At 56.4% G+C, this 52,179-nt stretch carries 37 protein-coding genes (1 of these 37 cut by a window edge); 28 read left to right on the top strand and 9 right to left on the bottom strand.

The annotated features are described in order from the left end of the window. The first annotated feature begins 290 nt into the window (after nucleotides 1–290). From FE783_RS29130 to FE783_RS29120, 3 genes are all read left to right on the top strand, one after another. Complete coding sequence (locus tag FE783_RS29130) at nucleotides 291–1,103, top strand: SDR family oxidoreductase (protein WP_138882908.1); 813 nt, start codon at nucleotides 291–293, stop codon at nucleotides 1,101–1,103. A gap of 208 nt (nucleotides 1,104–1,311) precedes the next feature. After that, nucleotides 1,312–3,735: an EAL domain-containing protein gene (locus FE783_RS29125; RefSeq protein ID WP_138882907.1), complete on the top strand. Its 2,424-nt coding sequence runs from the start codon at nucleotides 1,312–1,314 to the stop codon at nucleotides 3,733–3,735. A gap of 49 nt (nucleotides 3,736–3,784) precedes the next feature. After that, a complete protein-coding gene (locus tag FE783_RS29120) occupies nucleotides 3,785–6,154 on the top strand; it encodes a response regulator (protein ID WP_138882906.1) in 2,370 nt (789 codons plus the stop codon). Here FE783_RS29120 and FE783_RS29115 read toward each other — a convergent pair. Next, on the bottom strand, nucleotides 6,151–7,518 hold the full coding sequence (locus FE783_RS29115; protein ID WP_158302092.1) for an extracellular solute-binding protein: 1,368 nt from the start codon (nucleotides 7,516–7,518) through the stop codon (nucleotides 6,151–6,153). The genes FE783_RS29120 and FE783_RS29115 overlap by 4 nt on opposite strands. 186 nt (nucleotides 7,519–7,704) lie before the next feature. Here FE783_RS29115 and FE783_RS29110 point away from each other — a divergent pair, with 186 nt between their 5' ends. Further along, nucleotides 7,705–10,977, top strand: a complete 3,273-nt coding sequence (locus FE783_RS29110; protein ID WP_138882904.1) for an OmpL47-type beta-barrel domain-containing protein — start codon at nucleotides 7,705–7,707, stop codon at nucleotides 10,975–10,977. Nucleotides 10,978–11,152: 175 nt separating this feature from the next. Here FE783_RS29110 and FE783_RS29105 read toward each other — a convergent pair whose 3' ends face one another. The 3 genes from FE783_RS29105 to FE783_RS29095 form a co-directional block, all read right to left on the bottom strand. Then, entirely contained in the window at nucleotides 11,153–14,116 is a 2,964-nt protein-coding gene (locus tag FE783_RS29105; protein WP_158302091.1) for a peptidase domain-containing ABC transporter, read from the bottom strand. A gap of 127 nt (nucleotides 14,117–14,243) precedes the next feature. Then, nucleotides 14,244–15,029 (bottom strand): peptidylprolyl isomerase, encoded by a 786-nt coding sequence (locus FE783_RS29100; RefSeq protein ID WP_158302090.1) that lies wholly within the window; start codon nucleotides 15,027–15,029, stop codon nucleotides 14,244–14,246. A 118-nt stretch (nucleotides 15,030–15,147) separates the two neighbouring features. Then, a complete protein-coding gene (locus FE783_RS29095; RefSeq protein ID WP_138882901.1) occupies nucleotides 15,148–15,486 on the bottom strand; it encodes a hypothetical protein in 339 nt (112 codons plus the stop codon). 393 nt (nucleotides 15,487–15,879) lie between these two features. Between FE783_RS29095 and FE783_RS29090 the strand changes: the two genes are divergently transcribed. The 4 genes from FE783_RS29090 (at nucleotide 15,880) to FE783_RS29075 (ending at nucleotide 21,555) form a co-directional block, all read left to right on the top strand. Then, entirely contained in the window at nucleotides 15,880–17,196 is a 1,317-nt protein-coding gene (locus tag FE783_RS29090) for an ABC transporter substrate-binding protein (RefSeq protein WP_158302089.1), read from the top strand. Between the two features lie 354 nt (nucleotides 17,197–17,550). Then, complete coding sequence (locus FE783_RS29085; RefSeq protein ID WP_138882899.1) at nucleotides 17,551–18,960, top strand: extracellular solute-binding protein; 1,410 nt, start codon at nucleotides 17,551–17,553, stop codon at nucleotides 18,958–18,960. 75 nt (nucleotides 18,961–19,035) lie between these two features. Continuing rightward, nucleotides 19,036–19,956: an AraC family transcriptional regulator gene (locus FE783_RS29080; protein WP_138882898.1), complete on the top strand. Its 921-nt coding sequence runs from the start codon at nucleotides 19,036–19,038 to the stop codon at nucleotides 19,954–19,956. Between the two features lie 153 nt (nucleotides 19,957–20,109). Continuing rightward, complete coding sequence (locus FE783_RS29075) at nucleotides 20,110–21,555, top strand: hypothetical protein (protein WP_138882897.1); 1,446 nt, start codon at nucleotides 20,110–20,112, stop codon at nucleotides 21,553–21,555. A gap of 96 nt (nucleotides 21,556–21,651) precedes the next feature. Here FE783_RS29075 and FE783_RS29070 read toward each other — a convergent pair whose 3' ends face one another. Then, the gene (locus FE783_RS29070) at nucleotides 21,652–22,944 is read right to left on the bottom strand and encodes an aspartate aminotransferase family protein (protein WP_138882896.1); all 1,293 of its coding nucleotides are present in this window, start codon (nucleotides 22,942–22,944) and stop codon (nucleotides 21,652–21,654) included. A gap of 220 nt (nucleotides 22,945–23,164) precedes the next feature. On the opposite strand from FE783_RS29070, the gene FE783_RS29065 reads away from it, so the two are divergent. From FE783_RS29065 to FE783_RS29045, 5 genes are all read left to right on the top strand, one after another. After that, nucleotides 23,165–23,929, top strand: a complete 765-nt coding sequence (locus FE783_RS29065; RefSeq protein ID WP_158302088.1) for an SDR family NAD(P)-dependent oxidoreductase — start codon at nucleotides 23,165–23,167, stop codon at nucleotides 23,927–23,929. Nucleotides 23,930–24,014: 85 nt separating this feature from the next. Next, on the top strand, nucleotides 24,015–24,830 hold the full coding sequence (locus FE783_RS29060; protein WP_138882894.1) for an IclR family transcriptional regulator: 816 nt from the start codon (nucleotides 24,015–24,017) through the stop codon (nucleotides 24,828–24,830). After that, complete coding sequence (locus FE783_RS29055) at nucleotides 24,811–26,589, top strand: IlvD/Edd family dehydratase (RefSeq protein ID WP_138882893.1); 1,779 nt, start codon at nucleotides 24,811–24,813, stop codon at nucleotides 26,587–26,589. The genes FE783_RS29060 and FE783_RS29055 overlap by 20 nt, the downstream gene beginning before the upstream one ends. Beyond that, entirely contained in the window at nucleotides 26,586–27,422 is an 837-nt protein-coding gene (locus tag FE783_RS29050) for an amidohydrolase family protein (RefSeq protein WP_138882892.1), read from the top strand. Before FE783_RS29055 ends, FE783_RS29050 begins: the two co-directional genes overlap by 4 nt. A gap of 25 nt (nucleotides 27,423–27,447) precedes the next feature. Further along, nucleotides 27,448–28,608 carry a Gfo/Idh/MocA family protein gene (locus tag FE783_RS29045; RefSeq protein ID WP_138882891.1) on the top strand — a complete coding sequence of 387 codons (1,161 nt, stop codon included), beginning with the start codon at nucleotides 27,448–27,450 and terminating at the stop codon, nucleotides 28,606–28,608. A gap of 372 nt (nucleotides 28,609–28,980) precedes the next feature. Here FE783_RS29045 and FE783_RS29040 read toward each other — a convergent pair whose 3' ends face one another. From FE783_RS29040 to FE783_RS29025, 4 genes are all read right to left on the bottom strand, one after another. Further along, the gene (locus FE783_RS29040; RefSeq protein ID WP_138882890.1) at nucleotides 28,981–29,208 is read right to left on the bottom strand and encodes a hypothetical protein; all 228 of its coding nucleotides are present in this window, start codon (nucleotides 29,206–29,208) and stop codon (nucleotides 28,981–28,983) included. 82 nt (nucleotides 29,209–29,290) lie between these two features. Then, nucleotides 29,291–31,231: a hypothetical protein gene (locus FE783_RS29035; RefSeq protein WP_138882889.1), complete on the bottom strand. Its 1,941-nt coding sequence runs from the start codon at nucleotides 31,229–31,231 to the stop codon at nucleotides 29,291–29,293. A gap of 386 nt (nucleotides 31,232–31,617) precedes the next feature. After that, nucleotides 31,618–32,490, bottom strand: coding sequence for a DMT family transporter (locus tag FE783_RS29030; protein WP_158302087.1), 873 nt, complete (start codon nucleotides 32,488–32,490; stop codon nucleotides 31,618–31,620). Between the two features lie 147 nt (nucleotides 32,491–32,637). Continuing rightward, complete coding sequence (locus FE783_RS29025) at nucleotides 32,638–33,444, bottom strand: hypothetical protein (RefSeq protein WP_138882887.1); 807 nt, start codon at nucleotides 33,442–33,444, stop codon at nucleotides 32,638–32,640. Nucleotides 33,445–33,808: 364 nt separating this feature from the next. Here FE783_RS29025 and FE783_RS29020 point away from each other — a divergent pair, with 364 nt between their 5' ends. The 15 genes from FE783_RS29020 to FE783_RS28950 all read left to right on the top strand — a co-directional run. Next, the gene (locus FE783_RS29020) at nucleotides 33,809–34,027 is read left to right on the top strand and encodes a GNAT family N-acetyltransferase (protein ID WP_158302086.1); all 219 of its coding nucleotides are present in this window, start codon (nucleotides 33,809–33,811) and stop codon (nucleotides 34,025–34,027) included. Nucleotides 34,028–34,134: 107 nt separating this feature from the next. After that, complete coding sequence (locus FE783_RS29015; RefSeq protein ID WP_138882885.1) at nucleotides 34,135–35,055, top strand: prenyltransferase; 921 nt, start codon at nucleotides 34,135–34,137, stop codon at nucleotides 35,053–35,055. Between the two features lie 53 nt (nucleotides 35,056–35,108). After that, nucleotides 35,109–35,837, top strand: a complete 729-nt coding sequence (locus FE783_RS29010; RefSeq protein WP_138882884.1) for a DUF6081 family protein — start codon at nucleotides 35,109–35,111, stop codon at nucleotides 35,835–35,837. 167 nt (nucleotides 35,838–36,004) lie between these two features. Then, entirely contained in the window at nucleotides 36,005–38,104 is a 2,100-nt protein-coding gene (locus tag FE783_RS29005) for a transglycosylase domain-containing protein (RefSeq protein WP_138882912.1), read from the top strand. 164 nt (nucleotides 38,105–38,268) lie between these two features. Next, entirely contained in the window at nucleotides 38,269–39,912 is a 1,644-nt protein-coding gene (locus FE783_RS29000) for an AraC family transcriptional regulator (RefSeq protein WP_238403297.1), read from the top strand. A 91-nt stretch (nucleotides 39,913–40,003) separates the two neighbouring features. After that, a complete protein-coding gene (locus tag FE783_RS28995; protein WP_138882883.1) occupies nucleotides 40,004–40,783 on the top strand; it encodes an alpha/beta hydrolase in 780 nt (259 codons plus the stop codon). Next, a complete protein-coding gene (locus tag FE783_RS28990; protein ID WP_138882882.1) occupies nucleotides 40,780–41,814 on the top strand; it encodes an ABC transporter substrate-binding protein in 1,035 nt (344 codons plus the stop codon). Before FE783_RS28995 ends, FE783_RS28990 begins: the two co-directional genes overlap by 4 nt. 11 nt (nucleotides 41,815–41,825) lie before the next feature. Beyond that, nucleotides 41,826–42,833 carry a FecCD family ABC transporter permease gene (locus FE783_RS28985; RefSeq protein WP_138882881.1) on the top strand — a complete coding sequence of 336 codons (1,008 nt, stop codon included), beginning with the start codon at nucleotides 41,826–41,828 and terminating at the stop codon, nucleotides 42,831–42,833. Next, nucleotides 42,826–43,890 carry a FecCD family ABC transporter permease gene (locus FE783_RS28980; RefSeq protein ID WP_138882880.1) on the top strand — a complete coding sequence of 355 codons (1,065 nt, stop codon included), beginning with the start codon at nucleotides 42,826–42,828 and terminating at the stop codon, nucleotides 43,888–43,890. The genes FE783_RS28985 and FE783_RS28980 overlap by 8 nt, the downstream gene beginning before the upstream one ends. A 527-nt stretch (nucleotides 43,891–44,417) precedes the next feature. Then, nucleotides 44,418–45,266, top strand: coding sequence for an alpha/beta hydrolase (locus FE783_RS28975; protein ID WP_138882910.1), 849 nt, complete (start codon nucleotides 44,418–44,420; stop codon nucleotides 45,264–45,266). 84 nt (nucleotides 45,267–45,350) lie between these two features. After that, nucleotides 45,351–46,133 (top strand): 2,3-dihydro-2,3-dihydroxybenzoate dehydrogenase, encoded by a 783-nt coding sequence (locus FE783_RS28970; RefSeq protein ID WP_138882909.1) that lies wholly within the window; start codon nucleotides 45,351–45,353, stop codon nucleotides 46,131–46,133. 34 nt (nucleotides 46,134–46,167) lie between these two features. Further along, nucleotides 46,168–47,394 carry an isochorismate synthase DhbC gene (dhbC, locus tag FE783_RS28965; protein ID WP_138882879.1) on the top strand — a complete coding sequence of 409 codons (1,227 nt, stop codon included), beginning with the start codon at nucleotides 46,168–46,170 and terminating at the stop codon, nucleotides 47,392–47,394. A gap of 29 nt (nucleotides 47,395–47,423) precedes the next feature. After that, on the top strand, nucleotides 47,424–49,049 hold the full coding sequence (locus FE783_RS28960) for a (2,3-dihydroxybenzoyl)adenylate synthase (RefSeq protein ID WP_138882878.1): 1,626 nt from the start codon (nucleotides 47,424–47,426) through the stop codon (nucleotides 49,047–49,049). A 52-nt stretch (nucleotides 49,050–49,101) separates the two neighbouring features. After that, nucleotides 49,102–50,070, top strand: coding sequence for an isochorismatase (locus tag FE783_RS28955; protein ID WP_138882877.1), 969 nt, complete (start codon nucleotides 49,102–49,104; stop codon nucleotides 50,068–50,070). Nucleotides 50,071–50,084: 14 nt separating this feature from the next. Next, nucleotides 50,085–52,179, top strand: the start of a protein-coding gene (locus FE783_RS28950) for an amino acid adenylation domain-containing protein (RefSeq protein ID WP_138882876.1). It continues 5,135 nt past the right edge of the window; only the first 2,095 of its 7,230 coding nucleotides appear in the window; the start codon lies at nucleotides 50,085–50,087; its stop codon lies off the right edge, out of view.

Genomic DNA, 52,179 nt, shown 5'->3' with positions numbered 1-52,179 from the left:
TTCTTGTGCTACTTTCAGTCGGAGTTCTTCGTAGATGCTGTTCTTTTTCATGTTGTTCGCCCCCCCTCATCTATAGTGTACATGAGTTCACTATGATGACTCCATTCCAATTATGGGGCTTAAATGTAATAGAAAAATTTGGTTCGCTCTTTCATTTTTCGAGCCAAATTTCAGCGAAATAAGCAACTTTGGTTCATAAACAGTGAAATAAGGTTCGCTCCGAGGATACAGTTGCCGTTTTGGGTAATATAAGGGGGAATGGCCAAAAACGGTACAAAGGAGTGTCTACTATGCCGCAAACTCAAGTAAAGCCCGAACAGCAGCTGCAGCGCGTCAAGGATCAGGTCGCCTTCGTCACCGGAGCGGGGTCTGGGATCGGAAAAGCGGCCGCGATCCGGCTGGCGCAGGAAGGCGCGAAAGTATGTCTTGCCGATCTGAAGGAAAATCGTGCCGACGAGGTGAAGAAGCAGATCGAAGCTTCCGGCGGGCAGGCGATCGTCGTCGACATCGACGTGTCGGATCCGAAGCGGATGAGCGACGGTATCCGCCAAACGTTCGAGCAGTGGAAACGGCTCGATATCGTGTTCGCCAATGCGGGCATCAACGGAACGTTGACGCCGATCGAGAACATGTCGGAGACGGATTGGGACAACACGCTGACGACCAACTTGAAGGGAACGTTTCTCGCGGTCAAATATGCGATTCCCCATATGAAGCAAAACGGCGGCAGCATTATGATTACGAGCTCGATCAACGGCAGCCGCAAGTTTTCCGGCTTCGGCGCGTCCGCCTACAGCGCTTCGAAGGCCGGGCAGGTCGCCTTCGCGAAGATGGCCGCCCTGGAGCTGGCGCGCTACAAAATCCGCGTTAACGTCATCTGCCCGGGTGCGATCGATACGAACATCGGCGAGAACACGAAGAAGACGCCGCAGCTTAAGGAAATCGAAATCCCGGTCCAATATCCGCAAGGCAGCCAGCCGCTCGAGCATAAGGCGGGCACGCCCGAGCAGGTAGCCGATCTCGTCTTGTTTCTCGCTTCGGGAGAATCGAGCCACATATCCGGAACCGAGATCTTTATCGACGGGGCGGAATCGCTGTTGTAATCGGATGCAACCATTTTCATACAAGATCCATAGAAGAAGTCGCGAAAATCGCGGCTTTTTTTTCTTTTATCCCTGCTATAATAGTAATGATTATTAAGAGATTTACCGATATATCGAAGGAACTGCCAGGATGGATGTTGCTGGAGGAATATGGAGTGCGGATAAGTCAATCTTGAATCGGACTTATCCGTGGAAATGAGGAGAAGGGATGGAGCATGTACATGGCTCATACGATAAATGGCTTGTCGTATTTTCGTATGTCGTCGCCGTCGCGGCATCATATACCGTTCTTGATTTGGCAGGAAGAATAAGCACGTCCAAAGGACGCGGCCGGTGGTTATGGCTTGTGTTCGGCGCGGTCGCGATGGGCATGGGCATCTGGTCGATGCACTTCGTCGGGATGCTCGCCTTCACGCTGCCCGTTCCGGTCGCCTATGATCTGGTCACGGTCGTGCTGTCGGTAGCGGTCGCCATGGCCGCATCCTTTATCGCGCTATACGTTGTCGGACAGAGCAAAGTAACCGTTCGTCAATTGCTAGGGGGCGGCGTGCTCCTTGCCGTCGGCATTTCGGCGATGCATTATATCGGAATGGCCGCGATGCTGATCGATATCGAATACGATCCGATCTATTTTACATTATCGATCGCCATCGCACTGACCGCATCGATCGCCGCGTTATGGCTGGCGTTTTATTTCCGCCAAGGCGGAGAACGGGGAGAAGGTTGGAAGAAGCTGGGGAGCGGGCTCGTTATGGGCGCTGCCGTCGTCGGGATGCACTATACGGGCATGATGGCGGCGGACTTTCATCTGGGCGGCAGGTCGGAGCTCGCCTCAGGCATGGTGCTGGATCAGAAGCGGCTCGCTTATTTCATTTCGGGAGGTACACTGTTTACGCTCGGCTTGTCGCTGCTCGGCATATTCATCTCCAGAAAGTTTTCCCATAAAGAATCGGAAATGAACGAGCACGAGAAATGGTATAAATCGTTGTACGAGAATAACCAGGACGGCATCATCACGGTCAATCTGCATAATCAAATTATCGGATTCAACCCCGCCGCCTCCAAGATCACGGGATTGCCCGGCTCCTTGCTGCTCCATCAATCGATCGACGCGATCCTTCCCGTTATCGCCGAGGAGGAGCGGGAACGTACGCGGGGCCTGTTCCTGAAGTCCTTCAGCGGCGAAATGCAAGTCTATGAAACGGCGATTATTCATCGGGGAGGGCACCGGGTCGAATTGAGCGTGGTGAATGTTCCGGTGAAGCTGGATGGACAAGTTGTAGGCAACTATATCATAGCCAGGGATGTGACCGAGGAGAAGCGGACGAAGGAAAAAATTCAATATTTGGCCTATCACGATGAATTGACCGGATTGCCGAATAGACGAATGTTCAACCGCGTGCTCTCGGAGACGATCGAGAGAGAGTCCGCGCGATTCGCCGTCATGGTGATGGACATCGACCGTTTCAAAATGATCAACGATTCCCTCGGTCATACATACGGAGACTTGCTGCTGCAGGAAATATGCCGGCGAATCGGCGCGTGTACGGCAGGGCTCGAAGTGACTTTGGCGCGAATCGGCGGGGACGAATTTACGCTTCTCTATGACCATTGCTTCGAGAATGACGACGCCGCGAATTTGGCGGAACGCATCATAGGAGCGATCGGGCTTCCTTACCGGCTCAAGGAAAATGATTTCTATGTTACGGCGAGCGTCGGAATAGCCGTGTACCCGGACGACGGACAAGATGCGGTCCAATTGCTGAAAAATGCGGACACGGCGATGTACGAAGTGAAGAAAAACGGAAAAAACGGGTTTCAGTTTTTTACAAGCGAGCTGAACGAGCAGCTGCTGCAAAAAATACAGCTGGAGGGCGATCTGAGGAAAGCGATCGAGCGGAACGAGCTTCTGCTGCATTACCAGCCGCAAATTCGAACGTGCGACAGCCAAATCGTCGGCGTCGAAGCTCTTGTGCGCTGGAATCACCCGACCAGAGGCCTATTGGCCCCGGGCGTGTTCATCCCCATCGCGGAAGAGTCGGGAATGATTTATGAACTGGGGACTTGGGTATTGCGTGAAGCGTGCCGGCAAATGAAAGAGTGGCACGACACGGGAGGGCCGCTCATTCCCGTATCGGTCAATTTGTCTTCCCAGCAATTCCATCAATCCAATCTCATTGACTACATAAGAAAAATTTTGGAAGAGGCGGGTCTCGCCCCCCGATATCTCGAGCTGGAGATTACGGAGAGCATGATGATGAACGCCGCCGTATCTGCCGGTATTTTGAACGAGTTAACCGAATACGGCGTCCGGATCAGCTTGGACGATTTCGGCACAGGCTACAGCTCTTTCAATTATTTGAAGCAGTTCCCGATTCACAAGCTGAAAATAGACCGGTCCTTTATCCGGGATATTGCCGTCAATAAGAGCGATAAAGCCATTGTTGCGACGATCATTTCGATGGCGCAGCATTTGGATATGGAAGTTGTCGCGGAAGGAATCGAGACGAAGGATCAGCTCGACATATTGACCGACAACGATTGCAAGGAAATACAAGGCTTTTACTTCAGCCGGCCCTTGTCGGCCCGCGACCTGGAGAACGCTTTTTTTGTTCCGATGAGAACGGTTTGAATGTTGTTCGGCAATTCCAGGAAACCATAGCAGAAGAGAGGGATTTGGCGTGGAGCATGTGCATGGCTCGTATGATACGGTGCTGGTTATATTTTCGTATGTCGTCGCGGTTGCGGCATCTTATACCGTTCTTGATTTGGCAGGGAGAATAAGCACGTCCAAAGGGCGCAGCCGGTGGCTCTGGCTGTTGTTCGGCGCGGTCGCCATGGGGATGGGCATCTGGTCGATGCATTTCGTCGGGATGCTCGCCTTCTCGCTGCCCGTTCCGGTTGCATACGATCTGATCATAGTCTTGCTGTCGGTTGCAGCAGCCATAGTCGCGTCCTTTATCGCGCTTTACATCGTCGGCCGGAGCCGGGTAACGGTACTGCAGCTGCTCGGGGGCGGAATGCTGCTTGCCGCCGGCATCTCGACGATGCATTATACCGGAATGGCGGCCATGCTGATCGATATTACTTACGATCCGTTACTATTTGCGTTATCGATCGTAATCGCGCTGATCGCATCCGTCGCCGCGTTATGGCTTGCGTTTTATTTCCGAAAGGGCGGGGAGCGCGGAGAAGGCTGGAAGAAGCTGGGGAGCGGGCTCATTATGGGCGCCGCGGTCGTCGGGATGCACTATACGGGCATGATAGCCGCCGATTTCCATTTGGGGGGTAAATCGGAGCTGGCGGCGGGCATCGTGCTGGATCAGAAATGGCTCGCGTATTTCATTTCGGGCGGCACGCTGTTTACGCTCGGTTTATCGTTGTTCGGCATTTTTATCTCGAAACGGTTTTCACTCAAAGATTCGGAAATCGAGGAAAAAGCAAATGAAATTTTGATGATGAACAGGGAGCTGCGCCAGTTGAACGACCATCTGGAGGAGTTGGTGCAGGAACGCACCGCGCAGCTCGAGAAGGCGCACGATGAAGCGATCAAGGCGAATATGATCAAGAGCCAGTTTCTGGCCAATATGAGCCATGAGCTGAGAACGCCGCTTAACGCCATCATCGGGTACAGCGAAATGCTCGTGGAAGATGCGGAAGATCTCGGCGAGCCTTCCTTCGTGGAAGATCTCGGGAAAATAAGCAAAGCGGGCAAGCATTTGCTTTCGTTAATAAACGATATTTTGGATATTTCGAAGATTGAAGCCGGTAAAATGGACATGTACTTCGAAACGTTCGATTTGACGAGTTTGATCGGGGATGTGACGACTACGGTCAAGCCGCTGGTCGAAGGCAACGGCAACCGGTTTGACACGCGCTCGATAGAAGGCGAAATGACGACCGATGTGACGAAGCTGAGACAAATATTGATCAACCTGCTCAGCAACGCAAGCAAATTTACGAAGGACGGCACAGTCGTTCTCGAAGTGTATCGCGAGACGAGAGAGAATAAAGACGGCTACTGCTTCCGTGTCCAAGATACGGGAATCGGCATGTCGGCCGAGCAGGTGGAGAAGCTGTTCCAGCCTTTCACGCAAGCCGATGCATCGACTACGCGCAAATACGGGGGTACCGGACTCGGGCTGGCGATCAGTCAGCGCTTCTGCAACTTGATGGGAGGCGATATAACGGTGCTAAGCGAGCCGGGGAGCGGCAGCACGTTCACTTGCTGGCTTCCGGCCTCCCCATCCGCGCAGGAAACGATCGCCGATGCGGCTGCAGCGTATGAGGAGCAGCCGGAAGCGTACAATCGGGTGAGCATTCTTCTGATTGACGACGAGCCGTTCAACCAGCAATTGATGCGGCGCTATCTCGCCAAGGAAGGATGGACATTGGCGGTTGCCGAGAACGGACAAGAAGGGCTTCAGCTCGCGAAGAAGCTGCGCCCCAAAGTGATCTGTCTCGATATTCTCATGCCGGGCATGGACGGGTGGAGCGTTCTGTCGGTCATCAAGAGCGATCCGGAGCTGCAGGACATCCCCGTCGTCATCTGGTCGATGACGAGCGACAAGCAGCTCGGCTATGCGCTCGGCGCTTCCGAGTTTCTGATGAAGCCGGTGGATCGGGAGCGTCTGATCGGTGTCATGGACAAGTTTATTTCGAACCGGACCGACCATTCCGTCCTGGTCATCGAAGACGACGATACGACAAGCGAATTAATGGCCAGGATGCTGCAGAAAGAAGGATATTCCGTCACCCGGGCCAGAAATGGCCGGCTCGCTTTGGACTGCATGGCGAGAAGCGTGCCCGAATTGATCTTGCTGGACTTGATGATGCCCGAGATGGACGGTTTTCAATTCATCGAGGAGCTGCGCAAGCAAGAAACATGGAATGCCATACCGATCGTAGTCGTGACGGCCAAGACGATTACGCAGGAGGACCGGATGAAATTGAACGGCTATGTGAAAGGCGTCATTCAAAAAGGATCGTTCGAACCCAAATCGTTACTGATGGAAATTCGCCGATTCGCGGACAAACGGCTTCAAGCTTAACCGCTCCGCAAAATATCCGCGATTTTGGATCGCATCCCGTCCTCGCTTTGCAGCTTGGCCCAATACAGTCTCGCTTCCTTGATGACCGCGTCCATCTGCTCGACCGACAAGCCGATGTCGGTGAACAAGCGCAGAAAAGGCACGAGCCCGCGGAACAGCAAAAAGCCGGGAGGGCGGTACATCGTTTCCTCGCCTTCCCATTCGGCTGCAGACGGCAAGGCGGGGATGCTCAGCGTCTTCGTCCTCAGCACCATCTGAGCTTCGTCCGACACCAGGAAGTCGGCGAACGTGCGGGCGGCCGCAACGGATTCCGAGCGCGTGTTGACGGCGGCCCCGATCGTCATCAAGATCGTCGCGTCCGTCCGCAGTGCGGGCAATGGCGCGATGTCGAACGGGACGTCGGTTCCGCGAAGATAGTTCATCGCCATGTATGAGGTGATGATGACCGATACTTTTCCTTGCGCGAACAACTCCTCCGCGGCGGCATCGCTTCCCGACAGGAAAGTCGGGAACGTGTTCGGCGCGTTTATAATTTCCCGGCACAGGTTCAGTCCTTCCATTAGCCGGGAGGCGACCGCTTCGGCATGCGCCGACGTATCCCTACCCTGCAGGGCGAAAACCGGCCAGCGGTTTTTGGAATGAAGGAAGAAATAAAATCCGAATCTTTCGTTCTCGATCGTGAGCCGGGAAGCGTCTTGAAGCAGTCTGGTCCAGCTGTCCGGGCGATACGGGTCGGGCAAGCCGGCTTCGCGCAAATGATCGCGGTTGTAGCACAGCACGAGCGGAGAGAAGACGAACGGCCGAACATACTGCTTGCCGCCGCTTGTGAAGGCATCCGCCAGGAACGGGTACACGGAATCATCACGCTCGAATTCATACAGTAAATCCAACCGGCCGCGTCTTGCGAAATCGTGGAAATTGTTGTAATTCATTCCGACGACATCGAGCATGCCGGATTCCATATATTCTTTGACCGTATCATAATATTTCTCGATGCCGATCGGGATCGGCTGAACGTGGACGGACGGATATTTCAGATGGAACCTGCGAATAAGCTCGGCCATTTCGGCTTCGCGGTCGAGCGCCGACGGGTATCCAAATTTTAGGCTGACCGTAAGCTCGGGCAACGATTCCGCCACCCGGTTGCCGATGCGGGCGATTTTCTCGATCAGCCGTTCTTCGACGAGCTTCTCGAGCCCTAGGCGGATCAGCTTGTTGCTAAGATTGAACTGCTTGGACATTTCCCGCTCGGTCGGCAAAAATTCGCCGGGTTTTCGTTTGCCGGTAATAATATCTCCCCGCAAAGTGCCGATCATATGGTCGAGGCGGAGGCGAAACGTTTTTCGGCTAGAGGTGTCGGTCATGGCTGCTCCTTTCCGGCCAGCTCGGGGCTTGTTCGTATTCATCCAAAGCATATCCGACTTGTCCGGGTGAATCAAGGACGGAGCTTGCAAAAAAAAGGTCCGTGTACGTATTGACACGGGCTTCTTTTTGTTTTTATTATAGTTGTGAGTCACGGGTGAGTCAATAATAAGGAGTTGATTGTTGTCATGAGAAAAAGTCGTTTTCGAATGGCCGTTAGCGGCATAGCTGCCGCTGCAGTTGCAGCCGGATTGCTGACCGGTACCGGAGCCGCGAACGCGTCGGCATCGGCGGCAACCGCCGAGACGCCGCCGCCTGTCGTGTTTAACGCCGGATTCGAAGAGCCTGCTGCCGGATCGGCGATTCCCGGCTGGACCCAAACGTTCGGCGCCGGAGAGAGCGGTGTGGCGTATGAGGTATCCTCGGACCAATCGTACGCGGGAACGAAAAGCTTGCTGCTCGACGATAAGAACGGCGCCAAAGCGCTGGGGCTGGAGAGCGCTCCTTTTCCCGTCGTTCCGGGCGCAGGTTATTCGGTATCTGCGATGATGAAAGTTGAAAACGGTTCCATGGCGATTTATATCCGCTATTTTGACGCTGCCGGCGTCAAGGTGGGAGAGTCCAGCAATTTCATCACCTCAACGAACGGCCAGTGGACGAAAAATGCGACATCGACGGTCGTACCGGCCAATGCGGCGACGGCGACCATCCTTTTGTATTCTTCCTCTGCGGGCATTACGCGCGGATATGCGGATCAGGTGGGGATCGAATTGAACAAGATCGGAGCGTTTCAACGGATCGGCGGCATCGTGAAAGGAACGATTAACGAAGATACGGCGGTCGGCATCGAAGATGGCAAGCCGGTTCTGTATACGGTTTTCAAGGGCAGAGGAGAGACGCCGACCGTATTCGCGGTCATCGATGCGGCGACACGAGGAGTGCTGCGCACGTTCCCGATGACGGGAGTCGAAGCGGCTTGGGGCGTCAAGACGTCTACGGACGGTCAAGTATACGTCGGCTCGCATTACGACGGCGGATTATACCGGTATAATCCGAACGGCAAGACGTTCGGTTTTGTCGGAAAGTTCGGCAGCGAGACGCACGTCTTCTCGCTCGTGGCCGGACCGGGCGGGAAAATGTACGCGGGCACGTATCCGAGCGGGAAATTGTTCGTTTACGATCCGGCGGTCGGCACGATCACCGATCTGGGCGATTTCGATCCGGAGCAGAAGTATGTGCGGTCACTTGCGTACGACGCCGGGCGCAATGTACTCTATGTAGGCGTCGGGGGATCGAAAAGCCGGATATTCCGGCTGAATCCGGACGGGTCGCAAAGCGAGCTTCTGGCCGGCCGGATCGCCGGAGGCGGGGATACGTACGCGTGGCCATACGGCATGGAGTTCGCCGAAGACCGGCTGTTCGTCAAATTTTCGAACGGCGATTTGCTGGTTATGCGCGGAGATACGAATGCCGTCGATTATTACGATCCGGCCGGTATCGACATTCATTCCGAGCGGGTAACGCCGATTCCCGGTCAGCCCGGCAAGGTACTGTACGCGAACAGCGGTCATCTGTATGCCTATGACGTAGAGACTCGTTCCGCGACGCAGCTCAAGACAATATCGGGCGGGATCAATTTCCACGAAGGCAAATTCGTCGACCTGGGCAATCCGGAATGGCCCGGGCTTACGTTCGTCGCCGGAGGCGCGTTCGGTAAAATATTGCACTACAACATGACGACGAACCGTGCCGAAGTGCGGCCGTCCGGCTATGAAGGGGCGCCTACTTTGATCCAGAGCATCCATCAAGGTCCCGGAGGGAAAATGTACGTTGCCGGATATATGGCCGGGTTTACCTCCTACGATCCGGTAACGGGGGACGTCTCCGATACGGAAGATTTCGGGCAGGTGGAATCGTCGGCCGTTCGTCAAGGGAATATGCTGATCGGCGCTTACGCGGGCTCCCGGATACTCGAATATAATCCGAATCTGCCTTGGTCGAGCAGCAACCCGCGTCAACTGTTCGACTTGCGCGCCTACCAGCAGGACCGTCCGTTCGCGATGACCTACGCGGAGGATATCGACAAGCTCTTCATCGGTACGGTGCCGAACTCGACTTCGCTTCAGGGAGCGCTTGCGATGTACGATTTCGCAACCAAGAAGTTGGATGTGTTCCGCAATATTATCCCGAACCAAAGCATCGTGTCCATGGTGTACCGGAACGGCCTTCTATATGTGGGGACGACCGTCTATGGCGGTCTCGGCACGAGCGGTCCTACGGAGCAAAACGCCAAGCTGTTCGTATTCGACCCGGTCACGAAGCAGAAAGTGTTCGAGACGATACCGGTATCCGGCCGCAAAGGAGTAACCGGTCTGCATGTCGGTCCGGACGGCATGATTTGGGGCATCGCCGAGGATACGATCTTCGTCTTCAATCCGGATACCCGGCTGTTTTCATACAAGGCGGCCAAGCTGAAAAGGTATAAAGCGGACGGCACGACTTGGACCTACGGGTTTCTGCAAACCGGAGCGGACGGCAACGTATACGGGACGTCGCGCGGACAATTTTTCATGGTGAAGCCGGATACGAAGGAATTCGTCATGCTTAACGGCTCTTACGGCAATTATTTGAATCGCGACGAAGCCGGCAATTTGTACTTCTCCGACAATAACTCGGACTTGTGGAAATATATCCCGCCCGTTGACGTGCCGGACGTGACGCCCCCTTTGACGGAAGCCGGCCTTTCGCCCCAGACGCCGAACGGGGAAAATGGCTGGTATACGGTACCGTTGTCGGTCCGGCTCGAGGCGTCCGACGACTTGTCCGGCGTTACCCAAACGGTATATAGCCTGGACGGCGGGGCAAAGTGGCTGAACTACGACGGGCCGATTTCGTTCGCGGCGGACGGCGCCTACAATATGCTGTACCGTTCTGCCGATGGAGCGGGCCATGTTGAAGCGGCCAAAACCGCATCGTTTCGGATCGACCGGACGGCTCCGGCGATTCAAGTGAACGTTGTCGCAGACTCGGTATACGCCGATTCGGGACAAATCGCCCTGCAAGTTGCCGTTACGGACGCAGGCTCGGGAGCGGATCATGCCTTCACGTCCGTGACGCTCGACGGACAGCCGATTGCCAAAGATGCGGTCGTGAAGCTGCATACGCTTCCGCTCGGATCGCATACGATAGCGGTATCGTCCAGAGACTTTGCCGGCAACAACGCAAATGCGACGATTCCGTTCCGGACGGAGGCGACCATGCAGTCGGTCGGAGCATTGATCGACATGTTCGCGTCCGACGGCTCGATCGATAACGGGGGCATCGCGGGCAGCTTACGCCAGCAACTGGCGAGCGGCTCGCTGCAAGCATTGCTAAACCATTTGCAGGCGCAGCGGGGCAAACATATTTCGGCGCAGGCGGCGGATATTTTGATCCGCGACGTCAGCGCATTGATGCAGTAACGGATTGACGGGTGGGCCGGCATGGCGTCGGTTCGCCCGTTTTTGTGTATAAGGCGGCTCGCATGCGAAATCGAAGGCGCGGCTATCTTTTGAGAACAACAAAGAAAGAACCGCCTAATTAGCGGTTCCTTCTCGACTGCATCCACGCTTAATATTATCCCTAATGTCACTTACCTCAAGCGGATTCCAACGACTGACTTACAAGCATGTGGTACAAGCCCTTGGCGGCTAATAACTGCTCATGTGTGCCCGACTCGGCAATAACGCCTTGATCCAACACGAGAATACGGTCCGCATTTCGGATCGTGCTGAGCCGGTGTGCGATAATGAGCGTTGTACGGTCTTTTAAAATCGTGCCCATATTACGCTGGATTGTCTTTTCGGATTCGTTGTCGAGCGCGCTCGTCGCTTCGTCGAAAATCAAGATGCGCGGGTTCCCGATCAGTGCTCGGGCGATGGCGATGCGCTGACGTTGCCCGCCGGACAGGCTGGCCCCCCGTTCCCCGACCTGCGTGTTATAACCGTTTGGCAATGAAGTTATGAACTCATGCGCTCCTGCAAGCATCGCGGCGGACATCACTTCATCCATCGATGCGTCAGGAAGATGATAAGCGATATTTTCGCGAATCGTTCCGCTGAATAGTGCCGCTTCCTGCTGGACGATACCGATTTGCCTGCGGAGCGCAGCGGCCTGCACTTGCATCAAATCATACCCGTCGATGCGGATCGTTCCGCTGCTGGGCTTGTACAGCTTGAGCAATAGATTGGCCAAGGTCGATTTCCCCGACCCGCTTCGGCCGACAACCGCAAGCGTCTGGCCCGGCGTCATTTCGAAGGAGACGTTCTGCAGTACGTTTTTCCCTTCGGAATCGTAGCGAAACGAAACGCGTTCGAATTCTACCTTTCCCTTCAGCTTGGGCAGCTCAGCCAGCCGGGTCGGATCCGTTTCTTCCTGCTCCGTCTCGAACACGTCTTCAAGTCGTTCCAAAGCAATACGCACTCCCTGAAATTCGTCCCACAATCTGATCAAGCCGAGTGCCGCGCCGGTCACGAGGCCGTTTACCGCGGTGAAAGCCATCAACTCCCCGACGGTCAGCTGTTCCCCTATGATCGAGACAGCTCCCGCATACATCAAGGTTACCGCGCTTATGGTTTGCAGCAGCGTGGCGGCCGTACCGGAAAAGATGCCGATTTTCCAGCTCTTCATCTGCACGATGGCCGATCGGCGGAACTTGTCCTCCGCTTTCTTGCGTACCTCCTCTTCTGCCGCGAGTGCCTTCACGGTCCGCATGGAGCCGACCGCTTCAACCAATACGTTCTGCAGGTCGACGTCAGCCTGGAACTGCTTCCTGCCGTTACGTTTCATGATAGGGGTCACGATCAGCGTCAGCGCGATGAAGCAGGGAATGAACGTCAGCGTAATCGAGGCAAGCCTCACGCTATATGTGAACATCACGCCGATGTAAACGACGATCGTCAAAACATCCAGGACGGCATTCATGCTGTTCGATACGAGAAAATGGCGAATCACCTGGTTTTCCCCGGCGCGCGTCAGGATATCGCCCACTTTCCTCGTGGCGAAATAGCGCATGGGCAGTCGAAACACATGCCGGTAAAAAGCCATTACCATCTCTATATCGATTTTCATGAACGTGCCTGCAATGATCCACTGTCTGACCGCTTGTACAAGCATCGTCACCAAGGAGACGCCCAGCATGACGAAGAGCATCAGGTTCAACTCGTCATATTGCCGTCCGACAAGCACGCGGTCGATCATCCGTTGGGTAAAAAGCGGAAGCGCCAAGTTGATGACCTGCAGCAGCAGCGTCAAACAAACGATCAGGAGCAGCGTCATCTTACTAGAAGCAAAAAAGGCCCAATAGCGCCGGAAAGAAGGATTAGATTCCTCCTGGACGAAAAAAGCTTCAGTCGGCTGCAGAAAAACCGCGCTCAGCGTCCATCCCTTCATAAATTCTTCGTGAGAATAAGTCAGCAGTCCGATCGCCGGGTCGGCCACGGTTACGGATCGATTGTCTACGCTAACGACCACCACATAATGATTGCCTCTCCAATGGGCAATTGCCGGAAGGACCCGCTCGGAAAGCCCCTTCAGGCTGCTGCGGACCGCCTCCGCCTGAAAGCCTATCCGTTCAGCGGTTTTGCACAGATGGTACAAGGTCGTTCCGTCCAGGCCGACTTGCGCGAGCTCCCGCAGACGGTGAATGCTGAGCCGTTTACCGTAGTGCCGAGCGATCATGGAGAGGCAGGAAGGCCCACAGTCCATCTCGCTTTGCTGAATAAAAACCGGAAACGATTTCCATGGTATCCGAACCTTGCGCCCTGCGTATCGCCAGGCTAATTCCTCCCCGGCTTCCGCTCCCGCTTCATAACTTGCACTCACCTCTGCAGTAGAGGCTCCAGCCGCTTCCGGATCCCGGGGATCCTCCACATTCTGCAAATAAGCCGACGCAATGCCGATTATCGTATCCCTGACCTTCGGATATTGCAGGATCAGCCTATCAAAGTCATGTTTGGCCAGTCGGAATACCGATACCGGTTCGTCCGCTGTAATCGTGGCCCTGCGTGGTTCTCCGGTAAGCAGCGCGAGCTCTCCGAAAAACTCTCCTGCCTTCACCGTATTGAGCTTGCGGTTTCCTTCGCTTTCCTTCCATACGGTAGCCGTACCGGTTCGAACGATGTAGAATGCGTCCCCTACTTCCCCTTCCCGTACGATAGGCTCGCCGGCGGCATACTCTTGAATGACCATATGATCCAGCAGCGAACGCAGCTCCCGATGTTGAAGCGGGGAAAAAAGCGCCGTCCGCTTCAAAAAATTGCGCATCGCATCGTCGGCCAAGAGCTCAAGCAAATACACCTTAAGTTCAGGATGCATGTTGATCATTTGCATGAACATGCTTTTCGACAACCGCAGCAGCTCCAGCTTCGTCGAAGCCCGCAGTGTATGCTCATTTACTTCATCCTTCAGCAGCCCTTCCTGACCGAAATGCTCACCGGCTTCCAACAATCCGTAATTGATTACTTTGCCGTCCGGATGCTGCCCGATAATCCGGACTCTGCCTGAAAGAATGAGATGGAACGCATCTGCACGTTCCCCCGCCTGAATAATCGTATCTCCCATTAGGAATCCAACAGTTGTAAAAGAGGAAAAAATCTCATTCCTTTCTTGCGGCGAAAGCACTTGAAAAATAGGGATTTTATCCAGAATCATTCGATGCAGCTCAAGCATAGCCGTTCCTCCCAAACCCTCAATCCGGCGTATCACCTGCCAAATAACGCCAAAGGTTGACATCTACATCCGACCGTTTGACCGCTTCGTCCAACCACTCGTCGAACAGCAAATCGGCGAGATTTGACCGAAGTTCTTCGGTAAGTTCGGTCGGAGCAACCTCCCAAACATGCAGCAGTCGCCAGCCTGAACCGGCTGGGAAAGGCCCCCCCGTTTCTCTGGCCTCGGCACCAAAGACGAAGGCCTCCTCTTCGGCGCTAAGCGCCGTCCTTCCCACCCATCCTACATACCCGCCGTTAAACCGGCTGCTGGCATTCAAGCAATACGTTTGTGCCAGCTTGAAGAACGATTCGCCTTCCTCTATCTGAAAAAGCAGCTCCTGCGCCTGCTCCCTTGTGCTGATGACCAATTGGGACAGATTCGCCCGATCGAAAGACCTACGGTTTTGCAGAAAATAAGCTTCGATCCGGTCTTCCGTAACGATCCGTTTCACTTTTTCCTCCAGAATACGGGCCCTGGCGCTTTCGTAAAGATCCTCGGTCTCGAGCCCCCGCTGTTCCAGCCAGGCCATCGTTTCCGCCGCACTATAGAGCCCCATTTGCTGCCTGATCTCGTTGACTTTCGCTTTTTCTTCCGGTTCGTCGACGGAAATTTGACGTTCTTCCGCATATTGCAGAATGACGGCCCTTCGAATCACGCTCTCGACAGCGGTGAATCCCCCATCGATACAGGCCACTCTCAATAGATCTCCCAAACGCCATTCCCATCCGTTCACGCTTAGCGCCGTAAGTTCCATCCCGCTCATTGGCCACCTCATTCCCGTTGAAAAGAAAGAACCTAACGGCCGTTAGGTTCTTTCTTTCCTTTCAATGCCACGTTCGAAAAAATTGACGCTCCCGTTTTATGTCAAACTTGGGAGCGGATCAGGGTTTTGGGCCTGCATTGAATGGGGGCGGCGGCGTAATCTTAACATTCGGGTTAACGTAGACAGACGGCTGTGTACCATTATATTGACCTGCATTGGGGTTGAGGATAACATTTCCGTCCTTTACTATAACATCGGTCGGCGGGGTTGACGTTTGGGCTGTACCGAACGATGGCGGTGCCTCGAATTGTACTTGTGGAGGAGCACCCGGTGGGATAATCTTCGGTTTCGGAATTGATTGCCCGAATCCTCCGGTTGTTTCCTTCATTTCCTGCTCCGAAAGCGGTTTCTCCAGATCGTCAAGCTTGACGTTCTTTGAAGCCTTTTTCCTAGGCATTGTAATACTCCTCCTTCTGAAGGTTAGAAAACATTTCCAATATTCGGTCACCTCAATCATACCATGGAATAGAAAATTTTGTAACTTGTTATTTGTCGTGGTTAACCGAGGTCCTGTCTTATCAAAGAGATGATAAAGGCTGTTAGATCCGGAGCCGTTTTTTTGTGTTGGACTTGCGGGCTTTATACAATCAACGGCGTACAAAAAAAATATGGTTTTTACTAAAGAAGGCGCAACGGGTACCCGATATAATGAGACTCGAAAGAGCTGAAGACGACTAAAATTGCCGGAAGGAGAGCGCTGCTTCGGTTGTGATGATGACGCTTTCATCGTGGCGGATCAAGCCGCCCGCCGAGTTCATTCATGCGAAAATATGTGAGGGAGGGCCAAACGATGATTCGAATGTACAAGAAATCCGCGCAAGCGGCGCTGCTCGCCATGCTGATCGGTATGGCGGCGGGCTGCAGCAAAGGTACGGCCGACCCGGCGCCGACGGCGGAGCCGGCGAAGACAACGGAGGCGAAGACGGACCCGGTCACTTTGAAAATCATGTGGTTCAACACGCTGGTGTCGAAGGAAGCGGTCGAGCAGTTCATTTCCGCACCGGTGAAGCGAAAATACCCGCACATTACGATCGAATATGTGGAGCCGAAAGCCGGCGCTTCCTTGCCGGATTTGATCGCCACCGGTCAAGGCGTTCCGGATATCGTCATCACCGATTACTCCAATCTGTCCAGCGCGATCGACCTGAAGTATCCGGCCGATCTTCAGGAACCGCTGAAGGCGGCCAAGATTGATCTGGGCGGCATGGAGGCCAGTCCTCTAGACGGAGTCCGAGCGCTCGGCGCCAAAGGGGAGTTATACGGCCTGCCGCTTTATTTGGACAAATACATGATGTTTTACAACAAAGATATTTTCGATCTGTTCGCCATCCCGTACCCGACCGGCGACAAGAGCTATGCCGATCTGATCGGACTTGTCAGGAAGCTGACCCGGACGGAAGGCGGCGTATCTTATTTGGGCTACCGATGGGGAGACTTGTACACGTTCGGCTTCCAATTCGGCCTTCCGGTCATCAATGCCAAGACCGGCAAAGCCGATCTGCAGACGGAAGGGTGGAAAAGCGCGCTCTCTTTAATGAAGCAAATGGTGGACATGGGCATCGACAACAAAATTACGCATGATCATTTTTTCAAGGAAAAGCGGCTCGGGATTTACCCGCAATGGATGGGAGCGGCGTACGGATTGCTGTCTCAGGCGGGTGGAGGCTTGAACTGGGATATGACCGCGCTGCCGTACTCCAAAGATCAGCCCAAGACGTCGGGCCCGGCCAAGCCGATCTATATGCTGGCTTCGTCAGTCGGCAAACATAAGGAGCAGGCTATTCAGGCGATTTCGTACGTGACCACTTCGCCCGAGGTACAGCTGATCCTTTCTCAGAACGGCAGAATCAGCTCGCTGAAAGACGAGGCGATCCGCAAGCAATTCGGCTCGAAGCTGGATTTGCTGGCAGGCAAAAACGTGAGTGCCGTATTCCGGTATCCGTTCGATAAGCTGCCGAATACGACCGCCTATGAGTCGGTAGCTTGGCCCGGGCTGGATACGGCTCCGCCCGCCATCATGGCCGGAGCGGACGTCAATACCGCCTTGCGCAAGGCGGAGGAGGAAGCGAACAAGAAGGTGGACGATTATTTGCAGAGCCGGAAGTAGGGGCAATCGCTGATCCAACTCACTCAAATGCCCGAAGGAGCCGCGGTAGCGGCTCCTTGTTTACCTATGTAGGGTTTATATATTTCGGGGTCCCCGCAAAGTAATTGGAATAAGCATCGAAGGCAGGCTCCACTTTGTGGGGTTATTTTGCGTTCGAGGGGAGCTGCTCTAATGTATGCAGGGGCGATGAAAATGTTTTGTGGTGTACTTGGGTCGTATTGACAGTGATATTGTGGTGTCTTATATTGAGGGTGTGAAGTGGGAAATAGATATTGTAGTGTATACCATTGGAATCATCATACACTAGAAATAAATGCTTGGCTTCGAGGAATTCCGATTTTCCGTCAAGCGGTTATGAAACGGAGCGTGTTGTTCATCGTGAAGGCGAATTCGACAAACACCCCCTTTCAGCTCAAGCTGGACAGGATGGCTGATCAATTGCGCCAAGACATTCTCAACGGTACCTACCCCGACCAATCTTTCCTGCCGCCCGAGCCGGAATTGGCGAAGAGGTTTCAGCTAAGCAACAAGTCGGTGCGCAAAGGGATGATGAAGCTCGTCGAGGACGGCCTGATCGTCAAAATTCCGAGAGTCGGCAACCGGGTGAATATGAAGCGGGCCGGCGTTACGCTGACATTGGCTTGCTCGTCGACGATCGAGCGTGATTTTCAACTGACCAGACTGCTCGACGATTTTCACCGTCAGCATCCGTGGATTCGCGTCCATACCGTTCCTTTCGCCGAAATACCGAAGTTCGACGATGACGGAGACCGCCGGCAGGCGGATGTGATCGCCTTGGATTCGACCCAATTCCAACAGCTGAAGGAGGAAGGGAGGCATACGATGCTCGAGCCGCTCTACGGCTCGGACGATGCATACCCGTTCCTGAACGCGGCATTTGGAGCGGACGATCGGCAATACGTAATTCCGGCGATTTTCTCGCCGATCGTATTATGCTACAATCGCGCTCATTTCCGTGAATGTCGGCTTCCGGAACCCCACGGGGGATGGACGTGGGACGAACTCGTCCGCAGCGCGACCAAGCTATCCGAGAACCGGAACCGGTTCGGCATCTGCTTCCACATCGTATCGGAAAACCGCTGGCCGTTGTTTTTGCTGCAAAGCGGCGGACGATTCGAATGGGAGGGCGGGCGTCTGTCCGATCTGCGCGGCACGAAGCTGCTGGAAGGGATTCGGCGAAGCAAGCGGCTGATCAGCAACCACGACATATTCCCACACTATTTGTCGGAGAACAACGACGATGTCAACGCCATGTTCAAGGAAGGCAAATTGTCGATGATCGTAACGAGCTATATGGGGTTGAACGATTTTCGGAACGCCGAGCTCGACTACGATATTTCGCCGCTTCCTTACGTTCAGGAACCGCGGACGCTAGTGGTCGTCATCGGATTCGGCATGAACCGGTATTCTCCCCATAAGGAAGCGGCCGGTCAGCTGATCGACTATTTCGGATCGAAGCGGACCCAGGATCTGATGCGCAAGTTTACGCTGAGCATACCGGCGCTTCAGCACGACGGGGATTTCGTCAAGCCGATCATGCCGATGCCGAGCCGGTACGGACTGTACCGAGAGATCGTTTCTTCCTACTGCATGCATAGCGAATTGAATTTACCGTGGCGGCTCAACCCTATATTGGCGTCTCAATTGAAAGCTTATTGGGCGGACCTGCTGGACGAGGATGAATTGTGCCGCAAACTGGCCGATAAATTGATTTTACGGGAAGCGGAAATGGCCGAAAGGTGAACGGATTCGCGCTTTAAGGCCGGAGCTTGGTGCGACTGGGAGCCGAAGCGATTCGGAACGAAATGGGGGATTCGGATGAGCTTCAATTCGACGAGCGTGCTGTATATTTCGCGCTGCAAGTACAAGTCCGAAAACTGCGTCATCGATCATTGCCACAACTTCCATCATCTTTTGTACGTGATCGGCGGGAGCGGAACGTTTTGCGCAAACGGTGTCGACTATACGATGCGCAAGGACGATCTGTATGTCATTGCACCGGGGACTTATCACAGCCTGCAGTCGGATTCGTCCAGTCCCTTGTGTACGATCGAAGTCAAAGCTCTCGTGAGTGATCCCCTGCTCGAATCGTATTTGCAGAACATGTCGCTCAAAATGATTATTCCCCATGTCAAAATGAAGATGATCTTGGAAGCGATGCTGGAAGAAGCGACATTATGTCGGCCGCAATATAAGGAGATCATTACGGCTCATTTCATTGAATTCATCTTGAACATCCAACGCACCCGCAGTATGGCCGACCCGGAGGAGGAACGGAGCGCGACCCGTATACCGGACCCATCGCCGGCCGGAAAACACGCTACCCGCCTGCTCCCGGACCGAGTAGATCCCGGGGACGATTTGCCCAGCTTGGCGCAGCAATATTTGCACGCGAACTATGGACGGAAAATCGTGCTGCAGGAGCTGGCCCGGCAATTGACGGTCAGCAGCGCTCATCTGTGCCGCGTCTTTTACGAGCGGTTCCGGGTGTCTCCGATGCAGTATTTAAACAATTGGCGCATTCAGCAGGCGAAGGAGCTGCTGGTCAACACGGAGTTGACGGTGACGGAAATTTCCGCCGAGGTCGGGTTTCAGAGCGTCCACTATTTAAGCAGACGCTTCGCCGCCAAGGAGAACATGTCGCCGCTGAAGTACCGTCTGATGAACAAGGAAATCGTCGAGATGCAAATCGAAGACCATTACGTCATTGTCGATCACCATATCGTCATGCAGCGTTAATGCCAAGGTCCGTATTCCGGATCTTTTTTTTGTATGCGGAAAACGGTCCGGCATATCAACAGCGTACAAAAAATATCGTTCTTTTACTAAAGAATCCGCGGGGAATCCTCTATATAATGGTTCTCGACAAGAGAAACGAAAGGATGTTGCGGTATGCAATTGCGAGCAGGCGTGGCCAAGAGCGATATTACGACCAGTCGGGATGGGGTAGTCATCAGCGATCGTCTGTATGCGAAAGCACTCGTTCTGGACGATGGAAACACGAGGGTGGCCATCGTCGCGATGGACGCCTTGGCGATAGGGGGACTCGGCGATATTAAGGACGATTTCTTGCCGAAGCTGCGCGAGCGGATTCAGCAGGAGCTGCATATTCCCGGCGGCAACGTAATGGTCAATGCCTCCCATACTCACCCGCAAGGAAGGCTGTTGTGCGAAGACGACGAGCAGGTTCAGCGAACGTTCGAGGCTGTTCGTCGGGCGATGGACAATATGACGGAAGTTAAGGTCGGCTCCGGCTTCGGCCACGAAGACCGGATTACGGTTAACCGGAATTTGAGAATGAATGACGGGAAGCATTGGTCGATCCGTTATGCACACCCTTGTCCGCGGGATGAGGATGTTGCGGGCATCGGGCCGATCGACCCCGCTATCGGGGTGCTGCGCATCGACCGGACGGACGGGCGGCCGCTTGCCGTCGTATACAATTTCGCCTGCCATTTGCTGATCGGCGTTCCGGAACGCGGCGTCACGGCGAATTTTCCGGGCTTCGCCTCGAAAGTCATAGAGGATAATATGGGCGACGGGGCGATGGCGTTGTTTTTGCAAGGGGCGGGCGGGGACCTATTGGAGCTGTATTTCAAGGATGTCAACCGTCCCAGAAACTGCGAGCCGCTAGGCACGATGCTCGGCTTGAGCACGCTCGAAGCGGTGCGGAACATCCGAACTAAGGATGCGCAGTTAAGCGTCTGTTCGGAAACGATCCGGCTTCCGCGAAGAACCGATATTGCCGAGCGGATCGAAGAAAGGCTGCGGGAGCAGACCGAGCTGCTGGCCGCCATGCGAAGCACGTGCCTGAATTTCAAAACATTTCTGCCGCTGTATCTGAAATACGCCCTCGATCCGCAATATCCGGCGGACTACTCGTACCGGTATATGCAGGAGGAGGCAATCGGCGCCAATGAGCTGACGACGATGGATGCGCATAACCGGCACAATCTGGACAGATATGTGAAAAATATAGAGGCGATGGAAAAGCTGATCCGAATTCAGGAAGATATCGCTACGCTGAAAGTTCATCAGGAGCTGAACCGGGAAGCGGGCGAGCCGGACATCCCCGCCGAAGTGCAAGCGATCAAAATCGGAGATTGCGTGCTGCTCACGGCTCCGGCGGAGCTGCTCGTCGAAATCGGGCTGAAGCTGAAGCAAGCTTCGCCGTACGAGCACACGTTCATAGCCGCCTTCTCAAACGGATACATGCACTACGCCGCGCCGGCCGAGCATTACGGCAAAGGAGGCTACGAGGTTACCGAATGTTTGCTTGCCCCCGAGTGGCAGCAAGCCTACGAGGAGAAGGCCGGCGAATTGATCGGCAGGCTGTAGGGAAGCGCGGAAGGAACCATCTCATTCGAGTGCACCGGTGAGAGAAAAATAGGAGGAACCGCCTAGTTAGCGGTTCCTCCTTCTCTACATCCACCATTATTTGCTGCGCGACATTTCCTTCAGCACGGTTTCGATCGCTTCCAGCGTTACGGCGATATCCTCGTCCGTATGGCTGTAGCTGATATGATTGCGCTTGATGTTCATCGGCATTTTGTAAATGCCTTTCTCGATCAGCTTCTTCCGGTACGATACGTAAAATTCGGCGTCGTTGTGCTGCAGATCGGTGTAGTTTTTCGGCTCGAAGCCCATGAAGTAGGTCGTCCATGTCGAACCGAAGCCGGCGACGTAAGCCGTGATGCCGAGGCGGTCGACGATGCCGCGAATTTCGGAGCGCACCTTGTCGCCCAAGCGGAAAATATGCTCATGGACCGGTTCGTTCTCCATCGTTTCGATTGTAGCGATACAAGCGGCGGTGCCGACGGCATGGCCGTTGTAAGTGCCCGCGAACCAAACGTCGCCGCCCGGCTGCGTGTTGAAGCGCTGCATATATTCTTTCTTGCCGGCGATAGCCGCGATCGGGAAGCCGTTCGCCATCGCTTTGCCCATCGTCGTCAAGTCCGGAGTTACGCCCGCGACTTTCTGGTAACCGCCGAGGTCGTGGCGGAAGCCGGTGATGACTTCGTCGAATATAAGCAGGGCGCCGTTCGCCGTACAAATTTCGCGAAGGCCTTCCAGGAAGCCCGGCTGCGGCATGATGATGCCGATATTGTGCGGGATCGGCTCCAGAATGATCGCCGCGATCTCGCCTTTGTTTTCGGCGAAGGTGCGCTCGACGTCATCCAGGTCGTTATATGTGCAGACGAGCGTATTGTCGATCGCTTCGTCCAGCATGCCGGCCGATCCGGGATCGCGCTTGCCGATTTTGTCCCAGGCGCTAAGCATGTTGCGGGCGACGTAGTCGTGCCAGCCGTGGTAGCAGCCTTGGAATTTGATGATTTTGTTCCGTCCGGTAATGCCGCGGGACAAGCGGATCGCATGATAAGTCGCTTCCGAGCCCGAGTTGCACAGCAGCACCTGCTCGGCGGAAGGGACGTGCGTGGAAATTTTGCGGGAAGCTTCGATTTCCAGATCCGTTGTTCCTACGCCGTACATGTCGGTCTTGCTCAGTGCTTGAATGACTTTATTGTTGACGGCCGGATAGTTGTGTCCAAGAATATAAGGTCCGAAAGCGGCTTGGTAATCGATATATTTGTTGCCGTCGGCGTCATAGATGTAGGCGCCTTCCCCTTTCGTAAAGACGAGAAACGGCTCTACGTTCCGTGTCGCGGAATGAACGCCACCGGGCGTATATTTATTGCTTTCCTGACGAAGCTTGGCGCTGTTGTTCATGTCGTTCCTCCAATAATCAGTATATTAAATACGATTCAATAAGTTGATTATATGGTGCCGATCGTTCCGAAGTCAACCTGGGATTCGAATAACCAAAAACTTTTTTGCATGGATTAACATTCATTTGACAATGAAAAATGGATTCCACTATTATTATAGTGAATAATGTTCAATATACTAAGTCAACCATTCCGAGATGTCGTCGGAGGAGGAACTATTAATGAAGCTATCCGGGAAAAAAGTGCTGATAACGGGCGGCGCTCAAGGAATCGGGCAAGGCATCGCCGAGAAGTTTGTGCGGGAAGGCGCAGAGCTGTTTCTGCTTGATGTGAGAGGCGAGGAATTGAAGGAAACCGTCGAAGCGCTGCGCGGCGAGACGTCGTCTGCGATCGAATACGCCGTATGCGATTTGAGCGACCTTGACGCTACGCTCGCGGCTGCGGAGCAAGCCTGGACCCGATTGGGCGGCATCGACATTTTGATCAACAACGCGGGCATTGCGTTCCGCGAGCCATTCTCCGGAATATCGCTCGATCGTTGGAAAAAAGTAATGGACGTTAACGTCAACGCGATGTTCGTGTTAAGCCAGGCTGTTGCGAACCGGATGATCGAACGCGGCACGGGCGGGGCGATCGTCAATATGACTTCGAAGAACGGGCTGGCGGGCAGCTCGATGCTTGCCCACTACAACGCTTCCAAAGGCGCCGTCGTGCTGCTGACCCAATCGATGGCCGTCGAGCTCGCTTCGCACGGAATCCGGGTCAACGCGGTTGCTCCGGGTTTTATCGATACGCCGTTGGACCGGAAGCTGAAGCAGCAGGATCAGTCTCTGAACTTGACCGCGCGTACGCCGATGGGCCGTCTCGGCTCCGTGGAAGAGGTGGCGAACGCGTTCCTGTTCCTTGCTTCCGACGACGCTTCTTATATTACCGGCGTAACGCTTCCGGTAGACGGCGGGCACTTGGCCAATGCGGGCGAGCTGTGAGCATTTCCCGGTTCATCCATCAATTGTAGTATAGCCTTTCGAAGCTTGCCGGATACGAATTCTTATAAGAAAGGAGGGACCGTCATTGAAAAAGCAGCCGAAGGAATATTCGGTTCCGGCGATCGATAAAACGGTCGCCATTCTGAACGCGCTCGCCGACCGTCAGCTGTCGATCCAAGACATTCATACGTCGCTGAACGTTCCGAAATCGACCGCTTTCGTCATCTTGAACGCGCTCGAGCAATATTCGCTCATCCAGAAAAATCCGGAAGGCAAATACCGGCTCGGGCACGGGGTGCTCCGCTGGGGAATCGGATATATGAAGTCGATGGATCTCGTGACGATCGCGCGGCCGCATCTGGAGAAGCTTATTGCAGACACGCCCTATACGGCTCACTTGGCCGTTTCGGAGAAAGATAAGCCGGTTTACGTGGATAAAGTGGAAGGAAACGGCTTCGTCCGCTTCGCCACGAATATCGGGCAAATTCAGCCGCTGCATATGTCGGGCGTAGGGAAAGCGATCGCATCGGGCATGTCGGACGAGGAGATCGCTTCCGCGTTGACCGCCGAGCTGGAGGCGGCGCCGGATAAGCTCGGACGGGCGATGGAGAAGCTGATGGAAGATGTGCGCTATGTACGCAAATACGGATATTCGATCGAGGACGAGGAATTCGAGGAAGGCATCCGGTGCATCGGCGCCCCGATCCGGGACGGCAACGGCCAAGTGTTCGCTTCGATCAGCATAACGTCCTTGAACAAAGATTTGCCGGCCACGAAATTTCAGCAGATCGGGGAAGCCGTAAAGGAAACAGCCGACCGCATTTCCGCCGAGCTTGGTTTTATGGAGCAACAGACGATGCCGAAAGGGGAATTGCCGAAACATGGGAACGGGCGAACATAAAGACACCGGCGCAATCGGGAAACAAAATGGCGAAGGCAATAAAGAAGCGCTGCGCGGAGCGAAATATTTTCAGGATCCGGGCTTCTGGGGATTCATCCACCGCTCCTTCACCAAATCGATGGGGTATACGGACGAGGATTTGCGCAAGCCGGTTATCGGCATTGCCAACACGTTCAGCGAGCTGAACAAATGCCATTCCAACTTCAACGAGCTGGTCGAATACGTGAAGCGCGGCGTATGGCAGGCGGGCGGCATGCCGATGGAATTTCCGACGATCTCGATCGGGGAGCCGTACGTCAAGCCTACGACAATGCTGCTTCGCAACTTGATGGCGATGGATACCGAGGAAATGATCAAAGCGCATCCGCTGGACGGCGTCGTTCTCGTAGGCGGCTGCGACAAGACGGTACCGGCGCAATTGATGGCGGCCATCAGTGCGAATGTACCGGCGATCGTCCTGACCGGAGGGCCGATGCTGAACGGCAGACTGAACGGACAGTCGCTCGGCGCCTGCACCGACTGCTACAAATATACGCTCGAGCATAAGGCGGGCAACATTACCGACAAGGAGCTGTCGACAGCGGAGGATGCGATATGCCGCAGCGATGGCCACTGTATGGTAATGGGAACGGCTAGCACGATGGCTTCGATTGCGGAGGCGCTCGGCATGGCGCTGCCCGGCTGTGCGGCCATTCCCGCACCCGATTCGCGCCGCAAGCATATGGCTGAGAGGACAGGTAAGCAGATCGTCGAAATCGTCCGGCAAAACATTCGTCCTCGCGACGTCATCACGCCGAAATCGATCGAGAACGCGATCCGCGTCACGATGGCGAGCGGCGGCTCGACCAATGCGATCATCCATCTGGTCGCGATCGCGGGAAGGCTCGGCTACAAGCTGGAGCTCGAAACGTTCGACAAGCTCGCGGCGGATACGCCGTTCCTGCTCAACCTGAAGCCTTCCGGCAAATATATGATGGAAGAATATTTCGAAGCGGGCGGCGTGCCTTCGCTTATGAAAGAGCTGGAATCGAAGCTTCATACCGATTGTTTGACCGTTACCGGCGGAACGGTAGCCGATAACCTGCGCGGCGTATATACGATCAACCGCGATGTTATCGCATCGCTGGACCGTCCGCTTGCGGAGCAGGGTGGCATCGCCGTCCTCCGAGGCAACTTGTCCCCGAACGGGGCGCTCATCAAGCAGACGGCGGTATCGCCGCATTTGAAGAAGCACCGGGGCAAAGCGGTCGTCTTCCACTCGCCGGCCGATTTGGAAGCCCGCATCGACGACCCGGATTTGGACGTCGACGAGAACAGTGTGCTCGTCCTGATCAACGCGGGACCGAAGGGCGCTCCGGCGATGCCGGAAATCGGCCAAATCCCGATTCCGCAGAAGCTGCTGCTGAAAGGGGTGCGGGATATGGTGCGCATCTCCGACGCACGGATCAGCGGCACCTCCTATGGCGCGCTTATCGTGCATACAGCTCCCGAAGCGGCAATCGGCGGCCCGCTTGCGCTCGTGCGCGACGGCGACGAGATCGAGCTGGACATCGAGGCTCGCAAGCTGCACTTGCACGTAGACGATGCGACGCTTGAGCTTAGAAGGAAAGATTGGAAGCCGGCGGAGCCCGCATACGACCGCGGCTACGGTTTGCTGTTCCTGGAGCATGTGCTGCAGGCCGACGAAGGCTGCGACTTCGACTTCCTGCTGCCCAAGGAGCTGCGCGAAGCGCGCAAGAAAGGCGGGAATGCGGAGTGATTTTCGACTGCCATACGCATCTGTTTTTGCCCGGTCAAGTAGGCGGAGAGTGGAAAGCGGCGGCCAAACGGGCGTGGAACGTCGACGATGTGATCGCTACCGAGGAGCAGCACCACGAATCCGTGAAAGATTTCGACGGAGCGATCGTGCTGGCATTCGACGCTACGGCTGTCGGAGCGCACGTGCCGAACGAAGACGTAGCGCGGTATTGCGCCACGGCGCCGGGCAAGCTGTTCGGCTTCGCCAGCGTCGACCCGAACCGGCCGAACGCGGCGCGGCTGCTGGAAGAAGCGATATCGGAATACAAGCTGTGCGGACTGAAGCTCGGACCGATCTACCAAAACTTTTATCCGAACGACAAACAGCATTACGCGTTCTACGCCAAAGCGAACGAGCTGAAGCTGCCGATCATGTGGCATCAAGGCACGTCGTTCATCCCGGAAGGCTATTTGGATGCTTCCCGGCCGGTCGAGCTCGATCCGATCGCCCGCACGTTCCCGGACTTGAAGATGATTATTGCCCATATGGGCCATCCGTGGATCGACGAGTGCATCTCGGTCGTCCGCAAAAACCCGAACGTCTATATGGACATGTCCGCCCTCGGCTCTCGCCCGTGGCAGTTTTACAACGCTCTCGTATCGGCGATGGAATACGGCGTGACGCATAAAATATTATTCGGCTCGGACTTCCCGTTCTTCACGACGCAGAAGACGATTGACTTGTTCCGTAACGTAAACCAGTTCGCTAAAGGGACGACTTTACCACAAATTCCGGATCAAGTGATCGAAGATATTATTCACCGCAATACGCCAGAACTATTAGGGCTCGTATAGCCCTCTTGGAACGGAGTTGATTCCGATGACATTAAAAGTAGGTATAGTCGGAGCGCGGGGACTGAGCAATCTGCTTGGTTTCCGGGCCATTCCCGACGTGGAAGTGACGGCGCTGTGCGATCTGCACGAAGGCTTGCTGAAGGAGCAGGCCGCGAAGTTCAACATCCCGCACACGTACCGGATCTACGAGGACATGCTCGAATCCGACATCGATGCGGTCGTCGTCTCTACCCCGATGCAGCTTCACGTTCAGCAGACGATCCAGGCGCTGGAGGCAGGCAAGCACGTCATGTGCGAAGTGACGGCCGGCGTCACGATGGACGAACTGTGGTGGCTGAAGGAAGCGGTGGAGAAGCATAGCGATAAAGTGTTCATGTTCGCGGAAAACTACTGCTATATCCCTACGAACCAGCTCATTGCGAATATGGTGAATCAAGGGATGTTCGGCGAAATTTATTTCGGCGAAGGCGAGTATATCCACGATGTCAAACATTTGGCTTACGGCTACAACCGGCGTGTTCCCGGCGAGCAAGCCGCATCGAACAAAACGTCTTGGCGCAATTATTGGCAGTTCGGCAAGCGCGGCATTTTCTACCCGACGCACAGCTTGGGTCCGGTCATGCAATGGTTCAAGGGCGACCGGATCAAGTCGATCTCGACGTTCGCGACAGGCTGGCATACGGCTCCGCAGTTCCGTCAGGAAGACACGTCGGTCACGATGTGCCAGCTGGAAAGCGGCAAGCTGATCAAGCTGAGACTGGACTGCGTGTCGAACCGCCCGCACAACGGAGCCTATTACACGCTGCAAGGCACGAAAGGCTGTTACGAAGCACCGCGAGGTCTTGGCGACCAGCACAAAATTTATTTCCATACGGACGGAGAAGACCCGAACAAGGCTGCTTGGCGTCCGCTGTCCGACTTTAACGACCTGCTGCCCGAGCGATACCGCAACGTGACGGAGGAGCAGCGCAGCGCCGGGCATTGGGGCGGCGACTACTTCATCGTGCAGGATTTCGTGGATTCGATCCGCAACGGGACGAAGCCGCCGATCGACGTATACGACGCGTGCGAGTGGACGGCGGTAGGGCTGCTGTCCGAGCTGTCGGTCACGAACGGCGGCAGAGTGATGGACGTACCGGATTTCCATAAAAACAGCACCTATAAAGATCAAATTATACGGCTTTAAGTACGGTGAGCTGCTTCTTGGCCGCAGGCACATGGGTTACCATGTGCCTTGTTGCTTCGGCGCCGGTACCCCGGGAGGCTGTTATTAGGTCGATAACGCTCATTTGTACGTTATTTTAGGCATGCTACCCGTTTGTGGAGCGACTAAGGTACATAGGAGCATTATTGGATCGACATTGGACCGTTTTCCCGTCCGCCGCCCCTTTTTCGAGCTTATAAGGTGCAATTGAGCTCTATTCTCCTGTGGAGAGACGATCTTTGCGAGAATAAGGTACATAGGAGCATTATTGTTATTCTGCAAGGCAGTTTCGATTTATAAAGCCGGCCCCTTTGTGGAGCCGGCTTTATCGGTGCCCGGATGAAACCGGATCACTCATACAAGCAGTACGATGGCGAGCAGATCGAACAGAACCAGCGGCAAAATAAAGGGTGCGAAGAAAGTTGTGCCGACTTTGCCTTTTTTCACCCGGGGCGATTTTTGCAAATAAACGTGCGTTTTCGTCACTTTTACGATTTTGCCGATATGCGATTTACCCGTTTTCGTCCGGATCTTCACGCGGCGATTGATCATGGAATGAGCTGTTTTATAAAATTCCGCCATTTCGAACACCTCCCGTCAACTACTACCGTATGCGCGGCTTAGTAGAGAGTGAGGGCGCGTCCCGTCCATTTGAGGCGAGGCGTCAGAACGGCGTCAGACGAATGTCCAACGACAATAGCTTATCGGTCCGGTCTATTTCATACACGAGGACGATAGTCTGGTTGGGAAACGGAATATCCATACTGAACCGTCTCGGCTGATCCAATGAATTCTGCTGCTGCGCTTGCTGTTGCTGTTGCTGCTCCGGCGCGCTGCCGGTATAACTTCCGGTTGCAGCTTGTTCCGCTGAAGGAGGCAGCTGCCGCGATTCATAGCCGCTCTGAATGCCGGCCTTCGTCAAATACCCCAGCATTTCCGCCAATCCGGCCCGTCCGTATTGATTCCGCAAGTAGTCGGTCCACTGTCGCTCCGTCCAATCCGGGGCTGTAATCTTCGCCTTGCCGCCCTCGATCGCTTTCAGCACCCGTTTGACCATAGCGCCGTCCGCTTCCTGAAGGGCGACCGCGAGTTGGATAAATAGGCGCCTAGGGCCGACTCCGCTGAGCTCGTTTTTCGACTCCAGCATATCCAGCACGTCTTGATTGCGCAAATCGGAAGAGAACCAATAGGTGTTGAAGTCGTCAGGGTTTTGTTTGCTTGCGCGCGGAACGAAGTATTGTCCGTCCGACGATACGCGAAAGAGCGAGCCCGCCTCGAACCGGGTCGGATACTGCAGCACGAACACATGACTTCCGTCGCCGCTGACGGTCATTTCCAGCGACATCGCCTCCCTCGCTTTGTCTTCCAAAGCAAGGATCGAAGCCGAGCCGCCGCGGCTGGAATAATAGAAGGAGCCGTCCTCGCTCCGTTCCCGGACGAGCCGATAAAGAATCGTCTGCTCCGTCGGAACTTTCTCCACCCGGTGCGTAATCGTGTTGCCCGAACGTGTAACTTTATCCACGGATACGTCCCAGTGTACGGTGGCGGTTCCGCGCAGCTCATCGTATACGCGCCCATTGGACATATCGGGCAGTGCGATCCGTATCCGGTACGGGTCAGGCTGCCATGCGTAACTGTCATACATTTGATCGGAAGCGTACATGACATCGGAGAATCCGGAATGAAACGACACGCCGCTTAGTTCAGACTTGGTACCAGCGATCGCGCGGTCCACGGCTTGAAGCGGATAGCCGGAGGAAACCCAGACTCCTATGGCCGGTACGACGAAGATCAAGGATATGGCCGCCAGCAGCTTCATGCGGCTGAACGGTATCGTCTCCGTGCGCTTAGGACTTGCAGCATTCAAACCTTGTCTAAGCTTCTCGTGGAGCCGTCTCATGAACTCCCCGATCAAGCTCGTTCCCGCGCAGCTGTATACGAGCATGCAGACGTAATAGTTGTAAGGCTTGGCAATGAAGTTGAACGCACTGAATATTCCCGTAAAAAAAAGCGTGAGCAGCGCGAAAGGAACCATAGACCAGAAATAAGCTCGGAAGACAGAAGGAGCGGAAGCGATCGCTTGGGGAAGCGAATCATCGCGCAATACGATCAAGTACGGTACGAGCGAGTAGAAGAATACGACTACGAAGACGATAGCTCCGATCGGCCAGGCCCACAGGGCAAGCATCATCCCGGCTAATCCGACGGCAGTGTGCAGCGAGGTCCAACCGAGCATCCGTTTGAAATAACGCTTCCCGTATTCGCGCAGCGGAGCCGGCCGCTCCTGCAGGACGGCGCTTCTCAAGCCGCCCAAGTATACGGCTCTCGCGTAGCTCTGCACGACGATGACTGCTGCGGAAATCAAAAGTGACGCCCATACCGCCCCCTGCCCTCGGGTTGGAAGATAGGATAGAGGTACCTTCAAGTCTTGTATGGAAGGCATCCATAGCGGAATTGTCGCGTGGAACCCGGATTGAAGCGGGGACTGGGGAGCGCCCAGCAAGTGAGCCGGATGAATCGAGAATCCGAAGTATACGCCGAGGCCGACCATCGCACTGAGAAATACGTCGGTCAGCATGGCCAGTACAATCAGTTTGGGGTACATGCCGCGTTCTCCTTTCCGAACATGGTGTGCTCTATGTAAGGAGACGCCGCGAAGGCTTGAATAGTTTCGGTAAAATTGAAAAATCCCATAATTGTTGTAAATAGTGGGTGCAAATAGGAGTAGTGGACGAAAGAAAAAGGTGCAGCCTGTAGGAAAGCTGCACCTCGTCATATGAAATGTGGATCGCCAGATGGAAAAGATGCATGTAATTCGGCCGTTTTTCGATTTTTTGGTCATCTTACTGGAAAACATGCATCTATTTTTGTCGATTTCGCTTGTTTGACCTGTTCGTTGATAAATTAGATGGAGGAATTCCCGTTAGCAGCTTTTTTCCGCTGTTGGCAGTCTAATTAGCTGCAGGTTTTCCATTGGCAACTTGCCGCCGCTTAAGTACGGAGCGTCTCCGCCGATTTCTTCCCGGCCGCGTTCAGTTTGAAGTTGGCCAAAGCGACACCGGACAGGATGAGCACGCCTCCTGCGATTTGGGCCGGACGTATCGGATCGCCCAGGGCGAAATAAGCGACGATGATAGCGACGAACGGCGGGATATTCATAAACATCGAGCTCGTGGACGCCCCGACGGCGGAAATGCCCCGATTCCACCAGAAGCCGGCCAATCCTTGGCCGAATATGGCGGCAGCGGCCAAAACGATCCACATGGTCGCATGCGCACTCACATGCAGATGGCCTTGAATGCCTTCCATCACTGCGGCGGGCGTCATGAGCACAGTCCCGATAACCGTCGCCAATATGGTGATGTCGTAGGAGGCCATGCTTTTGGTTAAGCGCCGTATGAACAGCAGACTGACCGACATGGCGAGCATGGCAAGAAGTAAATACACGTCGCCGTGGGAAATGCCGAGTGCTTTGCCGCCGAACAGCACGATCAACGCGACGCCCGCCAGTGCGATCAGCGAGCCTGCCAATTTGTAGACGGTAATCGATTCGCCGAGAAACAGCTTGGCGAGAAATATGGTCGCTACGGGAGACAGCGCGATAATAAGCGCAGCGTTGCCCGCCGTAGAGCTTTGCAGTCCGGTAAAGTAAAAGAACTGGTTCAGCAGCGTCCCGAAAAATCCGGCAAACAGCAGCAGGGCGATGTCCCGGCGGGTCGGCTTAAATAAGGAAGTCAGCAGCAGCCGGGAATACGATAAGAAGATGGGGGAGAAATCTCTTAACAAATAAGCGCTCGCCACATAGTTGAAGCCCCATAGCAGCGAGACGCCGAGCAGTTGGAACAAGATGATTCGTTCTTTCACATCCGGCAGCCTCCGTAATCGTTCCGATAAGTAATTATTCAAGTATAAGACCGGAATACGAAAGCCGTCAACGCAATCGCGACGCGATTTAGCGCTGAATATACGCCATATCGGCCGGAATAGCGCCAATGAAACGCTAACAAACGGTTATTTCACGACGGCAAGCATCTGGTACACCTGACGCTTGTCGCCGGGCAGACGGACCTGCTTGGCCTGAAGCTGGGAAGAGCCGTCGCCGTCGAGGAAAATGCCGTCTACCAGTTTCCGGTCCGCGAATCGCTCCTTGATGGCGGTACGGAATTGCTCGACGGTACAGCGGGTGGGAGATACGATCATATACAGCCGGTTTTGGCTATCGTACACGAGTCCCGTTCGCATATGGCCATTATCGTAAGAGGGCATTTCTTGGGCGATCATCTCCCGCCTCCAGCCCGTCTCGTCGCCGAGACTCATGCTGACGCCGCCTTGCGCCCAATAGTGCCGCTTGTCCGTCACGACCAGCTCGTCCGCTTCGGACACGATCTGTACCGTGAAACGTCGGGAGATTCCGTCCCATACGAGCGTCCCGCGTTTCAAATGGTTGTTGACGCCGGTATTGTACCATCCGGAGCCGTAGTCGCCGGGTTCGCCTTTCAGAGGTCGGCCGTTCACGACGGCGATGCTGAGGAGCGCTCCTTCCCAGAAGAAACCGCCGTTTACGCCATAATAAGGGGTTGCCGTTACATTCGAATCGATCGTCCGCAAGCTTACATTGTCCGGCGTCGTTTGAATCGTATGAAGCTCCACGCCGCCCGAGCCGTTCCATTTCTCGTACCGGTACTGCTTGGGGAAGTCCGGCCGGTTCGGCATGACGATAGGGAACAAGAGCAGTGCCATCGACACAAACAGCACCGCGGCAATAATAAGCTTATAGTAACGGGGAAACGGACGGAGACGAACGACGATAACTTTCACGGCTTCACACCTCGCGCTATGGTTTGAATTTCTATTCTAGTATACTAATAATTGCCAAATAGTATGCCTAATTACGAGAGTTCAACAGAAAGTTAATAGAAAACCGGCAAGCGCGCAGCCGCTCGGCTAGGACTAGGAGGAGCAGCATTGGCATATCGCATACGGGAATGCACGATCGGTGACATCCCCGAAGTCATTCGTCTTTCGAAACTTTGGGCGGCCGAAGGAGTAACGCGAGGTTACGAGAACGTGAATTGGACCGAAGAGAAGCTGGCTTCCAGGATAAGCGAATATTTCTGCATTGCGGAGCACGGGCAGTCGGTTGTCGCTTATGCGTTCGGGAAGGTCAAGACGGGGGACGGGAATGCCGTTATCCGGCAAGGACATTCACGAAGTGTATATCGAAGAGAGTCATCGGGCGAATGGATTAGGCACACAGCTCGTCCGGATGCTGCTGGAGAAGGCGGAAAGCAACGGGGTGCATCGGGCGACGGTCGGGTCGTCGAATCGCGATTGGCAGCCTGCGGCCCGTTTCTACGAGCAGCTCGGCTTCGGAATGTGGTATTTCCAGATGTATAAATGACGCGGCTTTTGTCGAATACCCAGCAAATAATTGTTCTTGCAGCCGTTAATATGTTTTATAATAAGGTCGGGACTTTTCGCTCATTCTACTGGAAAGGGTCATCGATCATGGACAAGCTCAAGTTTTGGATGAAGGCGTCCCGGTTTCGCGTGCTCCCTGTTATGGTCGTTCCGGTCATTCTGGGTGCCTTGGGCGCGTATGCGTGGGACGGCGCTTTCCGCCCCTTCTTGTTTCTCGTTACGCTGCTCGGTGCGGCTTCCGCCCATTTATTTTCCAATATGATCAACGATTTGTGGGATTTTCGCAACGGGGTCGATATGGTGGCGAAAGAAACGGCTGCGGCGATTTCCACGAATTCCGGTTTGTTGGCCGGCGGGGTTTTATCGGAGAAGAAATTCGGGATCGTAACGTGGGCTTTTTTCGTTGTCGCGCTGCTCTGCGGCGTCACCGTCAGTCTGTACAGCGGATGGTGGGCTCTCGTACTCGGAGCCCTCGGCGCCTTGATCGCTTATTTTTACGTGGCTCCGCCGCTCAAATTCGGTTACCGGGGCAAAGGGTACAGCGAGCTCGCGATTTTGCTGTCATTTGGCATTTTGCCCGTCATGGGCACTTATTATGTGCAAGTCGAGCAGTTCGGATACCGGCCTCTGCTGCTGTCGCTTCCGGTCGGGCTGCTCACGACGCTGATTTTGTTCAACCACCATTTCCTGCATTGGCAGGCCGACCGGCAATCCGGGAAAAGAACGCTGGTCGTCGTATGGGGGGAGAAGAAGGCGCTCGCCTTCTCGCGTCTGCTGGCCGTGCTGGCCTATTTGTCGCTGATCGTCTGTGCGGCGCTGCAGGTGCTGCCTTGGTATGCGCTGCTGGCCGTTCTCACCGCGATACCTTTGTTCCGCGTATATGGCAACATGAAGCACGAGAACGAGTCGCGGGCTTATTTGCCTTTAATGGGCGCGTCGCTTCAAGCCTCGATCCGCTGCGGCGGACTGATGGCTCTCGCCTTGCTGCTGCAAGGATTGCTGCAATAAGGAACTTTCGCATCATTGCCCGACACATTCCGATCGATGATGAGGTGGCTGACATGGAAACGCAAAAAACGTTCGGTGATTTTCATACGATATTGTCCGAAGGCGAGGTTTGGAAAATCGGCGGTTTTCCGCTGCAGGACGGCACGTTCTGGTCGTACCGCGAGCCGGATGCGGTCGTCATCGTCCGCAACGGCATCCTGTATGTCAGAGCTCCGCTTAGCCGGAAGCATGATAAAGTGCAAATATTGGACAATGCGAAGCATATGTACTATTCGGTAGAGCAGGTCGAAGTGCCGGAAGCGGGGGAAGTGAGCTTCGAGCTGCAGATGCGTGCGCGCACGCAAAATACGGCCCCAGGCGACTTGTACGATGGCTACGTTTCGCTCAATCTGCTGGATTTCTCGACGGGCGCGGCGCTCGATTACTTCGCGGGCAATGACAAGTACGCGAGCGTGTATGCGGTGCTGCCTTTCCCGGGCGTACAAGTTCCGCCGTCGGACAAGACGCGATATTTTTGCATCTTTAAAGAAGAGACGAACTTCAAAGCTCGAGAATTCAATACTTACAAAATTACGTACAACCGGAGTGCGGACGAGGCCGTATTTTTCGTAAACGGCGAGGAAGTGCGCCGGGAGCGCAACGTGCCGGTCAAATTCAACAGGTTCACGATCGCGCTAGGGATTATGACGGAGAAAGATTTGACGCCGGAAGGCAGCGTCTCGGTGCACGGGCAAACCGTCATTGCCGAGTATTCGCCGGTTACGGTGACGATTACAGAGTAAACGGATCGGTCATGAACGAATAACAGGCGTCCTGCTGTCGGGGGGCCTGTTTTTTTTGCGCTACGCGAATACCCCTCCACTCCGACCAAACGGTTCGAATATGTATGCTGATACGCACAACATATAGAAGCGTGATTCGCATTAAGGGGAGATCGGACTTGGACAAAATGATGAAGACTGCGGGCCGTGCGAGACCCGTTCGCGGGCGAGCCGAGAACAAAAAGCAATTGCGGCTGCCGCGCCTCCGAATACGCTGGCGCCTCGTGCTGATCATAGTCATAGTAGCTGCCGCGCTTGCTGTCACGGCGGCTGCGCTATGGATCCGTTCGCTCGATATCGGGAAGCTGGCGGATCCGCTGCTGGCGCCGACGCAGCTGATGGACAAGAACGGCAAGGCGGCCTCGGAAGTATCCTCTTCCAAAATTGTTCCGGTCAAGCTGGAGCAAATTCCGGTTCATTTGCGCCAAGCCGTCGTAGCCGTGGAGGACCGGCGCTTCTACGACCATTCGGGAGTGGACGGGATCGGCATCGCACGCGCGTTGTTCCGCAACTTGAAGGAAGGCGGAGTCGCCCAAGGTGGCAGCACGATTACGCAGCAGCTCGCTAAAAACATGTTTTTGTCGCATGAGCAAACGTTCAGCCGCAAGCTGACGGAAGCGGCTTACGCATACAAGATCGAGCAATCCTACGACAAAGACCGCATCCTGGAAACGTACTTGAACCAAATTTATTTCGGCGAAGGGAAGTGGGGCATCCAGCAGGCGGCCAAAACGTATTTCGGCAAAGATGTCGAGAAGCTGACGCTGACCGAGAGTGCGATGCTGGCCGCTCTGCCGAAAGCGCCGAGCCATTACTCGCCGTTCAAAAATATGGATAAGGCGCTGGAGCGGCGCAATCTCGTACTCGATCTGATGCTTACGGAAGGCTATATTACCGACGCCCAGCACCGGGCGGCGGTTATGGAGCCGATCGTCCTGAACGCACGCGGCGATGAATCGCTCCGGGGGCAATACGCATACTACCTCGATCAAGTGATCGTCGAGGCGATAGAACGTTACGGATTTACGGAGCGGCAGCTGCTGGCCGGAGGACTGCGCATCTATACGCAGCTGGATCCGTCCGTGCAGGAGGCGATGGAAGCGGCTTACCGGAACGACTCCCTTTTCCCGGGAAGCGCACAGGATCAGCCTGTACAGAGCGGCGCCGTCATTCTCGATCCTTATACGGGAGGAGTGCGCGGCATAGTCGGGGGGCGGGGGGAGCACGTATACCGGGGCTTCAACCACGCTACCCAATTGAAACGCCAGCCGGGGTCGTCCTTCAAGCCCCTGATCGTATATGCGCCTGCGATCGAACGCGGTTACAGTCCGACGTCCAGGCTGTACGACGGCCCGCTGAACATCAACGGCTACAAGCCGACCGACTGGGACCGGAGAACGCGAGGCGAAGTGACGTTGAAGGAAGCGGTAATCCGCTCGTGGAACATTCCCGCCGTCTGGCTGCTGAACGAGATCGGATTGCAGACGGGCAAAGCGTTCGTCCAGAAAATGGGCATACCGCTTGCCAAAGGGGACAACAACTTGGCGGTGGCGCTGGGCGGCTTGGAGGAAGGCGTTTCCCCGCTTCAAATGGCGCAGGCGTATGGAACGTTCCCGAACCTCGGCGTCATGATGCCGGCGCATACGATCGTGAAAATTACGACGGCGGACGGCCGCGTATTGGCCGAGGCGAAGCAGAACCCGGTAACCGTCATGTCGCCTTCCGGCGCATACGCGATGACCGGCTTGCTGCAGGACGTCGTCCGGGAAGGGACGGGGGGGCACGCCGCGTTGAACCGTCCGACCGCAGGCAAGACGGGTACGACCCAGCTGCCGGCAACGAAAGAGTTCGAAGGCGTCCCGGACGGCGCCAAGGATGCCTGGTTCGTCGGTTATACGCCGGAGCTGGTCGGGGCCGTCTGGATCGGATACGACCAGACCGACCGCAACCATTACTTGACCACCTCCGGCGGGTACAATCCGGCTCTAATATTCAAAGAAATGATGAGCGCGGTGCTTCGGGACGTTCCGCCCCTTTCGTTCAAGCAGCCGCCGCAAACGAACAACCGGGACGGCAATGCGGCTTCTCCGCCCGCGAAAGACGACAAGAAGACGCCTCCCGGCCAGTCGAAAAAGGAAGATGACGACAAGCGCAAAAACGACAAAAAGGAAAAAGAACAGGAGAAGAAAAACAAGAATAAAGAGCGGGATGAGGACGAAGACGATTAATCTAGATGAATAGACCGATCTGCCCGGAACGACGGCTTCATTCCGGGCTTTTTGTCATGCCGCCGAAACGGCGCATACGTTTTTGCTTGACCTCGCACGATACATTGTGCTACTTTTTATGATGATAATGATTCTCATTTTCAATTTGAAGGGGAGTATTTTCGTTGCGCCATACACTTCTTCATGACATGCCGATGCAGGAAGCGCTGGACGGTTTATGGATCAAGCTTCGCCGCATCGAATGGCATCGCGACGGCCGAATGGAGCTGCAGCTTATCGGCTCGCACGTGATGCTGATCGCCCGCAGCGGCGAAGGGCGGATGATCATCGATTTGAACGATTACCGGCTAAGGCCGGATACGGTCTTTTTCGCCTCGCCTGGACAGACGATAGGCGTAACCGCCGCCGGTACGGAAAGCGTCGATTTTTACGTGATTACCTTTGATGCGCGCCGGGACGGGGAACCGTCCGAGCCATTTTCGTTCCGCAGAGAAATTCCGATTTATCCCGAGAAGCGAACCGACGCCCTGTGCGAGCTCTTGTACAACTGCAGCCGCAGCGAGGATGAGGTGGAACGGTTTCGCGGACAGTCGGCATTCCAGGAATTGCTCTACTGGACGATGAAGCATATTCGGCTGCTGCCGGACAGCGATTCGAAGACCGCTCTGGAGAGAACGCGGGCTTATATCGAAAGCCACTTTCAGGAGAGCTTGACGATCGAGCAGCTGGCCCGCATGGCCGAGATCAGCCCGAAATATTATGTGGATTTGTTCAAGAAAACGTATGGCGTAAGCGCCATCGACTATGTGACCGAGGTAAGGGTGAATTGTGCCAAGCGGCTGATGATGCAGTCCGACGCCAAGCTGCGCGATATCGCCCATCAGGTCGGCTACAGCGACGAGTTTTATTTCAGCCGCAAATTCAAGCAGGCGGTCGGGGTGTCGCCTACCGTCTATACGAAGAAGCGCCGCCGCAAAATCGTGGCTTACACGTCCCCGATTCTCGGGCAGCTGCTGGCGCTCAAGATGATTCCTTATGCCGCTCCGCTTCATCCGAAATGGACGGCCTATTATCATAAAATGTACCGTTCCGACATTCCCGTCCACCTGAGCGCCTACCGGTTCAACGAGGATTGGGAAGCCAATATCGAAGCGCTGAAGCATGCGCATCCGGATATGATCATCAGCCACTCGGACAATCTTCTTCCGGATGAGAGGGAACAGCTGGAGAAGATCGCGCCGGTACACTGTATCCCCTTGAAGGAGCATACCTGGCGGGAGCAGCTGCAAATGACGGCACGGCTGCTCGATGCAACGGAGGAAGCCGACTGCTGGCTAAGCGGCTACGAACGGAAGCTGGAGGAGGCGCGCAGGCTGCTGCACCGCGGGCTGAAAGACGAAACCGTGCTCGCCATAAGCGTCTATAAACAAAGCTGTATCGTCTGTCCGGTACGGGGGATGCGCGACGTGCTGTATGGCGATTTGCGGCTGAACCCGGCCCGGGGCTTCGATAGTTCCGTCTGCAATCGCCCGATAACCGTGGAACAGCTGGCGGAGTTCGACGCCGACCGGATCATGGTGAACGTATGTCAGGAGCCCGAGTCGCTGGCCCATTGGCAGTCGCTGCAAACATCGCCGCAGTGGCTGGACTTGAAAGCCGTTCGCCGACGCCATGTGTACGGCATATCGTCCGACCCGTGGCGGGAATATTCGGCATCGGCGATCGAGCGGATGGTGGATGATGCGGTTCGGCTCTTATATGGAGATCATCCAAATGGATTCCCGGAAATAATCCATGTTCGGCGGTGACGGTGTCGATTATAATTTTGTTGAGAATCATTTTCAATTAAATGATAATCACTCTCAGTTATGACGGAATTCTCTCCAGGGAGGCCTGAAGATGAACGGCGCCATCTATTCTCACGTTTGCCAAGACAGAGCCGTCTCGGTCTATGTTCCGCCGAATTACGATAAGCTGCACGGCCGGTATCCGGTTGTATACGTTCAAGACGGCGATGAGTTGTTCGCACCCGGGTATGGCGACACCTTGACCGTTCTGGAAGCGATGTTCGACAGAGGCGAGCTCGAGCCGCTGCTGCTTGCAGGCATTGAGCCGAAGCACCGGCTCGACGAGTATACGCCGTGGCCGGCCAAAGCGCTTTCGGACAAATTCGCCGACTTCGGCGGCAAAGGCTCCGAATATATCGCCTTTGTGGGGGAGGAGCTGAAGCCGTTCATCGACCGGCAATACCGGACGAAGCCCGATCGAAGCCATACCGGCATAATCGGAGCATCGCTTGGCGGACTTATTTCGATGTATGCCGCCTATAAGCGTCCCGAGCTGTTCGGCACAATCGGCTCGCTGTCCGGTTCTTACTGGTACGAGGGCTTTGTCGAGTATATGCGGGGGAATCGCATCGTCGGCACGGACTGGCGGATGTACATGTATGTGGGGGGCGCCGAAGGCGCGCGGAAAACCGGCGTCCAGAAAGACATGGTCGCAAGAACGAAGGAAGCGTATGGACTGCTTCTGGAGCAAGGTTTGGATGGCGAGCGGGTGCGGCTTGCGATCGAGGAAGATGCCGTGCATGAACGGAGCTGTTTTATCAAGCGGTTACCGGAAGCGCTGCGGTGGATGTTTGCGCACAAAGACGATGAAGAGGAGATCGACAGACCATGAAGAAGATCATATGGGTAACGGGGTTGGCCGTCATGATGCTCGGGTTGGCCGCTTGCGGGGCGAAGGAGGAAGCAAAGCAGGCTGGCTCGACGCCGGCCGCATCGTCCGCCTCGACCAACGCGGGTGCCGGAAACGAAACGCCGGGCAAGTCTGCGGCCGCCGCGGCAGCCGATTCGGCCGCGCCCAAGAAACTGACTTACGGGGGCAAGGAATACACCGTTCCGACCAAAACGGACAAAATTGTCATTACCGGCTCGGTCGAATCGCTCGAGGATGCGCTCGTGCTTGGCGTCAAGCCGATCGGGGCTTTAACCGTAGGCGGCAAATTTCCGCCGCTGTTCGCCAAAGTTACCGATGGCGTCACCGGCATAGGGGAGAAGACGCAGCCGAGCATCGAGACGATTCTCAAGCTGAAGCCGGACGTCATTCTCGCGAGCACGAAATTTCCCGCCGAAACGTTGGAAAAGCTGGGCAAGGTAGGCACGACGATTCCGGTATCGCACATTTCGACCGATTGGGAGGCGAATCTCCATTTGCTGGCCGAGCTGTCCGGCAAGCAGGCCGAGGCGAAGAAGGCGCTGCAAACGTACAAGGACGAGCTGAAGACGGTCAAGGAGAAGCTCGGACCGGTGTTCAAGGACAAGAAGGTCGTCGCGATCCGCATACGCACCGGGAACATTTATATTTATCCGCAGGATGTATTCTTCAATCCGTCGATCTATGAGGAGCTCGGAGCGGGCGTGCCGGAGGAAGTGAAGCAGGCGAAGGCGCAGCAGCTGTTATCGCTGGAGAAATTTTCCGAGCTGAATCCGGACTATATATTCGTGCAATTCGCCGAAGACGAGAACGCGGATACGCCGAAGGCGCTCGAGGATTTGCAAAAAAATCCGATCTGGAAAAGCATTAACGCCGTGAAGAACGGAAACGTCTTCGTCAACCTGGTCGATCCGCTCGCTCAAGGCGGTACGGCCTACAGCAAGATTGCTTTCCTCGACGCGATCAAGAAGAGCAAATTGCTTCAGGCGAAGTGAGAGCGGACGTTATGCGACCAAGGCATCCCGCATCCGCTCTCATCCTGTGGAGCGCTCCGGTCGTCATCGTGCTGACGATGCTGCTGTCGATTCGATACGGCGCCAAGCATATCGAGATCGGAACGATTCGCGACGCGCTGTTCCGCTTTGACGAGGGCAATGTGAATCATCAGATCATTATGCACTCCCGGCTGCCGAGAGTGGTCGGGGCGCTGCTGGTCGGGGCTTTCCTGGCCATATCCGGCGCGCTCATGCAGGGGATGACCCGAAATTATCTGGCATCCCCTTCGATCATGGGAGTGACGGACGGGTCGGCATTCGCGATTACGCTGTGCATGGTGTTCGCGCCGAACGGCGGCTCGATGGAAATGATCTTCTATTCGTTCGCGGGCTCGGCGTTCAGCATCGTGCTCGTCTTCGGGCTGGCGTCCCTTCTGCCGGGCGGGCTGTCTCCGGTGCGGATGGCGATACTGGGCACGATTATCGGAACGTTTCTCGGCAGCGTCTCCGCGGCGCTGTCGACTTACTTTCAGGTGTCGCAGAACATAAGCTTCTGGTACAACGCCCGCCTGCATCAGATGGATCCGGGACTGATCAAGCTGGCGCTTCCGTTCGCGGCCGTCGGCATCGCCGGCGCGATTTGGATTTCCAAATCGATCTCCATCCTCGCTCTTGGCGAGGACGTCGCGGTCGGCCTGGGGCAAAAGACGGTCCGGATCAAGCTGGCCGCGACGCTGTGCGTAGTCATCCTGACCGGCATCTCGGTAGCGCTCGCCGGGAAGATCGGCTTCGTCGGGCTGATCGTCCCTCATATCGCGCGTTTCCTGGTCGGTCTCGATTACAAATCGGTCATCCCGTGCGCAGGCGTGCTCGGAGGCGTATTTCTGGCACTATGCGATGTGCTGAGCCGGTTTCTCAACTATCCGTTCGAAATGCCGATCGGAGTCGTTACCGCCATGATCGGGGTTCCGTTCTTCCTCTATTTGACCCGGACGAGGGGAGGCGGGAAGCATGCTTAACCCGGTTCGGAAGCATACTCGTGAATGGACGCGGTTCCGGAAGCGAAGCCGCTTGGCCGCTGTGCTGACCGCCTGCATAGGCCTGATGCTCGTCACCGTGTACGCCGGCTTGACCAACGGGGCGTTCGACATGACCGTCAAGGACGTGCTCGGCACTTTGCTGCGCATTCATCCGAAGCCGGATCACGATCTCGTCATTTTCGAATTCCGGCTGCCGCGCATCGGAATCGCCGCTCTAGTCGGAATGGGCTTGGGCATCGCCGGGGCGGTCATTCAGGGCATTACGCGCAACGGACTCGCCGATCCCGGCATACTGGGCATCAATGCCGGCGCCGGGGCGGCCATGGTCATTTTTTTGTTTTTTTATCAAGGCCAGATCAAAGGAACCGGCTTGGCTGCTATTATGGCGATGCCGCTGTTCGGTCTTGCCGGGGGACTGTCCGCCGCTTTGCTCATCTACGCTTTTTCCTGGAAGAACGGAAGGCTGGAGCCGCAGCGGCAGCTGCTGACCGGGATTGCCGTCGCCTCGGGAATGGGAGCCGTTTCGCTGTTTCTGACCTTGAAAATGAACGCGAAAGATTTCGAGATGGTCGCGGTATGGACATCGGGCAGCATATACAACGCGAATTGGAATTATATCGCCTCCATCGTGCCGTGGCTCGTGCTGCTCATTCCGCTGATCGTGCGCAAAACGTACATTCTCGACCTGTTCCAGCTCGACGAGGACAGTGTTCGCAGCGTAGGGGTGGCGTCGGAGAAGGAAAAGGCGGCGCTGCTGCTCGCAAGCATCGGCATCGTCAGCGCGTGCGTGTCCGTGTCCGGGGGGATCGGCTTCATCGGCTTGATGGCCCCTCACATCGCGAAGCGTCTGGTCGGCGGCGCGCATAAACGGGTCGTGCCGGTATGCGGAATGATCGGCGCGCTCATGGTCATGGTGTCCGATAATATCGGAAGAATGCTGTTCGCTCCGGCTGAATTGCCGGTCGGCATTGTCGTTGCGATTATCGGCGTGCCCTATTTCATTTTCCTGCTTTATCGCAATAAAATGCGCGGATAATCGTTCCCGCCAAGACAAGGCTACCCGATCCGTTCGGAGCCTGATTGTTCTTGGCGGGGCATTTGCTTGAAGCCGGTTTGATCGATAGCGGAACTGTATTCCGCCAAGTAGGATATTTCACGGCATATTCGGTTATTAGCGGAACTACAATACGCTAAACCATTGATTTTGTGCTTCAATGGCGGTAAGTAAGCTGAATAATGGATACTAGTTCCATTATTTGTTTGGCAAACTTATTTCATGGGTCGATAGCGGAATACAGTTCCGTTAGCTATCTTTAAGCGAAAGGGCCCTCCAACACGTTAACGTAGGGCTGCACACCATTGGACCGTCCGGGCGTTTTTCCCGGGCTTTTTTTTGTTGCTTCCGGCATTTCCGGAAATTGTGAAACCGCAGTTCAGGATATTGTCCATGGTCGTGTAACGGGAGCTGCATTATAATTGTGAATGATAATCATTATCATCAAATTCCTTTGGAAACACAATCATTTGGTGCGGAGAGGATGGGATTGGTTGACTGACTATCAAATGCAGCAGATCGCAAGCAAGCTTCCGCCGAGCGAAGGTGAGGTCGTCTTACCGGGAACGGAGCAGCGCTACATGCGATCGAGCGTGGGCGGCAGGGAATATCGCATATCGGTGGCGATGCCTGCGGAAAGCCCTCCGCCGGCCGGATTTCCGGTCATTTACTTGCTGGATGCGAATTCCGTATTCGGCACAATGGTAGAAGCGATTCGCGTGCAAGGGGGGCGGCCGGAGAAAACAGGCGTGGCTCCCGCGGTCATTGTCGGCATCGGCTATCGTACCGATGCGCCCTTCGCGCCTTCCCGGTATTACGATTTTACGCTTCCCGCCGCCGATTCCGAGCTGCCGGTCCGGCCGGACGGCCGCCCTTGGCCCGAGCACGGGGGAGCGGATTCGTTCCTCACGTTTCTCGAGAACGATTTGATGCCGACTATCGAGAGCGAGTATCCGATCGACCGAAGCCGCCGCACCCTATTCGGCCACTCGCTTGGCGGACTGTTCGTCCTGCACACGCTGTTTACAAAGCCTTCGGCGTTCCGCACGTATGTGGCGGGGAGCCCTTCCATCCATTGGAATAAGGCGCAATTGAGGCGGGAGGAAGAGCAGTTCCTTGCCTGTCCGGAGCGCGAGCCCTTCGATGCCGCGCTTCTGATTGCCGCCGGCGAGCTGGAGAACACCCATAAGAGCGGCATGAACCGGAATGCCAAGGAGCTGGCGGAACGGCTTTCCGTCTTGGCCGACCGCGGGCTGCGGGTGGAATATAAGGAATTCGAAGGCGAAGGCCATATTTCCGTTTTACCGGTTCTCGTAAACCGGGCGATTCGGTTCGCGCAGCGGAGCGGAAGCTTCTGAGTTTGGGGGCGGCGCGAGCTGAAAGAGCACATGAAAGTTGGCAGCGGGAACGCGCCAATACAACCGGGAAGGGAATAGGGAATGATGGACGATCCGGGAATAAAGGGAAAGGTTGCGCTTGTAACGGGAGCCGCGCAAGGCATCGGAGCAGCGGTGGCGCGCGCGTTTGCCGAGCATGGCGCCCATGTGGCGGCGCTTGACCGCCATGCCGAACGGCTCGAGGCAGCCGTGGCCGGGCTATCGGGCGAAGGCTTCCGCATCCGTGCTTATCCGGCGGACGTAAGCGACAGCGTCGCCGTGGAGCAGGCGGTAGAACGGATCGAGAGCGAGCTTGGTCCGATCGGCATATTGGCCAATGTGGCGGGCGTCCTGCGGCCCGGGCCGATCGGGCGGATGAGCGACGAAGACTGGGCGGCTACTTTCGCGGTCAATGCGACCGGCGTATTTTACGTATCCCGCTCCGTCGTCGGACGCATGGCGCAGCGCCGAAGCGGATCGATCGTCACCGTCAGCTCCAATGCCGCCGGAGTGCCGCGCATGCAGATGGCCGCCTATGCGGCGTCCAAGGCGGCGGCGACGATGTTTACGAAATGTCTCGGGCTGGAATATGCCGCCTCCCGTATCCGCTGCAATATCGTATCGCCGGGCTCGACGGACACGGACATGCAGCGCTCGCTATGGCAGGACGAGGCGAACGGGGCTCTTCTGGCCATCGCCGGTTCGCCGGAGTCGTATAAGCTGGGTATTCCGCTCGGCAGAATGGCTTCGCCCGCAGATATCGCCTATGCGGTCGTATTTATGGCTTCGGATCGCGCCCGGCATATTACGATGCAGGATTTGCGCGTTGACGGCGGCGCCACCCTATAAAGTTGTACTCCATATTGAAGGGAGCTTACGGAACATGATCCATGCTTCAGAAGAACTCGCCATCCGGCTGCTGGACGACTATCGGGCGGGCTCGTCGTTCTTCTTGTCATCTTCGCGGCACACGTTGCTCGCGGAGGGTGCGATCGCGGCCGTGCCGCGGGAGAGCGGGCCCGGCGCGCTTGAGAGGCTGCCGAAGCGCGTAGCCGCGCTGCTTGGCGCCATCCGGCCTCCCGGCTATGGATCGCCGGTCGTCGTGGGCGCCATACCGTTCGACCATGCCGCGCCGGCTCAGCTCGTCGTACCGGCCTCGCTCCGCCGGGCCGGACCTCTTAACTTCGGCACAGCGGAACGGATGGGACGGCCGCCGGCGACAGCCGCCTGCACAATCCGTCCGGTACCGGAGCCGGAGCTTTACGTTCGCGGCGTTGAACGGGGGCTTACGCGGCTGCGTGCCGGCGAACTCGATAAAATCGTGCTTTCCCGTTCGCTGCATCTGAGCTCGCCGACAGACGTCGATATCGGACAGCTTCTGCGCCGCCTGGCCGGTCACAACGCCCTCGGCTACACGTTCGCCGTCGATCTGCCCGCCCGGGATACGGAGCCGGCCCGTCAGGACGTCCTAGACCGCTCTTTAAGCCGCCGTACGCTGATCGGGGCGAGCCCGGAGCTGCTCGTATCGCGAACGGGCCTGCGGGTGACGGCCAATCCGCTCGCGGGATCCGCGCCGCGCAGCGACGACCCCGCCGAAGATCGCCGGAGAGCTTGCGCACTGCTCGATTCTCCCAAAGATCTTCACGAGCATGCGGTCGTCGTCGACGCGGTGGCGGCAGCATTGCGGCCATACTGCCGCAAGCTCGACGTGCCTGCCAAGCCATCCCTGGTACAAACCGCCGCGATGTGGCATTTGTCCAGTGAAATACATGGCGAGCTTGTCGACGGCGCGACATCGTCGCTTGCACTGGCGGTCGCGCTGCATCCGACGCCGGCGGTATGCGGAGCTCCGACCGAGCTGGCCAGGGAGGCCATCCGCGAGCTCGAGCCGTTCGACCGCGGCTATTATACGGGGATGGTCGGCTGGTGCGACGCGGCGGGAGACGGGGAATGGATCGTCACGATCCGCTGCGCCGAGGTTGCGGACCGTTCGCTCCGCTTGTTCGCGGGTGCCGGCATCGTCGCCGAATCGAGCGCCGCCGCGGAGCTGGCGGAAACGTCAGCCAAGTTCCGCACGATGCTTTCCGCTATGGGACTTGCCTACGAATGACCGACATGACTTTTGGGGAGGGATGATTAATGATGCCGACATGGCCCGCATGGCCGAAAGCTTTTGCCGACCTATACCGGGAGACGGGCTGCTGGCGAGGCGAGACGTTCGGGAATATGCTGCGGGAGCGTGCGAAAACGCACGGAGGGAGCATCGCCGTCGTCGCCGGCGAAACCCGGCTGACCTACGCCGAGCTTGACGAGCGAGCCGACCGTTTGGCGGCGGGGTTCCATGCGCTCGGAATCGGGCCGGGGGACCGGGTCGTGCTGCAGCTGCCGAACATCGCCGCGTTCGTCGAAGCCTGCTTCGCGTTGTTCCGACTCGGGGCTTTGCCCGTATTCGCGCTGCCGACGCATCGCAGCAGCGAAATCGCCTATTTTTGCGAGTTCGCCGAAGCCGTGGCTTATCTCGTTCCCGACGTGCACGACGGCTTCGATTACCGGGGGCTGGCGAGGCAGGTGCAGGGCAAATGCCCGATGCTCCGTCATATAATCGTCGCCGGCGATCCCGGCGAATTTACATCGCTTGAAGGTTTGTACGCCGAGCCGATTAACATGCCGGGACCAAGCCCGGCCGACGTCGCTTTCATGCAGCTGTCGGGAGGAAGCACCGGGCTGCCCAAACTGATCCCGCGCACGCATGACGATTACATATACAGTCTGCGGACAAGCGCCGACATATGCCGTCTGGACCGCTCAAGCGTCTATATGGCGGCCCTCCCCGCTGCGCATAACTTTCCGCTCAGCTCGCCCGGCATACTCGGGACGCTGTACACCGGAGGCAAAATCGTGTTGGCGCCCAGACCGAGTCCGGACGAAGCGTTCCCGCTCATCGCCCGGGAGGGCGTCACGATAACGGCGCTCGTGCCTCCGCTCGCCTTGATCTGGATGGAAGCGGCGGAGGCGCGCCGACACGATCTGTCCAGCCTTCGGGTGCTTCAGGTCGGAGGGGCCAAATTCAGTCCGGAAGCCGCCGCACGGGTAAGGTCCGTGCTCGGGTGCACGCTGCAGCAAGTTTACGGAATGGCCGAAGGGCTGGTCAATTATACGCGACTGGACGATCCCGAGGAAGTCATCATCCATACCCAGGGCAGACCGATGTCGCCCTATGACGAAATCCGCGTGGTGGATGAGGAGGACCGGGAAGTCGGAGAGGGTGAAACAGGGCATCTGCTCACCCGCGGGCCTTATACGATACGCGGTTATTACAACGCCGAGGCGCATAATGCCAAAGCGTTTACGAGCGACGGGTTTTATCGCACCGGCGATCTCGTCCGGCTGGCGCCGAATGGCTGTCTCGTCGTGGAGGGGAGAGCCAAAGATCAGATTAACCGCGGCGGAGAGAAGGTGGCGGCCGAGGAGATCGAGAACCACTTGCTCGCCCATCCGAACGTGCACGATGCGGCCGTCGTGTCGATGCCCGACGAGTTTCTGGGTGAGCGGACCTGCGCCTTCATCATTCCCCGCGGCAGGACACCCGCTGCCGGTGAGCTGCGAGCGTTTCTGCGCGAGCGCGGGCTGGCCGCCTACAAGCTCCCCGACCGGGTGGAGATAACCGACCGATTCCCGCAAACCGCGGTTGGAAAAGTAAGCAAAAAAGCGCTGCGCGAGACGATCGCCGCCAAGCTGCAGCCACGGGCCGCAAGCGATGCGTAAGGTAGTGGCTGAGGATCATTACAGGATACCATACGGGAAAAGAGGGATTCACATGGCGCTACCCGCCATTTTGCCATATGTGATGCCGACGGCATCCGATTTGCCGATCAATAAAGTTTCATGGAAGCCTGATGCCGGACGCGCGGCTCTGCTTATCCACGACATGCAGCAATATTTTCTCGACGCTTTCAGCGCCAGACAGTCTCCCGTCGCGGAGCTGCTCGCCCATATTCGTCTGCTGCGCGACCGGTGCGCCGAGCTGGGCATTCCGGTCATTTACACGGCGCAGCCAGGCGGACAGACGCCGGAGCAGCGGGCTTTGCTGCAAGATTTCTGGGGGCCTGGCATCAACGACGGGCCTTACCAGAAACGGATCGTGGACGAGCTTGCGCCTCGAGAGGGAGATATCGTGCTGACTAAGTGGCGGTACAGCGCCTTCCGCAAAACGAATTTGCTGGAGCTGCTACAGGAAGCCGGGCGCGACCAGCTAATCGTCTGCGGAATATATGCCCATATCGGCTGTCTGCTGACGGCGTGCGACGCCTTCATGCAGGACGTACAGCCGTTCTTCGTCGCCGACGCCGTGGCGGACTTCAGTGCCGACCATCATCGCATGGCTCTGACTTATGCGGCCGAGCGCTGTGCCGTCGTCTTGTCCGCGGAGCGCCTGCTGGACGAACTGCGGCCGGAAGGGGCGACGGGACGCGAAGCAGGGGAAGGAACCGCGGAGGGGCGGCCGTCTGACGATGGGGTCGCTCCGGCGCTGTCGATCCGGCACCTCCGCGAGCAGGTTGCCGAGCTTGTCGGCGAAGCGCCGACCGCCATCGGGGCGGAAGACAATTTGATCGACCACGGTCTCGATTCGATCCGCATGATGAGCCTCGTGGAACGGTGGCGCCGAGTCGGGGCGGACGTTTCCTTCGTGGAGCTGGCCGAGCGTCCGACGCTCGACGCGTGGTGGAGCTTGCTGTCGTCCCGGACGCACTCGGCGATACCGAATGCGGACTATTTCGCGGTATGAAGGAGGCGGCATGTGTGTCTGATTTTCACGATAACCGCTGGCCCTTAACCGGAGCTCAGTCCGGCATATGGTTCGCCCAGCGGCTCGATCCGGAAAACCCGATTTTCAATACGGGAGAATACATAGAGATCGAAGGTCCGGTCCGCGAGGACCGGTTCGAGGAGGCGCTGAGGCAAGCGGTCGCGGAAGCGGATACGCTTCACCTCCGCTTCGGAGAAGATGAGGACGGTCCATGGCAGACGGTTGCGCCAGTCGCCGGCTGGCCGTTACACAGGATGGACGTAAGCGGCGAGCCGGAGCCTCGGAAGGCAGCGGAGGCATGGATGAAGGCGGATTTGGCCCGCCCCGTCGACTTGGGCGGCGGTCCGCTCTTTACCGAAGCGCTGTTCCGGCTGGCGCCCGACCGGTATATGTGGTACCAGCGCGTCCATCATATCGCGTTGGACGGATTCGGTTTCTCGCTGATCGCCCGCCGGGTCGCCGAGCTGTATACGTCGCTTGCGGGCGGCAAGCCTTGCGGCGAACGGAGCTTCGGCGCCCTGCGGCAAATCGTGGAGGAGGACGGGATATACCGCGCTTCCGCCAAACTGGAGGAGGACCGGCAATTCTGGCTCGGACGGTTCGTTGACGAGCCTGCCGCGGTCAGTCTGGCGGACCTTGCGCCGCGGACGTCCCGGACGTTCCTGCGGCGTACCGCCACGCTACCGCCGGAAATAGCCGAACGGCTGCGCGAGGCCGCCCGGCGCATGGGTGCGAGCTGGTCAGACGTCGTAATCGCCGCTGTGGCGGTTTACGTGCATCGGCTGACCGGGTCGCCGGACATTATTTTGGGATTGCCGATGATGGGACGGCTCGGCTCGGTTTCGCTGCGCATTCCCGGCATGGTCGTGAACTTGCTCCCGCTAAGACTGTCGGTACGCCCGGATATGGCGCTGTCGGAGCTGGTCGGCCAGACGGCCGGAGAAATACGCGCGATTCGCGCCTATCAAGGGTATCGCCACGAGCAGCTGCGCCGCGATTTGAAGCTGCTCGGCGACAACCGGCGGCTGTTCGGCCCGCAAATCAACGTGATGCCGTTCGACTACGCCCTCAGCTTCGCCGGCTGCAAAGGCACGACGCACAATTTGTCGGCAGGTCCGGTGGGCGACTTGGCAATCAATGTATACGACCGGTCCGACGGCGGCGGCCTGCGGATCGACGTGGACGCGAATCCCGCAGCGTACAGTGCGGACGAATTGGAAGCCCACCAGCGGCGGTTTATCCGGTTTCTCGACACGCTGACGGCTGCCGCGGCGAAAAGCCCGGAGCGGCCAGTCGGGCGGATCGAGCTCCTTCTTCCCGAGGAGCGCCATCAAGTCATAACGGCGTGGAATAATACGGATCACGCCTTGCCGCGAACGTGCGTGCCTGATCTGTTCGAGGCGCAGGCGGCCCGAACGCCGGAGGCGATTGCCCTGGAATATGACGGCGCGGCGATGACCTACGCCGAATTGAACGAACGCGCCGGCCGGCTTGCCCGGCTGCTGCTTGCCCGGGGAATCGGGCCGGAGCGAATCGTCGCTCTGGCGTTGCCCCGATCGGCGGACATGGTCGTCGCGCTGCTGGCCGTACACAAGACCGGCGGGGCCTACTTGCCGCTCGACCCCGACTATCCGGCCGACCGGCTGGCCTATGTGCTAGAAGACGCACAAGCGGCGTGCATCGTTACGAACACGGATACCGGCTTCCGCTTGCCGGAAGACGGTATCGAGGCGGCTCGCATCGTGCTCGACGATCCGTCCACGGAGGCCGAATTGGAGGCGTATGAAGCTGAAGAGCGGGAAACCGCTCCGCGTACCCGTCTGCTATCGCCGCACCATCCGGCTTACGTCATCTATACGTCGGGCTCCACGGGCCGGCCGAAGGGTGTTGTCGTTACACACGGAAATTTGCTCAACTTTTTGGAGTCGATGCAAAGACTGTTTTATCTTGACGGCGAAGACCGGCTGCTGGCGGTGACGACAATCGCTTTCGACATCGCCGTTCTCGAGCTGCTGCTGCCGCTCATCCGCGGCGCCCGTATCGTACTCGTCCGCAAGGAGACGATTCAGGACACGCCGGCTTTGGCGA

The organism is Paenibacillus mesophilus (assembly GCF_005938385.1).
In the GTDB taxonomy this organism is placed as follows: Bacteria; Bacillota; Bacilli; order Paenibacillales; family NBRC-103111; genus Paenibacillus_AB; species Paenibacillus_AB mesophilus.
Note: the sequence above shows the minus strand (reverse complement) of the source record. Positions and strands in the feature narration are given on the sequence as shown.

What these genes read in the sequence shown, in the direction of transcription:
- FE783_RS29130 (WP_138882908.1), top strand. Translation starts at nt 291, where the DNA reads ATGCCGCAAACTCAAGTAAAGCCCGAACAGCAGCTGCAGCGCGTCAAG.
- FE783_RS29125 (WP_138882907.1), top strand. Translation starts at nt 1,312, where the DNA reads ATGGAGCATGTACATGGCTCATACGATAAATGGCTTGTCGTATTTTCG.
- FE783_RS29115 (WP_158302092.1), bottom strand. Translation starts at nt 7,518, where the DNA reads ATGACCGACACCTCTAGCCGAAAAACGTTTCGCCTCCGCCTCGACCAT.
- FE783_RS29110 (WP_138882904.1), top strand. Translation starts at nt 7,705, where the DNA reads ATGAGAAAAAGTCGTTTTCGAATGGCCGTTAGCGGCATAGCTGCCGCT.
- FE783_RS29105 (WP_158302091.1), bottom strand. Translation starts at nt 14,116, where the DNA reads ATGGGAGATACGATTATTCAGGCGGGGGAACGTGCAGATGCGTTCCAT.
- FE783_RS29100 (WP_158302090.1), bottom strand. Translation starts at nt 15,029, where the DNA reads ATGAGCGGGATGGAACTTACGGCGCTAAGCGTGAACGGATGGGAATGG.
- FE783_RS29095 (WP_138882901.1), bottom strand. Translation starts at nt 15,486, where the DNA reads ATGCCTAGGAAAAAGGCTTCAAAGAACGTCAAGCTTGACGATCTGGAG.
- FE783_RS29090 (WP_158302089.1), top strand. Translation starts at nt 15,880, where the DNA reads ATGATTCGAATGTACAAGAAATCCGCGCAAGCGGCGCTGCTCGCCATG.
- FE783_RS29085 (WP_138882899.1), top strand. Translation starts at nt 17,551, where the DNA reads ATGAAACGGAGCGTGTTGTTCATCGTGAAGGCGAATTCGACAAACACC.
- FE783_RS29080 (WP_138882898.1), top strand. Translation starts at nt 19,036, where the DNA reads ATGAGCTTCAATTCGACGAGCGTGCTGTATATTTCGCGCTGCAAGTAC.
- FE783_RS29075 (WP_138882897.1), top strand. Translation starts at nt 20,110, where the DNA reads ATGCAATTGCGAGCAGGCGTGGCCAAGAGCGATATTACGACCAGTCGG.
- FE783_RS29070 (WP_138882896.1), bottom strand. Translation starts at nt 22,944, where the DNA reads ATGAACAACAGCGCCAAGCTTCGTCAGGAAAGCAATAAATATACGCCC.
- FE783_RS29065 (WP_158302088.1), top strand. Translation starts at nt 23,165, where the DNA reads ATGAAGCTATCCGGGAAAAAAGTGCTGATAACGGGCGGCGCTCAAGGA.
- FE783_RS29055 (WP_138882893.1), top strand. Translation starts at nt 24,811, where the DNA reads ATGGGAACGGGCGAACATAAAGACACCGGCGCAATCGGGAAACAAAAT.
- FE783_RS29045 (WP_138882891.1), top strand. Translation starts at nt 27,448, where the DNA reads ATGACATTAAAAGTAGGTATAGTCGGAGCGCGGGGACTGAGCAATCTG.
- FE783_RS29040 (WP_138882890.1), bottom strand. Translation starts at nt 29,208, where the DNA reads ATGGCGGAATTTTATAAAACAGCTCATTCCATGATCAATCGCCGCGTG.
- FE783_RS29035 (WP_138882889.1), bottom strand. Translation starts at nt 31,231, where the DNA reads ATGTACCCCAAACTGATTGTACTGGCCATGCTGACCGACGTATTTCTC.
- FE783_RS29020 (WP_158302086.1), top strand. Translation starts at nt 33,809, where the DNA reads ATGCCGTTATCCGGCAAGGACATTCACGAAGTGTATATCGAAGAGAGT.
- FE783_RS29015 (WP_138882885.1), top strand. Translation starts at nt 34,135, where the DNA reads ATGGACAAGCTCAAGTTTTGGATGAAGGCGTCCCGGTTTCGCGTGCTC.
- FE783_RS29010 (WP_138882884.1), top strand. Translation starts at nt 35,109, where the DNA reads ATGGAAACGCAAAAAACGTTCGGTGATTTTCATACGATATTGTCCGAA.
- FE783_RS29005 (WP_138882912.1), top strand. Translation starts at nt 36,005, where the DNA reads ATGATGAAGACTGCGGGCCGTGCGAGACCCGTTCGCGGGCGAGCCGAG.
- FE783_RS28995 (WP_138882883.1), top strand. Translation starts at nt 40,004, where the DNA reads ATGAACGGCGCCATCTATTCTCACGTTTGCCAAGACAGAGCCGTCTCG.
- FE783_RS28990 (WP_138882882.1), top strand. Translation starts at nt 40,780, where the DNA reads ATGAAGAAGATCATATGGGTAACGGGGTTGGCCGTCATGATGCTCGGG.
- FE783_RS28985 (WP_138882881.1), top strand. Translation starts at nt 41,826, where the DNA reads ATGCGACCAAGGCATCCCGCATCCGCTCTCATCCTGTGGAGCGCTCCG.
- FE783_RS28980 (WP_138882880.1), top strand. Translation starts at nt 42,826, where the DNA reads ATGCTTAACCCGGTTCGGAAGCATACTCGTGAATGGACGCGGTTCCGG.
- FE783_RS28975 (WP_138882910.1), top strand. Translation starts at nt 44,418, where the DNA reads ATGCAGCAGATCGCAAGCAAGCTTCCGCCGAGCGAAGGTGAGGTCGTC.
- FE783_RS28970 (WP_138882909.1), top strand. Translation starts at nt 45,351, where the DNA reads ATGGACGATCCGGGAATAAAGGGAAAGGTTGCGCTTGTAACGGGAGCC.
- dhbC (WP_138882879.1), top strand. Translation starts at nt 46,168, where the DNA reads ATGATCCATGCTTCAGAAGAACTCGCCATCCGGCTGCTGGACGACTAT.
- FE783_RS28960 (WP_138882878.1), top strand. Translation starts at nt 47,424, where the DNA reads ATGATGCCGACATGGCCCGCATGGCCGAAAGCTTTTGCCGACCTATAC.
- FE783_RS28955 (WP_138882877.1), top strand. Translation starts at nt 49,102, where the DNA reads ATGGCGCTACCCGCCATTTTGCCATATGTGATGCCGACGGCATCCGAT.